The 57,671-nt window shown below is 44.6% G+C and carries 53 protein-coding genes and 1 pseudogene (1 of these 54 running past the window's edge); 17 read left to right on the plus strand and 37 right to left on the minus strand.

Going from position 1 to position 57,671, the window contains the following annotated elements; translation table 11 throughout:
• Positions 1 to 260: pseudogene (locus MZO41_RS12840) on the plus strand (IS1182 family transposase); the annotation flags it as partial.
• A 65-nt stretch (positions 261 to 325) separates the two neighbouring features.
• Here the strand turns inward: MZO41_RS12840 and guaA are convergent.
• From guaA to helD, 4 genes are all read right to left on the minus strand, one after another.
• Entirely contained in the window at positions 326 to 1,882 is a 1,557-nt protein-coding gene (gene guaA / locus MZO41_RS12845) for a glutamine-hydrolyzing GMP synthase (RefSeq protein WP_013355290.1), read from the minus strand.
• 93 nt (positions 1,883 to 1,975) lie between these two features.
• Positions 1,976 to 2,905 carry a type I pantothenate kinase gene (coaA, locus tag MZO41_RS12850; protein WP_003641152.1) on the minus strand — a complete coding sequence of 310 codons (930 nt, stop codon included), beginning with the start codon at positions 2,903 to 2,905 and terminating at the stop codon, positions 1,976 to 1,978.
• A gap of 168 nt (positions 2,906 to 3,073) precedes the next feature.
• On the minus strand, positions 3,074 to 4,003 hold the full coding sequence (locus tag MZO41_RS12855; protein ID WP_003641151.1) for a nitronate monooxygenase: 930 nt from the start codon (positions 4,001 to 4,003) through the stop codon (positions 3,074 to 3,076).
• 294 nt (positions 4,004 to 4,297) lie between these two features.
• Positions 4,298 to 6,604 (minus strand): RNA polymerase recycling motor HelD, encoded by a 2,307-nt coding sequence (gene helD, locus MZO41_RS12860; RefSeq protein ID WP_003644033.1) that lies wholly within the window; start codon positions 6,602 to 6,604, stop codon positions 4,298 to 4,300.
• Positions 6,605 to 6,808: 204 nt separating this feature from the next.
• Between helD and MZO41_RS12865 the strand changes: the two genes are divergently transcribed.
• On the plus strand, positions 6,809 to 7,480 hold the full coding sequence (locus MZO41_RS12865; RefSeq protein WP_013355289.1) for a DedA family protein: 672 nt from the start codon (positions 6,809 to 6,811) through the stop codon (positions 7,478 to 7,480).
• A 50-nt stretch (positions 7,481 to 7,530) separates the two neighbouring features.
• Here the strand turns inward: MZO41_RS12865 and MZO41_RS12870 are convergent, their stop codons facing one another.
• The 3 genes from MZO41_RS12870 to licT are packed head-to-tail and all read right to left on the minus strand — an operon-like array spanning position 7,531 to position 11,764.
• Positions 7,531 to 9,033, minus strand: a complete 1,503-nt coding sequence (locus MZO41_RS12870; protein ID WP_058906921.1) for a glycoside hydrolase family 1 protein — start codon at positions 9,031 to 9,033, stop codon at positions 7,531 to 7,533.
• 14 nt (positions 9,034 to 9,047) lie between these two features.
• On the minus strand, positions 9,048 to 10,910 hold the full coding sequence (locus MZO41_RS12875) for a PTS beta-glucoside transporter subunit IIBCA (protein WP_252129688.1): 1,863 nt from the start codon (positions 10,908 to 10,910) through the stop codon (positions 9,048 to 9,050).
• A gap of 11 nt (positions 10,911 to 10,921) precedes the next feature.
• Entirely contained in the window at positions 10,922 to 11,764 is an 843-nt protein-coding gene (licT, locus tag MZO41_RS12880) for a BglG family transcription antiterminator LicT (RefSeq protein ID WP_013355287.1), read from the minus strand.
• A gap of 273 nt (positions 11,765 to 12,037) precedes the next feature.
• On the opposite strand from licT, the gene MZO41_RS12885 reads away from it, so the two are divergent.
• The 4 genes from MZO41_RS12885 (at position 12,038) to MZO41_RS12900 (ending at position 16,288) form a co-directional block, all read left to right on the plus strand.
• Positions 12,038 to 12,991 carry a GrpB family protein gene (locus MZO41_RS12885; RefSeq protein ID WP_022637917.1) on the plus strand — a complete coding sequence of 318 codons (954 nt, stop codon included), beginning with the start codon at positions 12,038 to 12,040 and terminating at the stop codon, positions 12,989 to 12,991.
• Positions 12,992 to 13,012: 21 nt separating this feature from the next.
• Positions 13,013 to 14,869, plus strand: coding sequence for a cation:proton antiporter family protein (locus MZO41_RS12890; protein ID WP_003641147.1), 1,857 nt, complete (start codon positions 13,013 to 13,015; stop codon positions 14,867 to 14,869).
• Positions 14,870 to 14,939: 70 nt separating this feature from the next.
• Complete coding sequence (locus MZO41_RS12895; RefSeq protein ID WP_003641146.1) at positions 14,940 to 15,596, plus strand: histidine phosphatase family protein; 657 nt, start codon at positions 14,940 to 14,942, stop codon at positions 15,594 to 15,596.
• Between the two features lie 14 nt (positions 15,597 to 15,610).
• Positions 15,611 to 16,288: a histidine phosphatase family protein gene (locus MZO41_RS12900; RefSeq protein WP_013355285.1), complete on the plus strand. Its 678-nt coding sequence runs from the start codon at positions 15,611 to 15,613 to the stop codon at positions 16,286 to 16,288.
• Between the two features lie 316 nt (positions 16,289 to 16,604).
• Here the strand turns inward: MZO41_RS12900 and MZO41_RS12905 are convergent, their stop codons facing one another.
• The 3 genes from MZO41_RS12905 to MZO41_RS12915 all read right to left on the minus strand — a co-directional run bounded on the left by MZO41_RS12905 (position 16,605) and on the right by MZO41_RS12915 (position 18,004).
• Entirely contained in the window at positions 16,605 to 16,805 is a 201-nt protein-coding gene (locus MZO41_RS12905) for a hypothetical protein (protein WP_003641144.1), read from the minus strand.
• Between the two features lie 305 nt (positions 16,806 to 17,110).
• The gene (locus MZO41_RS12910; RefSeq protein ID WP_003641143.1) at positions 17,111 to 17,425 is read right to left on the minus strand and encodes a DMT family transporter; all 315 of its coding nucleotides are present in this window, start codon (positions 17,423 to 17,425) and stop codon (positions 17,111 to 17,113) included.
• A 141-nt stretch (positions 17,426 to 17,566) separates the two neighbouring features.
• Positions 17,567 to 18,004: an NUDIX hydrolase gene (locus MZO41_RS12915; protein ID WP_128650887.1), complete on the minus strand. Its 438-nt coding sequence runs from the start codon at positions 18,002 to 18,004 to the stop codon at positions 17,567 to 17,569.
• A gap of 88 nt (positions 18,005 to 18,092) precedes the next feature.
• Here MZO41_RS12915 and hflX point away from each other — a divergent pair, with 88 nt between their 5' ends.
• Complete coding sequence (hflX, locus tag MZO41_RS12920; RefSeq protein WP_003641141.1) at positions 18,093 to 19,388, plus strand: GTPase HflX; 1,296 nt, start codon at positions 18,093 to 18,095, stop codon at positions 19,386 to 19,388.
• A 111-nt stretch (positions 19,389 to 19,499) separates the two neighbouring features.
• On the opposite strand, the gene MZO41_RS12925 is transcribed toward hflX, so the two are convergent.
• Positions 19,500 to 20,060 carry a TetR/AcrR family transcriptional regulator gene (locus MZO41_RS12925; RefSeq protein WP_003641140.1) on the minus strand — a complete coding sequence of 187 codons (561 nt, stop codon included), beginning with the start codon at positions 20,058 to 20,060 and terminating at the stop codon, positions 19,500 to 19,502.
• 87 nt (positions 20,061 to 20,147) lie between these two features.
• Here MZO41_RS12925 and MZO41_RS12930 point away from each other — a divergent pair, with 87 nt between their 5' ends.
• Complete coding sequence (locus MZO41_RS12930; RefSeq protein WP_223843891.1) at positions 20,148 to 20,906, plus strand: sulfite exporter TauE/SafE family protein; 759 nt, start codon at positions 20,148 to 20,150, stop codon at positions 20,904 to 20,906.
• Between the two features lie 119 nt (positions 20,907 to 21,025).
• Here the strand turns inward: MZO41_RS12930 and MZO41_RS12935 are convergent, their stop codons facing one another.
• The 3 genes from MZO41_RS12935 to MZO41_RS12945 form a co-directional block, all read right to left on the minus strand.
• Positions 21,026 to 22,180, minus strand: coding sequence for an MFS transporter (locus tag MZO41_RS12935; RefSeq protein WP_003645778.1), 1,155 nt, complete (start codon positions 22,178 to 22,180; stop codon positions 21,026 to 21,028).
• The gene (locus MZO41_RS12940) at positions 22,180 to 22,632 is read right to left on the minus strand and encodes a MarR family winged helix-turn-helix transcriptional regulator (RefSeq protein ID WP_003641137.1); all 453 of its coding nucleotides are present in this window, start codon (positions 22,630 to 22,632) and stop codon (positions 22,180 to 22,182) included. Before MZO41_RS12940 ends, MZO41_RS12935 begins: the two co-directional genes overlap by 1 nt.
• Before the next feature lie 124 nt (positions 22,633 to 22,756).
• Positions 22,757 to 23,635, minus strand: coding sequence for a TSUP family transporter (locus tag MZO41_RS12945; RefSeq protein ID WP_003641136.1), 879 nt, complete (start codon positions 23,633 to 23,635; stop codon positions 22,757 to 22,759).
• 273 nt (positions 23,636 to 23,908) lie between these two features.
• On the opposite strand from MZO41_RS12945, the gene MZO41_RS12950 reads away from it, so the two are divergent.
• Both MZO41_RS12950 and MZO41_RS12955 read left to right on the plus strand, forming a co-directional pair.
• The gene (locus MZO41_RS12950) at positions 23,909 to 24,349 is read left to right on the plus strand and encodes a MarR family winged helix-turn-helix transcriptional regulator (protein WP_003641135.1); all 441 of its coding nucleotides are present in this window, start codon (positions 23,909 to 23,911) and stop codon (positions 24,347 to 24,349) included.
• Between the two features lie 270 nt (positions 24,350 to 24,619).
• Positions 24,620 to 25,951, plus strand: coding sequence for an APC family permease (locus MZO41_RS12955; protein ID WP_013355282.1), 1,332 nt, complete (start codon positions 24,620 to 24,622; stop codon positions 25,949 to 25,951).
• A 134-nt stretch (positions 25,952 to 26,085) separates the two neighbouring features.
• On the opposite strand, the gene MZO41_RS12960 is transcribed toward MZO41_RS12955, so the two are convergent.
• The 8 genes from MZO41_RS12960 to MZO41_RS12995 form a co-directional block, all read right to left on the minus strand.
• Positions 26,086 to 26,844 (minus strand): ChbG/HpnK family deacetylase, encoded by a 759-nt coding sequence (locus MZO41_RS12960; protein WP_013355281.1) that lies wholly within the window; start codon positions 26,842 to 26,844, stop codon positions 26,086 to 26,088.
• Between the two features lie 6 nt (positions 26,845 to 26,850).
• Complete coding sequence (locus MZO41_RS12965) at positions 26,851 to 28,302, minus strand: PTS transporter subunit EIIC (RefSeq protein ID WP_013355280.1); 1,452 nt, start codon at positions 28,300 to 28,302, stop codon at positions 26,851 to 26,853.
• Positions 28,303 to 28,329: 27 nt separating this feature from the next.
• Positions 28,330 to 29,172, minus strand: coding sequence for a PRD domain-containing protein (locus MZO41_RS12970; RefSeq protein WP_003641130.1), 843 nt, complete (start codon positions 29,170 to 29,172; stop codon positions 28,330 to 28,332).
• A 25-nt stretch (positions 29,173 to 29,197) separates the two neighbouring features.
• The gene (locus tag MZO41_RS12975; RefSeq protein ID WP_011101189.1) at positions 29,198 to 29,689 is read right to left on the minus strand and encodes a PTS sugar transporter subunit IIA; all 492 of its coding nucleotides are present in this window, start codon (positions 29,687 to 29,689) and stop codon (positions 29,198 to 29,200) included.
• A 264-nt stretch (positions 29,690 to 29,953) separates the two neighbouring features.
• Entirely contained in the window at positions 29,954 to 30,607 is a 654-nt protein-coding gene (locus tag MZO41_RS12980) for an amino acid ABC transporter permease (protein WP_003641128.1), read from the minus strand.
• Between the two features lie 16 nt (positions 30,608 to 30,623).
• Positions 30,624 to 31,265: an amino acid ABC transporter permease gene (locus tag MZO41_RS12985; RefSeq protein ID WP_003644017.1), complete on the minus strand. Its 642-nt coding sequence runs from the start codon at positions 31,263 to 31,265 to the stop codon at positions 30,624 to 30,626.
• Positions 31,265 to 32,101 carry a transporter substrate-binding domain-containing protein gene (locus MZO41_RS12990; protein ID WP_003641126.1) on the minus strand — a complete coding sequence of 279 codons (837 nt, stop codon included), beginning with the start codon at positions 32,099 to 32,101 and terminating at the stop codon, positions 31,265 to 31,267. Before MZO41_RS12990 ends, MZO41_RS12985 begins: the two co-directional genes overlap by 1 nt.
• 20 nt (positions 32,102 to 32,121) lie before the next feature.
• The gene (locus tag MZO41_RS12995; RefSeq protein WP_003641125.1) at positions 32,122 to 32,862 is read right to left on the minus strand and encodes an amino acid ABC transporter ATP-binding protein; all 741 of its coding nucleotides are present in this window, start codon (positions 32,860 to 32,862) and stop codon (positions 32,122 to 32,124) included.
• 532 nt (positions 32,863 to 33,394) lie between these two features.
• Between MZO41_RS12995 and MZO41_RS13000 the strand changes: the two genes are divergently transcribed.
• Positions 33,395 to 33,646: a hypothetical protein gene (locus tag MZO41_RS13000; RefSeq protein ID WP_013355279.1), complete on the plus strand. Its 252-nt coding sequence runs from the start codon at positions 33,395 to 33,397 to the stop codon at positions 33,644 to 33,646.
• Positions 33,647 to 33,879: 233 nt separating this feature from the next.
• On the opposite strand, the gene MZO41_RS13005 is transcribed toward MZO41_RS13000, so the two are convergent.
• Both MZO41_RS13005 and MZO41_RS13010 read right to left on the minus strand, forming a co-directional pair.
• Entirely contained in the window at positions 33,880 to 34,872 is a 993-nt protein-coding gene (locus MZO41_RS13005) for a D-2-hydroxyacid dehydrogenase (RefSeq protein ID WP_013355278.1), read from the minus strand.
• 2 nt (positions 34,873 to 34,874) lie between these two features.
• The gene (locus MZO41_RS13010) at positions 34,875 to 36,065 is read right to left on the minus strand and encodes an aminotransferase class I/II-fold pyridoxal phosphate-dependent enzyme (RefSeq protein WP_003645786.1); all 1,191 of its coding nucleotides are present in this window, start codon (positions 36,063 to 36,065) and stop codon (positions 34,875 to 34,877) included.
• A gap of 405 nt (positions 36,066 to 36,470) precedes the next feature.
• Here MZO41_RS13010 and MZO41_RS13015 point away from each other — a divergent pair, with 405 nt between their 5' ends.
• The gene (locus tag MZO41_RS13015) at positions 36,471 to 37,097 is read left to right on the plus strand and encodes an HAD family hydrolase (RefSeq protein WP_003641119.1); all 627 of its coding nucleotides are present in this window, start codon (positions 36,471 to 36,473) and stop codon (positions 37,095 to 37,097) included.
• A gap of 239 nt (positions 37,098 to 37,336) precedes the next feature.
• Here MZO41_RS13015 and MZO41_RS13020 read toward each other — a convergent pair whose 3' ends face one another.
• The 4 genes from MZO41_RS13020 to MZO41_RS13035 all read right to left on the minus strand — a co-directional run bounded on the left by MZO41_RS13020 (position 37,337) and on the right by MZO41_RS13035 (position 39,945).
• Entirely contained in the window at positions 37,337 to 38,155 is an 819-nt protein-coding gene (locus MZO41_RS13020; RefSeq protein WP_003641118.1) for a DUF6681 family protein, read from the minus strand.
• Between the two features lie 3 nt (positions 38,156 to 38,158).
• Complete coding sequence (locus tag MZO41_RS13025) at positions 38,159 to 38,668, minus strand: hypothetical protein (RefSeq protein ID WP_003641117.1); 510 nt, start codon at positions 38,666 to 38,668, stop codon at positions 38,159 to 38,161.
• Positions 38,669 to 38,809: 141 nt separating this feature from the next.
• A complete protein-coding gene (locus MZO41_RS13030; protein WP_003641116.1) occupies positions 38,810 to 39,253 on the minus strand; it encodes a Fur family transcriptional regulator in 444 nt (147 codons plus the stop codon).
• A gap of 110 nt (positions 39,254 to 39,363) precedes the next feature.
• Entirely contained in the window at positions 39,364 to 39,945 is a 582-nt protein-coding gene (locus MZO41_RS13035; protein ID WP_021355849.1) for a guanylate kinase, read from the minus strand.
• 150 nt (positions 39,946 to 40,095) lie between these two features.
• Here MZO41_RS13035 and MZO41_RS13040 point away from each other — a divergent pair, with 150 nt between their 5' ends.
• Entirely contained in the window at positions 40,096 to 40,245 is a 150-nt protein-coding gene (locus tag MZO41_RS13040) for a hypothetical protein (RefSeq protein ID WP_003641114.1), read from the plus strand.
• 76 nt (positions 40,246 to 40,321) lie between these two features.
• Here MZO41_RS13040 and MZO41_RS13045 read toward each other — a convergent pair whose 3' ends face one another.
• The 3 genes from MZO41_RS13045 to MZO41_RS13055 form a co-directional block, all read right to left on the minus strand.
• The gene (locus MZO41_RS13045) at positions 40,322 to 40,741 is read right to left on the minus strand and encodes a bis(5'-nucleosyl)-tetraphosphatase (protein ID WP_003644009.1); all 420 of its coding nucleotides are present in this window, start codon (positions 40,739 to 40,741) and stop codon (positions 40,322 to 40,324) included.
• Positions 40,742 to 40,794: 53 nt separating this feature from the next.
• The gene (locus MZO41_RS13050) at positions 40,795 to 41,613 is read right to left on the minus strand and encodes a PfkB family carbohydrate kinase (protein WP_013355275.1); all 819 of its coding nucleotides are present in this window, start codon (positions 41,611 to 41,613) and stop codon (positions 40,795 to 40,797) included.
• A 363-nt stretch (positions 41,614 to 41,976) separates the two neighbouring features.
• Positions 41,977 to 42,450 carry an AP2 domain-containing protein gene (locus MZO41_RS13055; RefSeq protein WP_003641111.1) on the minus strand — a complete coding sequence of 158 codons (474 nt, stop codon included), beginning with the start codon at positions 42,448 to 42,450 and terminating at the stop codon, positions 41,977 to 41,979.
• A 505-nt stretch (positions 42,451 to 42,955) separates the two neighbouring features.
• Here MZO41_RS13055 and MZO41_RS13060 point away from each other — a divergent pair.
• Positions 42,956 to 44,353: an amino acid permease gene (locus MZO41_RS13060; RefSeq protein WP_003641110.1), complete on the plus strand. Its 1,398-nt coding sequence runs from the start codon at positions 42,956 to 42,958 to the stop codon at positions 44,351 to 44,353.
• A 150-nt stretch (positions 44,354 to 44,503) separates the two neighbouring features.
• On the plus strand, positions 44,504 to 44,806 hold the full coding sequence (locus MZO41_RS13065) for a hypothetical protein (protein ID WP_003641109.1): 303 nt from the start codon (positions 44,504 to 44,506) through the stop codon (positions 44,804 to 44,806).
• Positions 44,807 to 44,923: 117 nt separating this feature from the next.
• Here the strand turns inward: MZO41_RS13065 and MZO41_RS13070 are convergent, their stop codons facing one another.
• The gene (locus MZO41_RS13070; protein WP_003641108.1) at positions 44,924 to 45,343 is read right to left on the minus strand and encodes an OsmC family protein; all 420 of its coding nucleotides are present in this window, start codon (positions 45,341 to 45,343) and stop codon (positions 44,924 to 44,926) included.
• A 119-nt stretch (positions 45,344 to 45,462) separates the two neighbouring features.
• Here MZO41_RS13070 and MZO41_RS13075 point away from each other — a divergent pair, with 119 nt between their 5' ends.
• Positions 45,463 to 47,904: a Xaa-Pro dipeptidyl-peptidase gene (locus MZO41_RS13075; protein ID WP_252129689.1), complete on the plus strand. Its 2,442-nt coding sequence runs from the start codon at positions 45,463 to 45,465 to the stop codon at positions 47,902 to 47,904.
• Positions 47,905 to 48,068: 164 nt separating this feature from the next.
• Here the strand turns inward: MZO41_RS13075 and MZO41_RS13080 are convergent, their stop codons facing one another.
• Together MZO41_RS13080 and MZO41_RS13085 are read right to left on the minus strand one after the other, a co-directional pair.
• Positions 48,069 to 50,051: an acyltransferase family protein gene (locus MZO41_RS13080; protein ID WP_003644006.1), complete on the minus strand. Its 1,983-nt coding sequence runs from the start codon at positions 50,049 to 50,051 to the stop codon at positions 48,069 to 48,071.
• A gap of 421 nt (positions 50,052 to 50,472) precedes the next feature.
• Positions 50,473 to 51,462 carry a biotin--[acetyl-CoA-carboxylase] ligase gene (locus tag MZO41_RS13085; protein ID WP_003644005.1) on the minus strand — a complete coding sequence of 330 codons (990 nt, stop codon included), beginning with the start codon at positions 51,460 to 51,462 and terminating at the stop codon, positions 50,473 to 50,475.
• Between the two features lie 454 nt (positions 51,463 to 51,916).
• On the opposite strand from MZO41_RS13085, the gene MZO41_RS13090 reads away from it, so the two are divergent.
• On the plus strand, positions 51,917 to 52,825 hold the full coding sequence (locus MZO41_RS13090; RefSeq protein ID WP_003644004.1) for a proline-specific peptidase family protein: 909 nt from the start codon (positions 51,917 to 51,919) through the stop codon (positions 52,823 to 52,825).
• 121 nt (positions 52,826 to 52,946) lie between these two features.
• Here the strand turns inward: MZO41_RS13090 and MZO41_RS13095 are convergent, their stop codons facing one another.
• The 3 genes from MZO41_RS13095 to spxB all read right to left on the minus strand — a co-directional run.
• On the minus strand, positions 52,947 to 54,707 hold the full coding sequence (locus MZO41_RS13095; RefSeq protein ID WP_024002948.1) for a thiamine pyrophosphate-binding protein: 1,761 nt from the start codon (positions 54,705 to 54,707) through the stop codon (positions 52,947 to 52,949).
• A gap of 331 nt (positions 54,708 to 55,038) precedes the next feature.
• The gene (locus tag MZO41_RS13100; RefSeq protein WP_003644002.1) at positions 55,039 to 55,887 is read right to left on the minus strand and encodes an FAD synthetase family protein; all 849 of its coding nucleotides are present in this window, start codon (positions 55,885 to 55,887) and stop codon (positions 55,039 to 55,041) included.
• Positions 55,888 to 56,027: 140 nt separating this feature from the next.
• Positions 56,028 to 57,671, minus strand: the 3' portion of a protein-coding gene (spxB, locus tag MZO41_RS13105; RefSeq protein WP_003641101.1) for a pyruvate oxidase. Its footprint extends 96 nt past the window's final position; the window shows 1,644 of its 1,740 coding nt (coding positions 97–1,740); the start codon falls outside the window, past its right edge; the stop codon is at positions 56,028 to 56,030.

Raw genomic sequence — 57,671 nt, forward strand, 5'->3', positions numbered from 1 at the left:
TGAAGGCTTCTTTACATTTCAATCGATTCTCGGTGCGAGGTTTCGACAAGGTCACCAAGGAAGCCGGAATCGTAATACTGGCGTTAAACATTATGAAACTGGTCACGGTAGGGACCAGCTTTAAAAATCAAAGGCGTAAACAAATGGGACGAGAAACCAAAATTCGGTTTCTCGTCCCATTTACTTATACAGAGGCTAGTTATGTCACAGCCTCTTTTTATCAAATTGTATCTGATTGTATCGTATTTGATTTTTGCTAACCACCGCAAGAATCAGCGTTTATTGCCAATTGGCACTGATAGGAACTGTTGAATTTCAATAAATCCTATTCCCATTCAATTGTCGAAGGTGGCTTACTCGTAACATCGTACACGATGCGGTTAACGTGATCGACTTCATTGACGATCCGCACTGAGATCTTTTGTAAGACATCCCATGGAATACGTGCAAAGTCGGCGGTCATACCGTCGATTGATGTTACGGCCCGAATACCAACGGTGTAATCGTAGGTCCGGCCGTCACCCATGACACCGACTGACTTGATACCTGGTAATACGGTGAAGTATTGCCAGATTTCACGGTCCAAGCCGGCTTTTTTGATTTCATCACGTAAGATAAAGTCACTATCGCGCACGATTTCTAACTTATCTTCCGTAATCTCACCAATAACCCGAATTCCGAGACCAGGGCCGGGGAATGGTTGACGCCAAACAAGGTCAGACGGCATCCCTAGCTTTTCACCGAGTTCCCGTGCTTCGTCCTTAAATAACGTCCGTAGCGGTTCAATCAACTTGAACTGCATGTCTTCTGGCAAACCACCAACATTATGATGTGACTTGATTGTTTGGGCCGTTGAAGTCCCACTTTCAATCACATCGGTGTAGAGGGTCCCCTGTGCGAGGAATTCCATCCCGTTTAACTTCGTGGCTTCTTCATCAAACACTTGGATAAATTCGTTACCAATAATCTTACGTTTCCGTTCAGGATCACTGACACCAGCCAACTTGCTTAAGAAGCGGTCCTTAGCATCAACTTTGATGATGTTCAAGCCGAACTTACCTTCTAGGCTCGCCATAACTTGATCAGCTTCGCCCTTCCGTAACAAACCATGGTCAACGAAAATACTGGTTAATTGCGTGCCAATGGCCTTGTGCAATAACACACCGACGACACTGGAATCAACCCCACCGGAAAGTCCCAGTAAGACCTTTTTGTCGCCAACTTCAGCGCGGATCTTTTCAATCTGCATATCAATGAAATCATCCATTGACCAGTTAGCTTCAGCTTGGCAAACGTCAAATGCAAAGTGCCGTAGAATATCATTACCGTAGTCCGTATTCCGAACTTCAGCATGGAATTGAATCCCATATAACTTCCGGTCAACATCTTGAATTGCCGCAATCGGGCAGTTCTTAGAAGTGGCCACCACGTCAAAACCATCAGGTGCCTGAGTAACCAAGTCACCATGACTCATCCACACTGACTGCTCAGCTGGCATGTTCTTAAATAGGGTCGCCGAGTCACTCGTCACGTCAATGTTCGCCTTGCCGTATTCACGGTTATCAGCTGATTCGACCTTCCCGCCCGCAAGCGTGTAGGTCATCAGTTGCATGCCGTAACAAATCCCCAAGATTGGTAAGCCCAACTTGAAAATCTCCGGGTCAACCCGAAAGGCGCCATCATCGTAAACACTGTTGGGGCCACCAGAAAAGATAATACCTTTCGGGTGACGGGCCTTGATTTCTTCAGCGGTGATCGTGTTCGGAAGTAGTTCCGAATAAACGCCGAAATCACGAATGCGCCGGGTAATCAATTGATTATACTGACTACCGAAATCCAATACCAAAATGGAATCGAAAGACGCGGTATCCGTTTTTGCCAAGTTGTTCACTCCTTTGGATTAATTAATGCTCAATAGGTCTATCATACTGATTTCTAAACGTTCGGTCAACCAGTATGAGAAATTTCTTAGGTGCTAATATTTGCGGAAATACACGGCATCAATCACATGATGCGCAACTTTGTGCAAAATTAAATCCGCACGATTACGGGTTGGCAAGATATAATCATTCAAGTTTTTCAAGTTAACCTCTTCCCAAACACGCTCGGCCATCGCCATTGCGTCCTTCGGATCACCGATCGCCCAAGGATAGAAATAATTCGTCGGATCCTGGAAAGCCGTTTTCATCAGGGCCTTGAAGCGTTCTAAGTACCAATCTTCAATTAAATCGGCATCCGCATCCACATACACTGAGAAGTCCGTAAAATCACTAATGTAGATCGCCTGATTGCTTGGCAATTGCAACACGTTGATTCCTTCAATAATCAAAATATCAGGATGCGTGATCACGTCAAAACGGTTTGGCACAATATCATAAGTCTGATGAGAGTATACCGGGGCCTTCGCTAACGGCTTTCCGCTCTTCACATCGTTCAAGAATTGGATCAGCCGCGTCATATCATAGCTTTCCGGAAACCCTTTGCGTTCCATCAATTGCATCTTTTTGAGCTCGGCATTCGGGTATAAGAAACCATCCGTCGTAATCAATTGCGTCCGCCGGTCTGGATATAAATATTTAAATAGAATCTCTAATAACCGTGCTGTGGTGGTCTTGCCAACTGCCACACTTCCAGACACTCCAATAATAAAGGGTGATTGGCGGTTCTGACGGTGTAAAAAAACGGACTCCGTTTCCCGCCATGACAAGTAGTGTTCATACTTGGCCTGCAACAAATGCGCAAACGGCATATAAATATCACGGACATCGTCGAGACTAATCCGGTCATTAAACGCCTCAATTTCGTGCAAATTGGCTGCGGTCAATGGTACTTGATGCTGATTGTTACGATAAAATTGCTTCCACTGTTCACGTGAGAAGCGATAATAGTTCATCTGATCTTCCATGATTTCTGTCTGCCACCATTACTAAATTAATGGGTTGATTATAACATGAAACCCTTATCAAACGCTGATTAAAATTCAAATTAACCGGATTCCTAATTGGTAGCCAATAACCATTAATAGCTCGATACTAGTTAACGCTGACCTAGTACCGAGCTATGCTACTGTATCTTATTCGATTTTCAGTTGTGCCGCGACCTCACGAGCCTGACCAAACAACGTCGTAATAATTTCCTTGACTGGCCGAATTGTCGTCATCATCCCTGCCACTTCACCGGCCATAGGCGTACCATGTTCCATATCGCCATCTTCAACGGCTTTCGCAAATGAACCGTCCGCTAACGCGTGTAATTCCGCTACCGGCGCGTTAGTTTGCTCCAATTGCAAGTATTGTGCCAACATCGGGTTAACTAGCGCCCGTACCGGATCGCGCTGGCTGCGGCCAGTCACGATTGTATCCGTGTCACTGGCAGCCAATACCCGTTGCTTATAACTAGCTGGAACTGGGCACTCCTCAGCTGTCAGAAAGATCGTACCGCACTGCACACCCTGGGCGCCCAGCGCAAACATCGCCGCAATCGAGCGGCCATCACCGACACCGCCAGCACCAATCACCGGAATATCAACAGCGTCCACGACTTGAGGTAATAATGCCATCGTTGACGTTTGACCGATATGTCCGCCTGATTCTTGACCTTCAGCAACCACCGCATCCGCACCGGCCGCCACCATCTTATGGGCATGGTGAACCGAAGCAATCACTGGAATCACTTTAATACCGGCCGCGTGTAGCGGCGGAATATATGAAGTCGGGTTACCCGCACCAGTCGTCACGACCTTGACCCCCTCATCAATGATGACTTGGGCCAGTTCTGGACAGTTCTTCATCTGTAACATTAAATTGACACCAAACGGCTTATCCGTCAGCTTGCGGGTCGCTTGGATCTCTGCTCGCAACTGTTCGGCAGATAACCCCGCTGAACCTAAAACACCGAGTCCCCCAGCTTCCGAAACCGCCCCGACTAATTCATGGGTCGCAATTCGCATCATGGCACCAGAAAAAATGGGATATTGAATACCTAACATTTCAGTGATTGACATCGTCGTTTCCTCCTCAGGTCACTAACAACCGTTCTAACTAGTTGTTAGTATTTTCACGATATTATGTGCCTAGTCAGTATTAAGGTCATTGTCTCTCACCGACTACTGCACTTGATGAGTTAATTTTAACGCTTATTCCATCGTTATGATAGCGTTTTCTTAGTTATTCCGACACAAGTCCCCAACTGTTCCACTACTGATCATCCTGACGCACCTTAAGATTTCCTTCACAAGTAAAACTAAAAAAAGTACCACTCCAGGTGAATGGAGCGGTACTCACTGTCTTAAACTGACTTAAACTTTTGCTTCATTTAATGTATACAAGGCGTGGTTCACCCGCGCTAGTAACGGTGACAAGCTCCCCACCGCGACTAGCGTTAGCTCGTGCATGGCCCGTGAACAGATTGTATATAATAGTTGCCGTTCATCTTCACGTTGGTAATTTTCCTGATTAGCGTTCCACACGATGACCGCGTCAAACTCCAACCCTTTTGCTAAGAAAGACGGGACTACAATGACACCAGGAGCCAAGCGTTGATTTTCAGTTTGAATCAACGTGACCTGCTCACCACGAGCTTTCAGGGCCTTCGTGAGCGCCTCGCATTCTGCTAAGGATTTCCCGATAATTGCCGTCGTATCACGTTCAGAATCGTTCATCGCTAGCTGATCAACGACTTGATCAACCCCTGCTTCAAAGTTAGGCGTCACAACGACATTTGGCAAGTCGCCCTGACGATCAAAAGCCGTGACGGCTTCACCATTGACTAAAATTTCCTTGGTGAAATCAGTAATCTGTTGCGTTGACCGGTACGATTTAGTCAATTGCACGACCCGCGTCTTTTCAGGGTCAAATAATGTGGCCAATTCATTGATCAGCGAATGGCTGTTTTCCTTGGTAAAAATCGCCTGGTTCAAGTCACCGAGCATTGTGAAGCGGGCTTGAGGGAAGCTAAACTTCAGGAACGCTAGCTGAAAGGCGTTGTAATCTTGAATCTCATCCAAGAAGACAAACCGGATGTCACGCTGCCCGTGCTTTCCGGTCATTAAGTCATGCAGGTACATGTAAGCTGAGACCGTTGTTAACGAGATATGACGTTCCTTAATCTCGGCTAGTTTCCGTTCAACCGTAGCATCCCAGTCAGCAGCTGAGATACCGTGATCAGCCAACTTGATGATCTTCGGTACTTCGCGTAAGAAATGCGCGTACTGCATGTTGATGCTCAAGAAACGGTTACGCACGATTTGCGTCCGGGCTTTTCCTAAGCGTTGCATCACAATTTTACGTGCTAAGAATTTAAACTCTTTATCGCCATTCTTAAATTCCCGCGGCTGATTGCCATATAATTGATTGATCTCTTCGCGTGATAAGTCTTGAACCGCTTCTTCGACCCACTTGGAACGCATCTCCGATTCAACCTTGCGATTCAAAATCTTGATTAATTCTTCCTTAGTTGCTGATAACCGGTTCGCTAAGTGGTAGTTTTCGTTGAAAGAGTAGTAAATCGATTTAATCTTTTCCCGGGAAATAATCACTTCATCGTTCAACGTAATGTTACGGAAACGCATGTCCGCTTGTTCCAAATGTCGGCCATACGTGGTAACCGCGTTGAAGAATGCAAGGCTACCTTCCAACTTCGTAACCTTTGCCATCTGCGGTGTATTTTCAGTTTCAAACCGCTGCTGTAAAGTTTCAACTTGCATGTGTGGTAACCGGTACGATGCGTATTGGAAATAAGTCATCTGAACCATGTTTTGTTCACCCAGTTCGGGCAATACTTGGTTAATATAATCATTAAAGAGTTGATTTGGTGAGAACAAGATGACTTGTCCGGCCGTCAAATTACCCCGGTAACGATACAACAAGTATGCGACCCGTTGTAAAACGGACGAGGTCTTCCCGGAACCGGCCGCCCCCTGCACAAACAGGAGGTCAGAACTCGTATCCCGAATAATGGTATTTTGTTCCTTTTGAATCGTCGTCACGATACTCTTCATCTTCACATCGGACTTTTCATCCAACACTTCTAGTAGCATCGAGTCACCAACGGCTTCATCAGTATCGTAGACTGTCACGATCTGGCCATTCTCAACCATCAACTGCCGCTTCAACTTCACATTAACGGTCTGTTCACCATCCGGAGTCTGGTACGTCACGTGCCCTAACCCACCGTCATAATAAATACTGGAAATAGGCGCTCGCCAGTCGTAGATCAAAAAGTGATCTGGCGTGTCAGAAAATGAACTGAGTCCGATATAAATCGTCTCAGGCTTAGGCTCGCCAGTCTCATGAAAATCGATCCGCGCAAAATAAGCATTCTTTTCCAACTTTTTTAACGTCGATAATTGCTTAGTCGCGTGCTTCCAACTATTCTGCCGCTCATCCATCATCTGTTGTTGCTGCCGCACGGATAATCCGGTCTCCATCATGCCTTCGTAACTATCCGTTTTTATATTGATGTTATTCAGCAAGTCACGTTTAATATCGGCCTGATCTTTTTCCGAGCGCGTAATGGTTTGGCTTTGTTGCTCTTCAGCCACCTTAATTTTCGCAACCACATGATCTAAGTGTTCCTGTTCTGCAGCTTTAATTGACTTAGCCATTGAACGCCCTCCATTCCTAAATATCGAACAATAATTTTATCACTATCGGCGCCCCGACTCAATTAATAACCCATGGCAGACGCCAGTTTTTGATTTTTTATGTAAATTTGTTTGAACATTGGTCTATCAAAGTTACGATTGTGTTAAACTGAAAGAAATGTAATCGGTTACATCTGTTTTTCAACCCGCAGACGCTTATAATAAATGCAACTTAAATTGGAGGTGGCGCCGTTGGTCAATTTAATAACCATTTTAACCCACTTAGAACAAAGTATCGTCCCACTATTAACCACACTTGATAGTTGGTCTTACATCTTATTATTCGCCGTTATCTTTCTTGAAACGGGCATGGTCGTTTTCCCATTTCTTCCCGGCGAATCATTGATCTTTCTCGCCAGCACGATGGCTGCAACTCACAGCGACGCCCTCAGTATTCAGATTCTGGTGCCAGTATTCTTTGTGGCTGCTGTAATTGGCGACACTGTCAATTTCGAAATTGGCCGCCACCTGATTCGCTTACCGTGGTTGCAACGCCACCTCCCCCAATCCAAGCAACAACGCGCACAACAATTTTTTGCTAAGTATGGCGCGAAAGCTGTCATGTTTGGCCGCTTTGTTCCACTCGTGCGGACCTTTGTCCCGCTGAGTGCCGGGGCCGCTAAAATGCCACAACCGACCTTCGCTATCTGGAACTTAGTTGGCGTTGGTATCTGGGTCAGTGTCGGCTGTTCACTCGGTTACTTCTTTGGCTCGATCAGTTTCGTACAAAGCCACCTCTCGCTCTGTTTTCTAGGAATTACGGCCGCCGCGCTCATTCCAGCCACAGTGGTTGCGCTGATTAAGACCTGGCGACAACAGCGGATTTCTTATAAATAGAATTAGTAAAAAAAGGCCGCAAATTAAATTGCGCCCTTTTTTTATTAGGCTCATTGAACGACTATACTATTTTCATCTAAAAAAATTGCTGGAATTTGATTCTTATAGCTTAGTAATTCTTGATACCAGAAATAACTGTCCTTTAAATATCGATTATATGAGCCATCACCATTATCATCTAAGTCAACATAGATTAAACCATACCGCTTTGACATTTGGTTTGACGACGCAGATATCATATCGGTGGTTCCCCACATACAGTACCCCATTAAGTCCACACCATCATTCGCAATGGCTATTAACATCTGCCGAATGTGCTGGCGCAAGTAACTGATTCGATATATGTCATGAACACGAAGATCACTGCTCAACTCATCCACAGCACCTAGGCCATTTTCGACAATGAATAACGGCTTTTGGTAGCGATCGAACAAATCGATTAAAGATAGTCTCAATCCAACTGGATCAATCTGCCACCCCCACTCACTCTCAGGCAAGTACCGATTATAAACGCCAACGGTTCGATTAGCCTTGGTCACCCGCAGGCCTTCCACATTACTAGCCGTGCAAATTGAGGAGTAGTAACTAAAGGCCACAAAATCGGCCGTATTCTCACGTAGTACTTCCTGATCACCCTCCTGAAATTCAATCGTAATATGTGCTTTTTTCAGCTTAGTTAACAAGAATTCAGGGTATTCTCCACGCACTTGAATATCGCTAAATGCATACACCTCACGCATCGTTTGCGTTGCTGCAAGCACATTATTGGGATCACTATTATATGGATAAACCATCGTTCTAGTAATCATGCTACCAACTTGCATCTGTGGATAGTGACGATGACAATACTTGACAACCTGTGCCGCTGCCACAAACTGATGATGCATTGCTTGATAAATAACCGTTTTAAAATCATGACTAGCAAAACGATCTGCGACTAATCCAGCTGATGAGAATGGGTGCCTAATAATACTGTCAATTTCATTAATCGGAATCCAGTACTTGACATAATCATGTAAATAATCAATGACGGTTCGCGCATAACGCCCAAAAAAGTCTGCCACTCGTCGATCATACCAAGCATCATAATTTAGCACTAAGTTTAACGGCATTTCGTAGTGGGATAGCGTCACCACTGGTGTAATTTGGTACTTTGCCAATTCTTTAACTAGTGACAGGTAGAAGTCTAACCCCGCTTGATTAGGACACTTATCGTCACCATTTGGAAAAATACGGGCCCAACTTATCGAGAATCGATAGGTATTGATTCCTGTATCTGCCAACTGTTTAATATCTTCTCGATAATGATGATAAAAATCCACACCATGCCGTTTTGCCCAACCTTTAGTCGATTCATCATTTAAGGCGTTTTCAATTTCAGCACTATCCATTTGGTTCACCGCTTGATAGTCACTACTATCAATTTGCGGCCGATAACGCAGGCAATCTGCAATAGACATGCCTTTACCGTCCTCGTTCCATGCGCCTTCTACTTGATTAGCAGCAGTTGCTACGCCCCACATAAAGTTAGGACTCGTTTTGTAAACATCCATCAATCCTACCTCACTTACGCTAACATTAATAAATTATTATCTGCGGTTACAGATTCGTTCGATTCTGGTACTGGTAGGACCTCTAAAAAGTCCTTTGTATTTAACACAATAATCATAACCGTTGGATCATATCCAGCCTGTTTTATCTTGTCTAAATCAAACCGTAATAACTCTTGACCTGCGTGAAAGCGCTCACCCTTTTTTACTAATGTTTCAAAATATTGACCTTTTAATTCAACAGTATCAATTCCCACATGAATCAACAAATCAGCATCATTATCTAAATGAAGGCCAATCGCATGGCTGGTATCAAAGACAGCTGATGCAACACCATCCGTGGGGGCAATCACGACACCCTCAGTTGGGATGACAGCAATCCCTTTGCCCATAACGCCACTTGCAAACGTTTCATCATTAACTTCATTCAACATCCGAGCTTCCCCAACAACGGGGCTATTAATCGAATGTTTAGTCGTCACCACTTTGTTCGCCTGCGCCTGCTTTTGTTTCATAACTTCCTCGCTGACAGGATCTTCGAAGCCAATCAACCAAGTTGCGATAAATGTTGCCACACTAGCAATAACAATGGTAGCGACTGCCAATACGACGTAGTTTTCTGTCTTAGATACCCACATTGGTAAGCTGAGTAGTCCAGGAGTGACATAAATAAATGCTTTCATTTTCATAAATCCGGCAAACAAACCGGCAACTGCCCCACCAATCATGGCACCGTACATCGGCTTCTTTAACTTCAGATTCACACCAAACATGGCTGGTTCGGTAATACCACCAAGATATGCTGTCACAGTGGATGAAAGTGCTAAGGCTCTCAACTGCTTATTTTTGGTTTTCAAACCGACTGCTAATGATGCGGCAGCTTGTGACATGTTCGAACACAAAGCCACAACCCGAATTATTGGATCAAATCCCTGTGTCGCAACTAATTGGATACTAATTGGACTGAGCGCTTTATGAATACCAATAGAAACTAACCATGGATATGCGGCAGCAAGTAGCGGAATTGCGATAAAGCCGGCGTTATCATACAAGAACATGCTTATACTTGCAATTCCCATTGAAATCAAATTGGCAATTGGTCCAAGAACAATAAAAGTCAGTGGTGCAGTAATCAACATGATAAGCATCGGCTCTGCAAAGACTTTAATCATGCCTGGCGTAATCTTCTTTACAAACTTTTCAATATAAGACATTAACCATACGGATAAAACAGCTGTAATCAAGGTTGAAGAATAAGAAACCAATTGGATAGGAACACCTATGAAACTAACAGGCTTCCCAGCCGCTACCATTGCAACCCAATTTGGATTAACAGTGACCAATCCCATAAATGCCCCTAGAAATTGGTTTGTCTTAAAAATCTTAGCAGCGGAAAATCCAATAAATGCTGGCATAAAGAAATAGCCAGTATCAAAAATCAAATTTAACATCTGATAAGTTTGACTTTTTTCAGTTAATAATCCAGACAGTGTCAGAATGAGCAACAATACTTTCCCCATCCCAGCACCAGCAAGCAATGGAATCGCAGGTGCAATTGAGCCAGTAATCGTACTAATTATTTTGTCGAAAATACTCCGCTTATCCTTAGACTGATTATGATCTACATTTTCATCCAGCTGTAACATATCAGAAAGTTCATTATAAACATCCTCAACATTATTTCCGATAACTAATTGGTACTGTCCCGCTTTTTTGACAACTTGTAAAATTCCTGGAATCGACCGTACCAAATCATCATCTGCCTTGGCCTCATCCTTCAGCACGAATCTCAGCCTTGTTGCACAGTGTACAACTGACTCAATATTACTTTTACCCCCGACACCATTAATAATCTGGTCGTTCATTTCTTTATATGTCATTATTCTGCCCCCTAATTTGCATCCGCAATTCTTGCGATATGAATCGTCATGTACAGTAAATCTTCATTGTTAAGCGTATAGTGATAGGTCTTCTGAACAAAGTCTTTCACTTTTAATGCACATTCATAAGCCGCTACCTTTTTCCCCTTGATGATTGCCAGCATTTCATCACTCAGGTCACCAATCGTGTGCTTTTTATCATTTTCCATCATGTATTGCCAAAAGAATTTTAAATGCGTAACGAAGCGATTATAATCGAGCGAATCGCGATCAATTTCAACTGATAATTGATAGGTCACAATACTTGTAATCTTCTTAATGAAATTAATAATTTCATGAAATTCATCCAATTGCTCACCTAATTCGCCGCTAATGATATGAATCGCAATGAATCCAGCTTCATCATCCGGTAGGGTAACATCACAGGTACCGTTGATTAGTTGAATCGCCCATTGTCCAATCTGATATTCTTTTGGATAATAACTGCGAATTTCCCATAAGAATTGATTAGTCAACATTAAACCAGATTTAATTCGATCAACACTAGACGAAATATGATCAGTTAGCGCAATATACACACTATCTGTCAGCTCGATATTTTCATCAGACTCTGCTTTATCAACAATCTGTTTAGCGATTTGAAAATACTGGATTGGAATTTCGTTAACCATGTCCAAAATCAGCTTCCGATCACCTCGACTAATGGGGGTAAACATTTTGTATACCTTACTTTCGTCAACGGTATCATTGAAATGTTTTCCATATGCGATTGCTTTTCCAATAACAATCATTTCTTGATGATCATCATTATGGGTTATAAACGCATTATTATTAAGCACCTTTTTGATTCGCATCATTCTCATCTCCATTCAACTTGAAAATTCCCATAAAAAAAGCCCACTTAGCCTGTCGACTAAGCGGGTTTTGTGTAGCTCCTGAACACTGCTATTACAATCCCAGTTAATTACTATTAATGTATAAATCAATGATAGCGTTTTCTCAGCCGTGTGTCAACTGCCGTTCAACTTAAATATTATCGTTCTAATTTCTTGAAAGGCATGTCTTTCCTTTTCAAAACCACTCAAAAAGTGTATCCTTTCAATGACTTATTCGAGTGGAGGGATTCTATGCAACCAATTCAATTAACTGCCTATCAATCTGACTGGCAAAAGCAAGCAATCGAGTATCAAACCTTGTTACGCCAGCAATTACAGGCGAATCTATTAAAAAGTAGTCACGTGGGTAGTACGGCCATGCCCCAATTATTAGCGCGTCCAACAATTGACTTGGCGTTGCTTGTTAAAGATCAGGCGGCTGCCGTAGCTACGTTACACGCACGACCGGTCGCTGGAACAACGCATACTTACGCAACGCAATTAGCTGCTAACGACATCCACGTGATCATTACAACTGATGAACAGCATTATCAGCAATTGCTCACTTTCCGGGATTATCTCAATGCGCACCGGACAGACGGCCGCAAGTATACTGCCATTCGCGAAAAAGGTGTGCGCAATGGACAAGCCGATCTCGCAGCCTACCTACAAACGAAAGCAGCATTCATGGCAAGCATCAATGACAAGGCCCAAGACTGGTTAGCCACTAAGGATCAGCATGAACACCACGACCGGACCGTCCGTGCAGAACTCGTCAACATGTGCCTTATCACCAATCCAGCGACCGGCGATGTCCTGGTTGAAAATAAGATTGACGCACAGTGGTCGGGGTTAACTTTTCCTGGCGGCCATGTTGATCGCGGTGAATCACAAGTAACCGCGATGAAGCGTGAAGTATTAGAAGAAACCGGCTTGCACGTCGATCAATTAAAATTAGTTGGCACCGTAACGTGGGTCGAAAATGCGGACGGCGACGTGTCGCTTGGTACCTTATACACCACTAGTCACTATCACGGTGATTTGCTAGCCGGCTCATACGAGGGGGCCATTAGTTGGCAACCATTGAGCCAACTGACGCCTGACAAATTAGCCCCTGGTGTCGACCAAATCCTGAAAGTTTTCACCGATGCACATGCTAGCGAAGCTTTCTGGGGCTTTGATGATGATCAGCTCCGTGTGTACTAAAACGAATCGAGGTATTTATTCATGGATCAAGTTTCCTTAGTCATTATTTTATTAGCCGCATTATTAATTCCGCTTATCATGGCTAAATTCAAAATCAACAGTTTGCCAACGGCCGTCATGGAAATCATTGTCGGTATCGTAATTGGCCCCAGCGTGTTTAACTTTGTGAACACCTCTGACCTTATCTCACAACTCTCAACGATTGGCGTCATCGTCCTGCTGTTCTTAAGTGGACTTGAAATTGACTTTAGCCTATTTAAGAAGCGGCGCACGGCGTTAACACCTTTAGAACAAAAAAACGCGGTCAACACACCGAAATATTCGCCAGTTCGACTTTCGGTGTACGCCTACAGCACAATTATTGTTCTATCGCTGTTACTCGCCGCTGCTTTTAAAGTCAGCGGCCTCTTCAGTGATTTCTGGCTTGCCGCGATTTTATTTGGCACGATTTCACTTGGTATTGTAATTGCAGCTTTAAAAGAACAGGAATTGCTTAGTAAGGCTTTCGGACAAACGATTCTGCTCATCTCGGTCTTTGGTGAACTTGTACCGATGATGGGACTGACGCTCTATGCATCCGTCTACGGCAGTAACTCACAAAGTCTCTGGTTACTATTACTCATTTTAGCCGTTGCCGCACTATTACTCTTACGGTTCAAACCATTCTTCCGCTTCTATCAAAATATTAACAAATCGACGACACAACTAGATATTCGGTTAGCCTTCTTCTTGATTGTAACGATGGTCACGGTGGCCGAATCTGTCGGTGCTGAAAACATCCTGGGCGCTTTTGTGGCCGGAATCGTCTTGAAACTCTTGAACCCTAGTGAAACGACCCGCGAACGCTTGGATGCTATTGGTTACGGCTTCTTCATCCCGATTTTCTTCATTACGACTGGCGTCGATTTGAACTTACGGACCTTATTAACAAGTGGCAAAACCTTACTATTAATTCCACTATTTTTCTTAGCATACATGGTTGCCAAGATTGGCGGCTACTGGGTCCTAAAGTTACGGTTCAAGCAAGCCAATGCTTTAGCCGGTACCGCGCTGACTGCAACGACAATGACAATGGTATTAGCCGTTCTTCGAGTTGCCAAGTCAATGAAGACAATTACTAGTGACCAGTCCGGCGCTTTCTTACTCGCAGCGCTACTCACTTGTGTCATCTCACCCCTGATTTTTAACAAGTTTTATTCAGCTGAAAAAGAAGACCTGGTCAAAACAGCGGTCCACTTTATCGGCGCTAACTTAAGCACCGTACCCGTTGCACAACAGCTACGAAAAGGCTGGTACGACGTGTCAATGTACACGAATCATCCTGAGAATTATCAAACCTACCACGCGCAAGTGCCAGTGACCTTAATGGAAAACTTCACAGCCCAGGACTTACAGGATCACGGCGTCTTTGACACGGATATTTTGGTACTCGGCCATATTGATGCCGAACGTAACTACGAGCTTGCTAAAGCCGCCAAAGCATACGGTGTACGGCGGATCATCGTTCGGTTTGAAGACCGCAATGTGCTCAACGAACATGAAGATGAACTCCGAGAGCTAGGCGTCGAAGTCTACAATACACCAGAGGCCAACATTACTTTACTGCGCGCCTTAATTGAATCACCGTCAACCTTGCTATTGCTCAATGATACTGAAAACAGCATCTACGAAGTCCGGGTCCTCAACCATCTCTATACTGATGTTCAAATTAAGAACTTACAGTTTGCTCAGGATATTACCATTAGTCAAGTCATCCGTAATCGGAAACTGATCGCGCCCAATGGAAATACGACGATTATGTACGGTGACCGCTTAATCTTTACCGGGAATAAGCAAACGGCCGCTCAGATTCGACAAGCCTTAGCAACTGCTAATTAATCGCAGTGCATTTTATGGTAAACTAAACACATTATGGCTTAGTTTTGAACACCAAGTAGAGGAGTAAATAATGGCAACTTTTTCCGTTTACATGATTCGTCATGGTCAAACTTACTTTAACAAGTACCGCCGAATGCAGGGCTGGTGTGATTCCCCCCTCACAGCTGTCGGCGAACAGGACGCTCGCAATGCAGGTAAAATGCTCAACGGTATTGATTTCGATGCCGTTTACGCCAGTGACATGACGCGGGCAATGCGCACCGCAGAATTAATTCTTCCTGCCAGTGGCAATACCGATTTGACGGTTCAACCAATGGCCGCCTTCCGTGAAGCCTTTTATGGCTATTTTGAAGGTGATGACACGTCGCAGACCTGGTTCATGGTTGGTGCGCCCCATCAAGCACCTAGTTTGTCCGCAATTATTGAACAATACGGCATCGAAAAAGCCAAAGATTTCTGTAAAGAAGCTGACCCGTTCCATCGCGCCGAAAATAACGCCGAATTCTGGCAACGGGTCAATGGCGGTCTCGATACGTTACGTGCTCACCATCACGACGGGGACAAAGTTTTGGTCGTCAGCCACGGCAATACGATTTACAGTATTGCTGCTCGTTTTGCCGCACTGACCTCACCAGCACGGCCCCAAAATGGGAGCGTCACGAAATTCACAATTAGCGACAACGATGTGACGTTAGACTACTTTGGCCGCAAAGACCATCTCGACTAAATAAGGAGAAACACATGGCTCAATTTTCAATTTACTTTGTTCGACACGGACAGACTTTTTTCAACTTATATAATCGCATGCAAGGCTGGTCTGACTCGCCGTTAACTGAATACGGACAAGCCACCGCAACCAAGGTCGGTCAAGCACTAGCGAACACGGCTTTTGACTACTACTACAGCAGTGATTCTAAGCGGGCAATCGACACCGCTCAGCTCATTCGACAAGCGGCGGGTGCTACCGCCCAGCCCTTTAAAACACTGATGAACTTTCGGGAAGTTTTCTATGGTTATTTCGAAGGTGACGATTCAAGTCGGACTTGGTCACTAGTTGGCCGCCAATACGGGGTCACCAGCATGCACGAACTTCTTGAACACGTGCCTATCGATCAGACTCGCGACCTGATGCGTGAAATCGACCCTTGGCATGAAGCTGAAGACAACTCGATGTACTGGGAACGGATCAACCAGGGCTTTGACTACTTGAAAGCTCACCACGATCACCATCAAAAAGTCCTCGTGGTTACCCACGGCACGACAATCCGCAGTATGGTCGCACATTTTGCTCCTGAAATCGACATCACGAACGGCCCCAAAAACGGGAGCGTCACTCGCATCGACATCGATGACGATCAAATTCGCGTCGTCGATTATGCGCAAGACTTAGCTGACGTGAAAGTCAATCAACACTTATAATTTTGCTCATCAAACAAAACGCTCGCAACCACTGACTGGTCGCGAGCGTTTTTATATTGGCTCTGAAATAACTGTTGTTGGTAATTAACTAAATACGTGATTACTGGCGACAGATATCTTTATTTGTATTTTAATCATGGGCTATTGAACAATTCGAATTGAAAAAGGTGCTCGCCATTGTTTGACTAAGCACCCGTAGCACTATTCGCAACATCAATTGACAGAGAACCAACTCGGCTATCTTATCAATGATGTCCTTAAACTTTGCTGGTTAAAGACGTGTTTGAAGAATTCAGGTATGCTACCCCAATTCAAACTATTTTTTCAAAAAAGCAAGCACGTTCTTCTTAGACGGTTTCATGCTTCCTGCTAAGAACGCAATTACGACTGCCACAACAGCAAACAAAAGTTCCCAGACTGACCAATTAAAAACTACCGTTAAAGCTAACATAATAGCAGCTGCAATTATCAAGACGCCATCTCTGGGGCCTAAATTCAGATACGGATACATCATCATCAGACGTCACTTCTTTCACTATTTGTTGTACTCAACCAAGACTATACACAGAATTACTGACGAAATTAAGAAACCCCTCCGAGAGGTAGTGCGTTGACCGGGTGTAACAAGAAAATTTTGTAAAGTCTTGGCAACAGTGCGTCTATCTCAGGTCGGAAGAAGTCTAAGAATAACCCAAATATTCATTTAACTTCTAAAGTTATTATAACACCGCTTTCATGCTTGTGGTCATTCTTTTATAAAAATATTGAAAAGCTGTTGGGGCTTCACTGATGAATCACAAACCCACTAACACCCCCCCAATCCTAACTCGTGACTTTGATACCAATAATGCCAATGACCAGCATTGCAATGAAGATCCACGTGATGGGTGCAATTGTATCTTTGAAGAAAACCAGGCCAACAATTATCGCACCGACCGCACCGATACCGGTCCAAATTGGATATGCAATACTCAACGGTAAGTGTTTGGTTGCTAATGCTAAGAAGCCAAAACTCAAGACCATGCCAACTACTGTGGCCGCAGCATAGCCAAAGTGACTGAACCCATTACTTAATTTCATCATCGTAGCCCATACCACTTCAAATAATCCAGCAATAATTAAATAAATCCACGTCATTATCAATTCCTCCTCAAAATAAAAAGGACAACGTCCACCCAACTTCCACAATGACCTAAGGAAGTTGGGTTAACGTTGTCCGGTGACAATTCATCTTAATATTTCAGTCCACTATAGCAAACCTCATCTGCATGGTCAAGCTTACTCACCGCAAAGCATCCACTTTGTCAGTGGGGTCAACGGTGTCGGCAAAGCATCTAAAGCAAAGAAAGCCGCAGTACTCATCTCATCGGTGGCTTGAATCAATTCACCACCCGTTGTATTGGCGCGATATAACGTGGTGACACTGTCAATAATGTCCCCGTTAGGATACTGATAGTGCATCTTGGGCCCACTATAGACATCGATCAGCGTTAACTCACCCACCGTCAGCCCAGTCTCTTCTTTCAATTCCCGTCGCGCCGTTTGCTGGACCGTCTCTCCCGGTTCAGTCGATCCAGCTGGCAAGCCCCAACAGTGGTTATCGGTTCGATAAATCAAGACAATTTTGCCAATCGAATTTTGGGCCATTAAAGCCGCACCGGCCACTACTAGCGGTTGGTGACCAACTTGCCGCCGCAAATCAAGCACATAACCCATTTTTGATTCCTCCCTAATACCCGAAGTCGTAATATTTTGATTAGACATGTTATACTTAATGCAATCATAACACGTTAGGAGTGAGTGTATGTCTGAAACCAACGCTCAAAAAGTACAAGAAGTCATCATTGCCGGCATGTCTAAAACGGTCGCCAATTACGACTACGCCATGTCCGAGCTAGAAGCGCTCGTTGCAGCCAATAATATGCACGCGGCCCTGCGAATTGACCAAGGATTGGAAAAACCCAACCCGGCCACCTTCTTCGGCAAAGGTAAAGTTGTCGAAATCAAAGAAGTCGCAGCCGCCAACGATTTGCACATTATGGTCATCAACGCGGATCTGACCCCTAGTCAGGTGCGTAACTTAGAGGAACAAACGGACATTCAGATCATCGACCGTACTGGTCTGATCTTAGAAATTTTTGGTAACCGTGCGCGGAGCAAGGAAGCCAAATTGCAAGTTAAGATTGCCCAATTACAATACCAACTTCCCCGATTACGAACGAGTATCTCCAATCGCCTTGACCAGCAGGCTGGGGCCGCTGCTGGTGGTGGCGGGGGCTTTACCAACCGTGGTGCTGGTGAAACGCAACTGGAATTAAATCGCCGGACAATTCAAGACCGGATCAGTCACGCGAAGCACGAACTTAAGGAACTCAATAAAGACGAAGTAGTGCGACGTTCACAACGCGATAAAGCCGGGCTCCCCAACGTCGCGTTAGTCGGTTATACCAACGCTGGTAAATCAACGACTATGAATGGTTTAGTGAAACTGTTCGGTAAGGGTGAAGATAAGCAAGTCTTCGAAAAAGACATGCTTTTCGCAACGTTAGATACAAGTATTCGTCAGTTAACCTTCCCTGACAATAAGCAGTTACTGCTCAGTGATACAGTCGGGTTTGTCAGCGACTTGCCGCATAACTTGATCAACGCCTTCCGTTCAACGCTAGCCGAAGCTGCCAATGCTGACTTACTCATTCAAGTCATCGACTACGCCGATCCCCATTACAAGGAAATGATGGCGACCACTGAAAAGACGCTCAAAGAAATCGGTGTGCACGATGTTCCTATGATTTATGCCTTCAATAAAGCTGATTTAACCGAAGCCGACTACCCGAACCAGCAAGATGATCAACTCATCTATACGGCGCGTGATGAGGCCTCACTACAAGCTTTGACCAGTATGATCAAAGCCAAAGTCTTTAAGAATTACGTGACAACAACGTTATTAATCCCGTTCAATGATGGTGAAGTAGTGGCTTACTTAAATGACCACGCCAACATTCTCAAAACGGATTACTTAGCTGATGGCACCCAATTAACAGTCGAACTCAACACTGTCGATGCCCAACGTTATGAAAAATACGTGGTGACACCTGCTTAAATGACTCATTCAAAAAGATGGCTCTAGGATTAACCGCCTAGAACCATCTTTTTTGATTTAACAATCAACCCACTCTGTTAATCGCCAAACCACTAGTGCCAATAGTGAACATCATTCAGTCACCATTAACGCGTGCAATTGCGCCAATAGTTCGGACTGCGACCGTCCTCGCCATTGACGTTGAAAAGCATAACTAGTCCCCTTCAGCATGGCAATTAACATATCAGCTTGAAACTCACATGCCGGTTTCGAAAGCGTTGGCTTTAAATCACGAACCAGTTGCGTTAATAGGTCACATAATTGTTGATAAAGTTCGCTCTGATAAAATTGACGGCGACCAGGTTCACCGGCCTCGACATTCATTAATAACGCCATGTTGTGCTCACGAATCGCTAAATATTCCCCAATAACATGATCAAAACGTGCTGCTGCACCTACCGAGGTCGTGGTCAAGTAGACTTGATTGGTTTTAATAAAAGTTGCGACTCGGTCCGTTACCAATGCCAAACATAGTGTACTTTTATGGGCATAGTGACGATACAACGTTCCGGGACCGATACCAGCGGCCGTCGCAATATCTTTCATACTAACGGTTTCGATTGAACGCGCGGCAAAGAGTTGTCGCGCAGCAGTCAAAATTTTCTGTTGGTTAATTTGTGCATCCTTTCGCATTCGACACACCCTCCTATTTACTTAAGTTCACCATACACTTTTACGCATCACTTGACAAACGGAGTGTACTCCGTTTAAGGTATAATTATACAATTTAAGGGGGAATTCACTACGTTTGTCTTTTTATCCGGATTACTAATCGGCATCTTCGTTAGTCTGATTGGTGGAGGAGGTGCTGCCCTATACCTAGGTGTCTTAACCAGTCAAGTAGGCCTTGCAACCGCGGTAGCCGTACCAACCTCCCTAATCGTCGCCTTACCAGCCTTATTCTTTGGTTTTCTAACACAGTTGAAAATCAAAAATGTCAATTTCAAGATTGGCAATCAAATGATTATTGCGGCCGTTCCCGGTATCATCGTCGGGACATTCAGCGCACAATTTATTCCCCAACAACTGTATAACTGGATTGTCGGGACAATTTTTTTGATTATGGGTGCGATGGTACTAATCAAGTATGTTCACCATTCTAAACAAACTACAGCCGGTCACCAACCTTGGCAAGCTGCCTTCTTTGGCCTTTTAAGTGGATTGATGGTCGGCATTGGCGGCTTAAGCGGTGGTGCGACCACGGCTGCCGGGTTAGCAATTCTTGGGTTAACGGCCGTTGAAGCCGCTGGTACTGCCACCTATGTGTTAACTGTTATGTCCACAATCAGTTTAATCGGTCATCTCTTTACTAGTACTTTTGCTTGGCAATCAGGATTGGTCCTCATGATTGGCGCAATTATCGGCGCAATCATTACACCACTCGTGATTCGCCATTTAAATTTAGATAAGGTCAACCGCGTATTAACGCCATTTCTTGGTCTTATTATTATTTATTTTGGCATCAAAATGTTTATATAAAGGCAGATAAAAAGTCACTTCAGACAGTCGTAAACTTGAAGTGACTTTTTGATATCCCCTACTGAAAAAATTCATAATCATGTGTATACCAAGAACAACCTTCTCCAGCATGTTGGTGGCTAAGCTAACTGCCGACGACTGACTAGGTAAACAACGATAATCAATGGCAGCGTCACCATCATCACGGGATAAAACCACGCCATTGGTAATTGACTGCTAATCAGCCCGCCAATGATGGGGCCAAGTGACATTCCGAGATCAACACCAATATAAAATGTACTATTGGCTAGCCCATGATCAGCTTTCGGCACGAGCATCAATGCTTTAGCTTGGCAAATTGAAAACATCAAACCGTATCCGGCGGCCAGTCCTGCTGCACCCAGCAGTAGCATCGCCCAATTGTTCATGTCAGTTAAGCCAATCAATCCTAATAGATTAAAAATTAAGCATAACCAGATGAACCGTTTAAATGGCACCCGGTCGAACCAATCGCGGAGAATAATTCGCAATACTAATAAAATACCCGCGTACACCGGGAAAAATACCCCCGCTGCCACATGAAAATGCCGTGCAGCGACGTAGCTGACAATATAGGTTTGGGTGGCAAAATATGGTAATGAAAATAAAAGCAAAATCAAGGCCACGGGGATTACTCGTGGTTGTACGATGCGAATATGGTGCTTAGTCGTAGCCGTTTGAGGCGTCACAATTGGTTCACCATGATCACCGACGAATTGAATCATGATGATGAGCAGTAAACTACAGCCCGCTGCTAACCAAAAAACACTCTGGTAACTGTAATGTTGATACAAGAAGACACTGATTGCCGGCCCGCACGCCATTCCAAGCGCATTCGCTAGCCCATAAATGCCCATTCCAGAGCCAATTCGATCGGGTGGCAATAAACTAGCCATCCAGGTTGCCATGCAAACTGAACACAAGGTATATCCCAACCCATTCAAAATTCGCAATAACATGATTAACGTCACGTTGGTTGTCAAACTATAACCTAAACTAGCTAGTAGCAACAAACAGCCCCCCACGAAGGTCAAACGGTACTTAGAGACCCGGTCGGTTAAATTCCCAGCAAGTGGCCGGAGCACTAGCGATGTCAAATTCGTTAACCCGGCAATCGTACCGGCAAGCACACTACTAGCGCCAATACCGTGCGCAAATCCTGCAATCACGGGATTGATTAACATTGGACTCATTAAAAAGAAGAAACTAGCCATTAACACTAACTTTACATCCGGCGTATATAAACGCGTCTTCATCAATTCTCATCACTTTCTAAATTCTGATTAACTTGCCGTAACAAATCTAAAAATACCTGTTGTTGTTCGGCATCCAAATGGGCAAACATTTGCGCACTCGTCTGCCAGCCATGTTGACGGAGCTGCTCGCGTTTAGCACGCCCACTCGGGGTCACTACCACTTGCTTGGCACGCGCATCCGTTGGACTGACCACTAATTGGACATATCCGCGCGTCTGCAAGCGTTGCACGATCATCCTGGCCGTCTGATGGGTGATTTCCTGGTACGTCTTAAACGCGGTTACCGTGCGACCTGGCTGATCCGTAAAAAAGGTCAGTGCATCCGCTTGCTCAGTCGTTAACCCCACCGTCCGCAAATGTTGGTTGCGACGCCGCTTGATTTGACGAGCTAAAATCAGAACTTGCCGCGCCACCATTTCATCATGATTCATCTTAATCACCTGCCCTTTCATTTATACAGTCAGCTGTATAAATTGTCAACCAGCGACCGCTATTTTTTCTAGCAGCCTGAAAATCATTTTAAACAACGACAAAAAAGTGGCTAGGCTTGGTTAGCCTAACCACTCATACCGTTGACTATAACACATTTTTCCGGCGTTGCGCGGCACGCCATAACGAAAAGGCCGTCCAACAGCTCACTAAGACGATCAACCAACTCAGGGCTGTTAAGGACAGTGACTTAACTAAGGTCGCTGCCACCACCACGCCAATAATACCGCCTAAAATAATGCCGAATAAGCCGCGATAATCGACGCGGTCATGGCGAATAAAATTCACTGCCGAAATCGGCATCAACAATGCGCACGACAGCATCATAATTGGGAAGGCGGCAATCGGGGTCAATCCCAGAAAATACACCATTACCATACACGGTGCGTACAGTCCGACTCCGGCTGACATCAGTAACCCTAGGATAAAGTTGCCACCAATGCCGACCAATAATTTCCAACCGGATAGCCCCGTCGCCTGATTAGCAACTCCCAGCAAACTGATCCAACCTAATAACTTCGCTGCCATCAGTAAAGCAGTGATGACTAACGCACCGGCCATGATTAACTGAATCCACCGCTGATTAAGCTTCGTCATGACTTCACTACCCAGTAATGCGCCGAGCGTTGCTGCTAAAACTAAACTAATCAGTGTCACTGGCTCGACCGCAACTGCTGTAACAAAGAAAAACGCCTCAAACGCGGTCGGAATCGCATGCATCGTGTTCAAAGTTCCAGGTAGCTTACGTTCATCCTTTAAATAATGGCTCGCTTGAAAAATTGCCGTGGACACGACGAAACTTCCGATACCAAGTGTGTCAAGAAAATCCGTCACGGCCCCGATAACCATGCCGAAACCAAAACTGTGGTCAAAAAATGGCGCTGCTTGCCGTCTGGCACCGGCTAACAGCAACCCAAATAAGCCGATGCTGAGCAGCATCAACAACACCACAATTGCAATTACCATCAATCTAACCCCACTCTCTTACCTACTCGTAGCATTATACTGTATTTTTAGGAAGGAACCAAAAATTATTACCATGACGTCACTGCAAGTGGTACCCACAATCATCAGTTTGCATACTGAACGTGACCACCAGACCATAAGATCCCACCGGCACTAGGGCAACTAGGCCCACAGATTGTCAGAATGTGCTATAATCCAATCAATCGATTGTGCACAATCATTATTAGAACGTCTCCGCACTTAATACTCATCGCATGAAAGGCGGTAATTATCATGAAGACAACCACAATTCGCCCCCTTGAAGACCACGTCTGTTTTTCAACCTACACAACAGTCCATGCCATTCAACGCCTCTACCAACCAACTTTGACAGCACACCGACTCACTTATCCACAATACTTGGTTCTAGTCGCACTCTATGCGACACCGCCGCGCGCTGTCACGGTCAAAACGTTGAGCACCCAGCTAAATTTAAGTACGGGAACGCTGACGCCCGTGCTACAGCGAATGACCCAAGCTGGTTTAATTACACGCCATCGGAATCCCCAAGATGAACGGAGCATCTTGCTCACTCTGACACCTCAAGGAACCGCAACACGACTTGCTTTAAATGATTTGCCGGATTTATTGACTGCTAAGGGTGGTCTCAATCAATCCGAGTGGGCACAACTAACTCAATTAATGACTAAGTTAATGACTAACCTGACCCGTTAAATAACCCTGCTAATATTAGGAAGATAAATAAATTAATTTAAAGCCACCACGCCGCCCAATCCTATTTTGTCGAAACTCGAATCACCAACCGAATAACACTGATCATTTCGAATCTTGTCGAACTTTATTATTAAAATATCGTTATTAGTTCGGATTTTGGGTGAAAAACCGGCCACAACCAACGATATTTGATTGTCATCACCATTAATCTCTGGTATGCTAAGTGCAATCATTTAGAATTTGGTTGTTTCAAGGGAGGATTTCAGGTTAATGCAGGAAACAAAGCAAGCAACGACCCTGAACCGTTCACTCGGTTTTTGGTCAGCACTTTCACTCGTCGTTGGTACGGTTATTGGGTCAGGAATCTTCTTCAAGCAATCATCAGTCCTTGATAGTGCGGGCTCACCGAGCGCTGCGTTACTCGCCTGGTTACTAGGTGGACTGATTACGTTGACCGCGGGCTTAACAATCGCCGAGGTCGGTGCCCAAATGCCGCATACGGGCGGACTCTATGTCTACATGGAACAAATCTATGGTAAATTGTGGGGCTTTCTCTCTGGTTGGATGCAAATCGCCGTCTACGGTCCCGCTATCATCGCTTCAATTAGCGCTTACCTTGGTATATTACTAGTTGGTTTCTTCAACCTGCAGGCGGGTTGGCAGGCGCCACTCTCGATTGGCGTCATCGTCCTGATTGGAATCCTCAACATGTTCGAAAACCGTTGGGGCGCCGCATTTCAAATTGCGACCACGTTGGGCAAATTATTACCGATTGCGGCTATTATTATTTTTGGACTCTTCTATGGTAATCAGAATGCGCTGGGACAGTCTTTACATACAATTACCCAATCAACGGGTAGTTTCGGGGTTGCCGTCCTCGCAACACTTTTTGCCTATGATGGCTGGATCTTAGTCGCTAACTTGGGTGGCGAAATCAAGAACCCGCAGAAGTTATTACCACAAGCCATTATTTTAGGGATTTCAATGGCCTTGATTGCGTATACCTTAGTCAGCTATGGGATTCTCCACTTCGTACCCGCGGCAACGATCCACAAACTCGGGCAACAAACGACGCTGTACTTTGCCCAAGCGGCGTTTGGCACAATTGGCGGGCGCCTACTGAACATTGGGATTATCATCTCGATGGTGGGCTGTTTAAACGGCAAGATTATGACCTTCCCCCGCATCGTGTACGCCATGGCTGCTCAGAATCAGCTGCCATTCGCTAAAAAACTCAGTTACTTGCACAAAAAATCACACGAGCCGATCGCCGCAACCATTGCCATTCTCGTTTATGCTAGTATTATGATCCTGTTCTTCAATCCAGATCGCTTATCGGACCTCTGTATCTTCACGGTCTACTGCTTCTACGTGACAACCTTCGTTGGTGTCTTTATTTTAAGAAAACGACGTCCAGCTTCTGAGCGACCATTCTCGACACCTGGATTTCCGATCACACCACTGATTGCGATTCTTGGCGCGCTGTTCGTGATTATCAGTGAAATTGGCTCAGACTTATCGGGTGTACTGATTTCCTTGGTTATCGTGGCCGTTGGGTTCCCAATCTATTATTGGAAGCAGCAGCAAAATCAAAATGCTTAATTTAAATTCTTGATAACTTGTAAAAGAGCGTTGTTACTGAAGATATTTTCAGTAGCAACGCTCTTTTTATGCTTTTCAACGCGCATTGAAATAAGTGATTTAATTTGCTTACCGATTACCTTAACGCTTAGTAACTAAACCTCACTATATTTGATTAATTTGATCTGCTGTCGTTCTAACCATTCCTGCATTTGAGGATCTGTTAACATTGCGACTTCTTGCGTCCGGGGAACTGTCAGGCTTGAATGTTGTAATAAGTAGTCATCCAAATAGCCAGGATGACAAACCATCATAGCATAGCCGTCATTATATTGGGCTAGTGCCGCACGTTTCAACGTTTCATAAGGGTTATAGTTTTTGCCCATACTTTCCATAAAAACATGTAATACCTTTCCCTTAAATAGCACACTCGGACTATCTGGGCCTGCTGCAAAGCGTAAAAGATTTAAGTGATGACGTTCACCCACAATTTCCAATCCCTTAACAAAGTTATCACTAACTACCGCATGACCCTCAAAATAATCAGGCTGGCGACCAACTAACGCTACAAATTTTTGATATTGCGCTTCGATTTCCAAAACAACTTCATTAAGATCGACAAAATCATGAATAGCCGCCCGATAATCCGAGGAATGACGAAAGGTACCATCTGGATTAGTGATGCTCGGAATCAATTTTGGATTTGTTAATGGCCGGCCAGCAGATATAACAGTATGAAAACCTAAGCAAACCCCTGCATCTTTAATCATGGCTAATCCTGACATCGTCGTTGGCATATTGACCATAACACCCACATTATTAATTAACCCGTTGTGAACTGTTCGTGCAATCCCAACATTAACTGCATCGGAATAACCTAAATCATCAGCTCGAACGATTACTTTTCTTTCCATTAGCTTTTAAGCCTCCACTAGTTTAAATTCTTTAGTCCCCTGTTTGTTTGTATTGGCTTCAACACCAATCGCATAAGTTGCAATAGCAGCTGCTACAAACGCAATCACGCCACTAACCACACCGTTAATCACATTAGATGTTTGCCCGCCAACATACGCAGTTAAAGATAAAAAGTTTGCAACAGGTACCATGACATAAGCTGTAACTGTTGTCAGGCCAGCATATAAGCCACCGCAAAATCCACCAATCATCATGCCAATAAACGGTCGTTTATAACGAATTGCTAGTCCATATAATCCTGGTTCAGTCACACCTCCGATAATACTAGCGATTAAATAACCCCAAGCAAGGGTCTTTTGATCTTGGTCCTTAATTCGTAAGGCCGCACCCAAACACATGCCCGCGACCGACATACTAGCGGCAACTGCGCCAAGTGTGACAAAGTTTTCATGACCCGATTGCGCAAAAATCATCATCATCGTCGTAAGCATTAAGAGATGCATCCCGGTCATAACCAAGATTTCCCATAAGGCACCAACCACTCCAACCGCGATAATCGTTGGCAAGCCACCTAATTTTCCAAAAGCCAATATTCCTGTACAAATGTAATTGCCGATAAAGTTTCCTGCTGGGCCTAAAATACATAACGAAATCGGCAACATGATTGCAATCGTCAACGTTGGGATAACAATCGTACTAATCGACTCTGGTACATAACGCTTAAAGAACCGTTCAATATACGACATTACCCAAACCGACAAAATAATTGGAATGACCGTACTTGAATAATTAACTAATGGCATTGCGGTACCGAAGATATTAAATGCCTTGCCAGCAGTCACAATTTTAATTAAATTAGGATCAATCAAAATTGCACCTAAAAACATTGAAATAATCCGTGACGTATTAAATTGCTTAGCAGCTGTATATCCTAAGATGATTGGAAAAAAGTAGAATCCAGCATCACCAACCAACGTAAATAACTGATACAACGATGTTTTAGTACCAAGAACATTGAACATGCTTGGTCCTAAAATGGCCGCAAACATTTTAAACATTGATGCAGCAATCAACATCGGAATCAATGGTGTTAAACATCCAGCCAATTTATTTAGAATCATATTTCCCGCAGACTTAAACGTTAACTTTTCTTTAGGTCGATTATCTAAATCTTCATTAATTGGCGCGTTTCTAGTTAAATTACCCACCGTAAGTAACGCATCATAAACTTTGCTAACTGCTTGTCCAATAATGATTTGATACTGGCCACCAGCGCGATTGACACCAATCACACCTGGAATATTCTGTACCTCACCATCATTAGGAATACTTTCATCCTTCAAATTAAAACGTAATCGGGTCATACAATGTGTCACCGAAGAAATATTCGCACTACCACCAACTGCTTCCAGTACACCATTCGCCACTTTTTCATACTGTTTATCCTTATTTTTCATGTCGCATACACCTCCATTAATTAACGGTTACGCTTGAGTATTCATTTTATTAACGATCCTTTTAACATATATCATTAGGTAGAAAAGTTCATCATCATTACTATTAGTATCAAGTTGACTATCAACGTAGTCTGCAATTCGCTTTGCTACCAAGTAAATTTCAGGCTCATCATGCCTCATCGTATTGAATAATTTAGAATTATCATTTTCAGAAATTTGCTCATGTTTCTTCATCCGTTTAATGTAATACCGTAAATGCATGACAAACCGGTTGTATGTGAATTCGGTTTGATTGATTCTAAGCTCATATTCTTGTTCAATAATTTTTGTGATGATTTTTATCATTTCATCGTCGCTATTTACACTTGAATTGGTCGCTAAATCATTAGTCTGAGAATTGACAAAATGCATGGCAATTGCTGTGACCTCGGAAACTGGTAATTGAATATTTAGCCGTCGATTAATTAACCTGACGGCGTAATACCCAACATCCGTTTCTTGTGGGTATAATTGCTCCACATCATATGAAAATGGTAACTGGGCGCTTTTATAATGGGTTAGTCGCGTTATTGCAAAGTTAATATGATCAGCTAAGCTAAAAATCATATTTGGATTCAAAATTCTTGGAATTAGTGCCTGCGCTCGCTCAACAATTGCCGCACTCAAATCAAAGATTTCAGTGGGTATTTCTTTTAGTAATTGATAGTATTGATAGTTTAATTTATAAAATGTCATCGTCACTTTAGTCATATCAGTAAGCTCATACGGGACTTTTTGAAATCCTAATCCCTTACCAAAGGCGACCAATTCTTCACCATGTTGATCAAGACAAACGACCACGTTGTTATTAATTTTCTTCACCACCCGCATTTTAATTCGCACTCCTTTACATAGTTTATGCTTGCTTTAAAACTGGTGTGCCGGCTGCTAATTGTTGATGAAGCTTACTGCCAAGTGGCACTTCGCCCGTATAACCTTCTGTAAAGACAACTATGGTGGTCATATCTAATCCCGCGGTCGCCATCGTTTGGCGATCGAGCGTCACTAATAGGGTCCCTGCTTTAACTTCTTGATTTAATTTGACGTGTGCCGTAAAGCCTCTACCATTTAAGCCAACTGTATCTAGGCCAATGTGAACCAATACAGACACGCCCCTAGTCTCATCCATGATGCCAATAGCGTGTTTACTTTCAGGTAATGCAACGATTTTCCCACTAATCGGTGCCACAACTTGATTAGTGTCCTCACTCGGCCTAATAGCAAATCCATCACCCATCATTTTCTTTGCAAACACTTCATCCATAACGGCCGTGATCGGTATACAAATACCTTCAATCGGTGTAACCACCTCGAAGACATCAACTTTCTTTCTTTTAATTCCAAACATCACTGAACCTCCTTCAATACAAAAAAACTCCTTGAGGCACCCACTTCACCCGTATATTTCAACAAGTAAAAGGTAATGCCTCAAAGAGTATGAGTTACAATCCTTAATTTCAGTTTTATAGAAAACGTTTTCAGTAACTATATTATCACGCCTTCTATTTTTTGCAAGACATTTAAATATTTTTTATAAAAAAGGCCAAACAAAGCATTATTGCTTGTTTGGTCTTTTCATTAAGGAATTTCAGCCATCATCCCACCAGTTTAATTACGCTAACTTCTTATCCAACACACGTGACAGAATTGACAAGGCGTAACAAATAATGAAGTACATGACTGCGATCATTAAGAACATCGGTAAAATATACGCTGAGTTCTGACCATAAATAATTTGCGCATGGTTTAATAATTCAGGTAAGACAATAATGGTTGCCAGCGATGTATCCTTAATCAGTGAGATAAATTGACTCACAATCGTTGGGATCGTCTTCTTGATTGCTTGTGGAAAGACAATGTGCCATAACGCTTGTACATAGCTCATCCCGTTAGCCCGGGCGCCTTCCATCTGACCGTAATCAACCGCCAAAATCCCTGAACGAATGATTTCGGCTAACATGGCCGATTCAAAAATCGTCATAGCGAGGATGGCTGCGAAAATGATACCAGGCTTGAATCCCAAGTGTGGCAAGCCAAAGTAAGTAAAGAAGATAATTAAGATCAATGGCAAGTTTCGAATAATGTCAACAACAAACCCAACCACTGCCGATAAATATTTAATCTTGACGTACCGAAGCACCCCTAGGACTGAACCGATAATAAAACTGGCAATGATGGAAACGACGGACACTTCCACCGTTACCCAGAGTCCTTCGAGCAAGAACCGGATATTTATCCACGAATACGCTTGAATAAAGTTTTGCATGAATCGTCGCCCCCTTCTAGTTTGCTAATTTTTTCTCTAAGTGCCGCATGTAATAACTCAGTGGCAACGTAATGATTAAGTAAAAGACCCCTACAACCACGTAGCTATTGATCGTATCAAGCGATAGTGACGCAATTGAATTTGCTTGATACATCAAGTCGAACCCAGCCACGAAAGCTAGGACAGAAGAGTTCTTCACCAGATTAATAAACTGGTTGCCCAACGGTGGAATGATGATTTTAAATGCCTGTGGTAAGACAATTTTACTCATTGCCTGCCAGTACGTCATCCCATTAGCACGGGCGCCTTCCATTTGTCCAGGATCAACAGATTGAATTCCGGCCCGAACCGTTTCCGCAATGAATGACGAGGTATAGATTGTTAGCCCAATTGTCCCCGCGGTAAAGCCATCAATCTTGGCAACATACATTGGAATGATCACGTAGAAGAACATCGCAATAACTAACAATGGAATGTTCCGGAAAATTTCAATATAAACTCGACCAATGATGCGCATCGTACGACTTGGCAAAACTTCAAAGATAGCAAACATTGTTCCGATGATCGTACTGAATACCAAAGCAATCACACTGGATAACAACGTATATCCGAGTCCTTGAATCAGCTCTGACCAATAGTGCGTTAGAATGTATCCCATTAGCGTGACGCCTCCTTATAGTCGAAGCCGGCCACGTTACCAAACCACTTCTTCAAGATGCGGTTGTACGTCCCGTCCGCTTCAATTTCTTTGAGCGCTTTATTCAGAGCCTTTTTTAACGGTTCCTGACCCTTATTAACAGCGATCCCGTATGGTTCTTTCGTGAAGGTACCCCCAACCACTTCGTACCCTGGGTTTTGCGACGCCATCCCGTAAAGAATCCCGTTATCAGTAGTCAACGCGACCCCTTGACCAGATTTCAACGCCGTCATTGCCTGAGCATAGTCGGATAATTCCAACACCTTAGCCTTAGGCGCTGCTTTCTTAATGTTCTCAACGGAGTTTGCACCGGTCACACCAAGGACCTTGGTGCCCGACTTATTCAAATCCTTAACTGATTTAATGGCACTGCCCTTTTTAACCAACAGTGATTGCCCCGCATCAAAGTATGAATTCGTAAAATCAACCTGTTTTTCACGTTCCGGCGTGATAGTCATCGTGGCGATAATGGCATCAATGTTCCCATTCTTCAACAATGGAATCCGCGTTTGACTCGTTACTTGGACAAACTTGGCGGTAGCATTCTTACCGAGCACCCGCTTTGTTAATGCCGTCGCAATGTCGGCGTCAAACCCCTTGATTTGATTATCTTTAACGTCCATCAACCCAAATAATTTCGTATCAGCTTTAACACCCCACGTAATCGTCTTACTAGCTTTATCATTGGTCAAAACATCCTGTTTTGCTAATGATTGCCGTGAACCGCAAGCGGTTAAGACCACCACTAGCATGGCAAGCATGCCGAGTGCGCCAATTAGTCGTTTCAGCTTCTTCATTCGTGGTCCTCCCCTACAAATTAGTGTGTAATAATTTTACTCAAGAATTGACGGGCCCGTTCATTAGACGGCTGACCATCAAAGAACTTTTCTTTAGCATCATCTTCTAAGATTTCCCCATCAGCCATGAAAATAACCCGATCGGCCACTTCACGAGCAAAGCCCATTTCGTGGGTCACAACTAACATGGTCATACTGGAGTCTTCGGCAACACTCTTCATCACGTTCAACACATCATCGATCATTTCGGGATCTAGTGCTGAGGTGGGTTCATCAAACAAGAGACACTTCGGCTTCATAGCTAAAGAACGTGCAATCGCGATTCGTTGTGATTGCCCACCAGATAATTGGCTCGGTAAGCTATTGGCCTTGTCAGCCAGACCGACACTATCTAATAAGTCCATCGCTAATTTTTTATTCTCATCTTCCGGCCGTTTCAAGACTAACCGGGGAGCAATCATGATATTTTCAAGCACCGTCTTGTTAGCGTACAAATTAAAGTGTTGGAACACCATCCCAACGTTTTTGCGAATTTTATTCATATCCGTTTTGCGGTCGGCTAAATCAAACCCATTGACTAACAATTGACCTGACTGGACACGTTCCAAACCGTTAACGGTTCGAATCAAGGTACTCTTACCTGAGCCAGATGGTCCGATCAAAACAACTTTTTCACCTTCATTAATCGTTAAATTAATATTTTTGAGGGCGTGAAAATCACCATAATACTTTTCGACGTCGTGAAATTCGATCATTGACATTGCAGTCACCTTCGCTTTCTCTATCAGCCTGTTGACTGACGGTCTAGAATTATTGCATTAATAATTAGAGTTAAGAAATCCTTATTCTTCGTTAATGCTATTTAAATAGTTTAATACATAATTAGTAATTTTGTCAAAAAGTAGCTAAATATTGTTCGATATCCATAAAATAGTGAGAAACAGCTACACTGTTTTCAGTTAAAATAGCTGAATAACAGCTCCAATATTGAACATTATTCGTGAAAAGCCAATAATAATTCGCTTTTCTTTTTGGAACTGCCACGGCCGAATAATTTTTAGACAATGATTTCAATAAAATTTATATTATTCTAACAACTAAACTTAACCCGCTTTTAATCATACCACTACTGAAAGCCACCGAAGCGTCCGGCGCATAATTTTCACAATTAGTGGTTTTAACTAACTGAACTTTAAAAATTGTTAACGCTTCCGCAATCATTTCTTTAATAATCACTGCTAACCTAGAACTATTAAGAAATTAATCATCTGCATTGTAACGGGAGACGATAATATGTTACTTGACCAAGCAGCTAACATGACTAACATTATAGCAGCCCAGATTATCAAAGTCTTTTATCCCTTTGTGATTGTCAAGACTGAGACGGGGGCCTACTTAAAATTGAATTTATCCACCAATGAACAACGCGATCCACTCTTCTGGGATGAGCTCCGTAGCATTCTGCAAGCTAAACTGTGGGTGCCAATCGGTAAGCACTATCACCAGTTATTAGATAATGGCTGGTTAGCCAAATCTATTAGCTAGTTAGTCACGACCAGTCAGCCGACTCAAGAGACAAATAAGCCCTCCAAGCAATATGCTTGGAAGGCTTATTTCATTGCCAGTACACCTGAAGCCCAGTCGCGGACGCACCACCAAATTAGTCCCGCTATAAGCTAGTTATCGAACAGCGAGTCGCCGAACAAGTTAACCGGTGGGGCACTTTGACCAGCCACCGTCTCCTACAGCCATACTGGTAGTAGCGGCTGACGCCATCATTAAAAGGCGTGGGCCGTCGTTTCACCATTTAGAATTGCTAAGACGTCATCCAGGCTAATATCGACCATGTTTTTGACCGCTAAATTCGTATAGAAACCCACGTGTGGCGTGATAATGACGTTGGGCATCTGCATTAATTGTGCCACGTTGGTATCTTGAAGCACCTCACCCTGATGATTTTGGTTAAATAACGCATTTTCACCCTCAACCGTATCGAGTGCACAACCGGCGATTTCACCGGCCTTTAGCGCTGCCACAAGATCATCGGTGACAATCACTGGTCCGCGTGAGGCGTTGATAAGGTAGGCATCCGTCTTCATTAACTTCAAGGCTGCCGCATCGATCAACCCCGCAGAGGTCTCATTCAAATCCACGTGTAAATCAACGACATCCGCCTGCCGCAATAGGTCTTCCTTAGTGTCAACGTAGGTTAAAACGTCTTCGAGTTCAGGATGGCGTACCACGTCATAGGCAATCACCTTGGCACCTAACCCGTGGAAAAGTCGAGCGGCCGTGCCACCAATACGACCCGCACCAATAATACCAACGGTTAATGATCGAATTTCTCGTGCTTGCAGTCCCGCCCACTGAAAATTCTGTTGGCTGATTCGTTGATCAAACATTTCCAAGTTGCGAATCAAGCGCATGGTTTGTGCCACCGACATCTCAGCAACTGAATTAGGCGAATAGGCTGGGACGTTCGTGACCACAAGACCAGCCGCCTTGGCTGCCGGAATATCGATTGTATCCACACCAGCCGTACGACTCGTTAGTTGTTTTAACCCGGCCGCAGCTAATGATTGGTATAAGCTAGCATCACCACCAATTGGACTGCGTTGCTGAATGACCAAGCCGTCATAACCCTTGACCAGGTCGGCAGTTTCTGGATGGAATTCCAGATCATTCGTATCTACTTGAATTTGATGAGCCGCAGCCCACGCTTGAATCGCATCCTGTTCATCATCGCGAACACTATACATTAAAATTTTCATCTTTAAGCCCCCTGCTTCTTGCTGGCAACGTACGTCCTGAGCCGCGTGACCGCCGTCTTAAGATCGGCCATTGAAGCGGCATAACTAATTCGAACATAGCCTTCACCACCCGGGCCGAATGAGCTACCTGGAATCAGAGCGACACGTGCTTCATGGGCTAGTTCACGGCAAAAAGCCATACTATTTTGTGGCAACCCGGCTGGAATCTTACTGAAGAGATAGAAGGCCCCTTCTGGCTTAGCTGATTGGAACCCAAGGTCATTAAGTGCATCATACAAATAATCGCGCCGTTCTTGGTACTCACGTTTCATTACTTGGGCATCATCTAACCCATTTTTCAATGCTTCCGTCGCAGCTGCTTGAGCATTGGTCGTCGTTGAAGTCACTGTGAATTGGTGAATCTTACCCAGTTGTGCTGTGATAGCTTTCGGCGCACACATGATGCCGATTCGCCAGCCCGTCATCGCGTGCGACTTTGAGACGCCGTTAAGCAAAATAGTTTGTGTTGGTAAGTAATTTGCAATCGATTCATGAGGCTCACCATACGTCAATTCGCTATAAATTTCATCAGACAAAACAAAAATTGGTTGATCAGCTAACACTGCGGCCAGGGCTTTCAGATCATCATGCCGGTAAGTCACACCGGTTGGATTTGAAGGAAAGTTAAGGACCACCGCTTTCGTCTTGGGGTGGGCTGCTAACGTCGTTTGTAACTGGTCAGGCGATAACACGAAGCCATTGTCCGAGGTATCCATGAAGACTGGTGTTGCCCCAGATAATTTAACGATTGCGATGTACAATGGAAAAATTGGGGTTGGAATCAGGACCTCATCCCCAGGATTAAGGATTGAAGTCAACGCTGTATAAATGCCCCCGGTCGCACCAGCTGTGATAATCACTTCGCTAGCAGGATCATAATGGACATCATACTTAGCGGCCAAGAATTCAGCGGCAGCCGTCCGCAAGGCCAACGTTCCGTTCGAGGGTGCATAGTGGCTTTCATCCGCTTCAATGCTTTCGATTGCAGCTTGTTTCACGTGCTCAGGTGTATTAAAATCCGGTTCACCGAGGGTCAAACGCACGATACCCGGAATATTTGCGATTTCAGCGTTGAACGCCAAAATATCAGACGGCTGAATCGCCGCAATTTCATGATTCATATGGTTAACAAGTGTTTCTGAATTAATTGACATAAAGATTCCTCCCAAGTTTGGCTGATCTTGTTGGTGGAAGCGGACTGGACTAGGGTCAAAAAAGCGCACCCCTCGAAATTCCAAAGGGTGCGCCACCACGCAGAAACAAACTTATTAGCCACCCTTGGAATTTTCAAACATCCATGGGCGCCGTCAAATCACAAAATACTCTTGGCAACCGCATCGATGCAAACATCGGATTCGTGTTTGCACCTCTGCAGCCGGCACAAACACTAGCGAAAATACCAAAAGTAAAAGCTAGTTCTAGATTTTAATGAATTTAACGGTAATGACATATCATTAGCTCCTCATCAATTGTTAATCTAACTATAATGGTTGTCCTAACCACTGTCAAGGACGAATTTGCTATACTGGAGTTAAATCTACTTTGGAAGGAACGATTATATGACTTACCAAGCATTAATGTTTGATATTGACGGCACGCTGACTAATAGCCAACCAGCTTACACGACGGTTATGCGTGAGGTACTTGCTACTTATGGCAAACCATTTAGTCCTGCCCAAGCGCAGAAGACTTTTCCCATGGCCGCTGAACAAGCAATGACTGAATTGGGGATTGCAGCCAGTGAGTTTGACCACTTTCAGGCCCAATACGAAGATGTCATGGCCAGCCATTATGATCAGATTGAACTTTATCCAGGCATTACCAGCCTCTTTGAACAGTTGCCGTCTGAACTAAGACTTGGAATCGTGACTTCCCAACGACGAAACGAATTAGAAAGTGGGATGCGCTCGTATCCATTCATGATGCGGATGGCTGTCACAATCAGTGCGGACGATACGCCTAAGCGCAAACCAGATCCCCTCCCCCTACTCACAGCCCTCGAAAAAGTCAACGTTGCGCCACAAAACGCACTCTTCATCGGGGATTCCGTCAGTGACGAACAAACTGCCCAGGCCGCTAACGTTGATTTTGGACTGGCAGTCTGGGGAATGGACCCTAACGCCGACCATCAAAAAGTGGCCCACCGCTTCCAAAAACCATTAGACATTTTAGCGCTTTTTAAATAGCCATACCGACAAAACAACCGTTTCGAGCCACTGCTCAAAACGGTTGTTTTGTGTTTAGATTCAATTTGGCTACCGAAACGTGCTTCCAAAGGCAGTTTGCTCCGCTTAACTCCAGCTTGCCGAAACGTGCTAAAAGACACAGTCAGTTCCGCTTAACCCTGTTAGGCTGATAATCCAAGCCCAGGATTATCAGCCTAACAACGTTAATGCTCGCTGACTACCCGTGTCTTTTAGCACTCTTAATCTTCTCTTCCCTCATACGCAACCTGCGCGGTTACCTGGTAATCGCCCGGTTGCTCGATAGCCGACGTTCGGCCCGCAATCTTGCTCATACCACCTGTGATTACCGTGGAGGCCAAGTACAACTTATAATCCTCATGCGCATCATGAACATCGGTCAAGCCGACCTTAGTAATATGCCCAACCGGGGATTGGTCCATCTGATTGATTCCAGCGTAAATAACTAGCCGGTGATTCTCCAACTTTAACTGCGAAAAAGGAATTTGAATGCCTTGCCCAATCGCATAAACGGGTTCACCCGTTGCCTGCGCCTGCTGAATGATGGCATCATCAGTTAAGCCACCGTAATCTAATCGGACAATGTTCGCCGCTTGTAGTTGATCAACAATTTGATGCACATTCTCCTGTTCAGCACGTGAAGTCTTCACCGTGGCGGGCAACAATTCCTGCCCATCAAAAATACCGTTCGCAGGAATGTATGGTTGTTGCTGACTTTGTTGTGCTTGTTTTTCAGCTGCTAACGCTTCTTTAGGCTTACCACCCAACAATTTTTCAATACGTGGTGATAAGTCATACTTCGCAGTTTTATTAGTAAAATAATAAATGACGTTTAACGTAATGAAATAAATCAGCGCCAAGAAAACGAGCATATATAAGATGCCCCGTAACCACGCGCCATTCTGCATCAAGCGAATTGCCACATAACCGAGGTATAAATTACCCGCAATTCCAATGCCGATATAGATTTGGTTCTTAATCTTCACATTGACATTAACGTAACCCAAGGCGTGGTTGATCATATCTAAAATACTAAACATTCGTTATTCGCCCCCGTCGCTAGTAGTGGTATCCGTTGTCGACTGTGACGTTGTCGTTGTCGAGCTTGACGCGGTCGTACTTGATGACTCAGCAGCAGAGCTTTCATCATCGTCACTCGTATCAGTCGTTGAACTATTGTTATCAGTCGTACTACTATTAGTGGCACTAGAACTCGTATCATCAGCTGAACTTGATGAACTACTGGTCTTATTAGCACTGCTGCTGTCCGTATCATTCTCGTCAGTACTACTACTGGAACTACTATTCTGTTCATCATTAGATGTATCTGAACTGGATTTGTCTTTGGATTTATTCTCATCGCTACTATCATCAGCCGCTTTCTTTTTCAGACTTGCGGAACTAGCTGATGAACTTTTGACCACACTGCTAGTGGCCTTGGCGCCATTGACAGTATGGGTTGTCTTATTAACGACCACGTTAGTTGCCCCCAGTGCAAGGACAATTGAAACAATTGCAAATGGTGAAATAAATGGTGGTGTTCGATAAGCCATCGATGTCATTCCCTTCTGAGGCTTTGCCGTTATTCTTTCTAATCTATAATTAAACCATGCTCGTGTTCGGAATGCACTAATTCTATCACAAATTAAGAAACTCTTTACTCAAACAAGGCCAACAAAAAAGCCGACTCCCCGTCAGCTATTAATTGCCTGCTTTTTCGTGCAATTGGCACATAGACCGTAAATCTCGATGCGGTGACCCGTAATCGTACAACCCGGTAATTGTGCTTCATACTCGTCTAACGGACACGCTTGCAGTTCCGTCACCTTACCACAGTTTGAACAAACAAAATGGTGATGGTGTTGATGCTTGAAATCACATTGATATTTAACCAGGGTTTGATTAGCCTGGGCCTTCAATTCCAATAATCCTAACGTTTCAAACTCTTTAATATTGCGATAAATGGTATTGTGACTCATTCCTGCAAATAAGGTCCGCATGTGCTCATCAACGGCCGAAATTGCCACATAGTGGTCCTGATAGGTCACCAGATAATCTAATAATGCCTGCCGTTGCTTCGTAATTTTAAACTGATTGCGACGTAAAATTGCGACGGCTTGTTCAATTGGTGTTTCCATAATGTTGCTGCCTCCTACTGACCAGGACTTCACTAAATCATAATCATTACTATTTAGTTTAGCATACTCAAGTGTAAAAGTGAATTACGTTGACCGTCTATACGTCAGCGCTAATCTTTCGTCACAACATCATGCTGACAATATTCAGTGACCAGCTCATCTAGTTGGCGCCGCGTCGCCTGCCAATCATCATTCACGATAACATGTGCATGCCCCACTAATCCTACTGGCAAAGCCTGGTCCCGCAAATACTCATCACTAGCAACTCGCTTTTTTATCCGGCTAGGAAGATCTCCTCGCTTGGTCAAACGCTGAATTAGCGCCTCTTGATCAGCAACCTCGAGATAAATCACCACCGCTTGTTCGCCCAACTCCCGCGCATAGGTAATAGCCCCCGCCGTATCTAAGACGATACTAATCAGTGGTGACCGTTCCCAGGCTGCCGCTAGTCCTTCTCGTGAAGAACCGTATTGATTACCACTATAGGTCACGTGTTCTAAATAATGTTTCGTGGCAAAACTCGCCGGAGTTTCAAAATAATAGTCGCGCCCACTGACTTCACCTTCCCGGGGAGCCCGGGTCGTATGAGTAATCACCTGAGGAATTTGGTATTGTGACCGCAAGTAATGACTGACAGTGGTCTTACCACTCCCCGTTGGTCCCGTGATCACAAAGATCCGTTTCGTTGTCAAAGTTGATAAACCTCCATTTTTTAATCCATGTAAAGCTTTTCATTTGCGTTAGCTCGGTAAACCGAGTATAGTAACGTACCTATAAGGTTCAAATAGATGATTCACGCATCTCGTAGCAAACCAACAATTTTCAGAAGGGAGTTTTGTCATATGCAATTTCAAAAAACAAATAGCTGGTTCAGCATTGTCTTAGATACGCAACGCCAAATGTTTGTCGCAACTGACAAACTTCATCCAGAATTGTTCGCTGAAGGCGTAACAATCGAAGATGCAGTTGCAAACTTACAAACCCAGGCCTAAGCCAATCTAAAAATATTGTTTAAAAATTACTGGTACCGTTTATGCGACGGCACCAGTAATTTTTTTACAGTCAGTATTATTGTAGATGCTGCTCAATGTAGGTGTTAGCCTGATCTAACATTTGCTTTAAATTATCGTAAGTCAATCGTTCGCGGGCAGCAGCATAATCAAACCAGCCAATTGCACTGATTTCAGCTTGCTGCCGCGTCACTACGACACCACTTGGGACTTCACTGACAAACAGTGTGACTTGCTTCAAATTACCATTCGGTAAGTCATATTCGGTATACGCCTTAAAATTGGTATCGAGTGTCGCTTCAATTTGAGTTTCCTCACGGATTTCACGTCGCGCCGCCTCAGCTAACGTTTCATTGCCTTCAACGTGCCCCTTCGGAAAGCCCCAAAAATCACTGGTCGCACTCTGTAATAATAAATAAGCGGGATGACCATCTTTTTGTTGATAGACGACCGCACCACTAGCTACTTCTGTACTCATGAAGTCGCACCTTCCTAATTATGAATTATGCTCTAGTATAACATGTTCCATCATCAATTGAGGGCTAAAATTGCCTGAAGCAAGTCCCCCAGTGCAACCCCTTGCCGGTCATCCGTTCGATTTTGTGCAATCGTTTCTGCTACCGCCATATTCAACCACTGATTAGCGCGCGCCAGCGTTGGTGCTAACGCGTAACCCCGGCCCAACAGTCCCGCGATTACAGCAGCTAAAGTATCACCGGTACCATTATAATGCCCCGGCAAACGTCGCGCACCACAGTATTGCACGTGCCCAGCTTCATCCAACCAGGCACAGCCAATCTGATCAGCACGTTGGACATCCGTAATGACTGCGTGGGCGCCAGTTTTCAACTGTGCTTGCAGTGCTGGCAAAATAACTTCTAAATCTGGCGTCACTTGATAGGGCGCTCCCGTTAGCAATGCGGCCTCCGTCGTGTTTGGCAAAATCACATCCGCCTGTTGAATAAGCTGACGCATTGCCGCGACATAGTCCTGATCAAAGCCCTGATAGAGTTGACCGAGATCGCCGAGTACTGGGTCAACAACTAATAGCGACAGCGTTTGTTGTTCTAAGTAAGTAGTTATTTGTTGGCACAGTGCGACCGAACCAACGTAGCCGATCAGGGCTTGATCAAAATGCAGTTGTGCACGGGTCCAATGCGCAAAGACCTGCGGCAGCCACGTCGATAAGTCGACAACGGCTGGTGTCCCGTACCCGCTAGTATGTGTCGATAATAAGCTTGTCGGCAGTGCTGCCACGTCATACTGCATCGCCGTTAATACGGGCAACGCTGAACTAAGTGAGATTCCACCGACTGCGGATAAATCTTCCGCCACTAACATTGTTGACAATCTTGCTACCCCCTCTTATCTCGTGTAATGCTTATTCTATCAGAACTCCGACTGACTGTAACCTCTTCGCTTCAAAAGAAAGGTTAAATCAACCACTCAAATGGGCATTGATTACTCATCACTGCAAACCGCAACGGTATTGTCATCATTAAGCTTGATTAGTGCCGACTCAAAAAGTTGAGCAGCGGATTGCCAGTCCCGTTGTTCAACTCATTAAAATTTATCATCCATCCTCATCAGACTAAGCACACATTACGTCGAAGCCCTTCGACACTTAACCGACTTCAGTTCCTTCAAATATTATCCACAATATTAGCTAGCCTACAATTTGCTAGTGAATCCTAACGTGGGCATCCGACAGTTTCAGTTATCAGATGACGTTAAATATTGCTGTTCCATAGCGTGCCGGGCCCGAACCGCATCTTCAAAATGCGCAAAATGTTTGTTTAATATGTACGTTCCTTTGTAGTAGAAGTGCGCAACCCAGGAACCTGACTGTTTGTCATAGCTCACGCCCACGACCCCACTCGTGTTACGCTTCGACTTCTTGATTGAACTCACATCTGTATGGTGATCACGAATCTTCAAATTACGCGGGTCCCCCATATGCGAAACTGCTTGCGGATTATTAAAAATATTTTGCCGACTCTGTTCCACGGCTAGACAGCCACAACTACGCGTCTTGCCGTGCCGCAAAACGTAGGAATCCACCACGCACGTCCGGCCACACTGACACTGACAAAACCAGAGCGCATTACCATTCTTGGCCCGGCCCGCTCGGTGAACAGCTATTAAGCGTCCGAAGTGCTGACCGGTAATATCAATCGCCGCTCCCATCCTAATCCCACCATTCTAAAATTAAATTTCTATTGATAACAATATTATAAGCTTTGGCGAATCCAATTAACAGTTTAATGTATTATCCTTGTGTATTCTTTGACTACCGTTCGTTATAACAAAGTATCAACTTATAAATAACAATAGTAACAGCTACCCAACCGCATATTCAGACCCGTTTCTCTTCAGCTTAGCACCGTTACCGCCGGCTTAAGTGATGACTAGTAATTCGGCCATCACAACGCTTTTTAAATCCCCACCATGACTGGTTACGCGTTATCGTCATCAAATCTATTGTCAGCACGAACATTGCCTCGACAGTCGCAATGTCACCAGCTTCTATGATGATTAACCAGCTATCTTGCTCCGTATCCCATTGAGTTATTAATAATAAAAGGCTGATTCTAATTGACTTTTAATAATCAACCACGGTATCATATTGACATGACGATTTGTCGATAATGACAACTAACTGTTACAAATAACCAAAAAGGTGGTCCATGTTATGGGGATTTTCCAGCGCATTTTCCAAAAAGAAGATTTGGAGCGCTATTTACAAAAAGATAGTCATTTTGAACGAACCCTCTCCGCAGTCGATCTGATTGCACTTGGGATTGGTGCCGTCATTGGGACCGGGATTTTCATCCTACCCGGAACGGTTGCCGCAACAAAAGCGGGACCCGGGATTATTTTATCTTTCGTTTTGGCTGCCATTGTGTGTGCCGTCGCCGCAATGTGTTACGCCGAGTTTGCTTCGGTGCTCCCAATCGCCGGTTCCGCGTATTCATACGGAAACATTGTCTATGGCGAAATGATTGGTTGGATCATTGGTTGGGCTCTGGTACTCGAATACGTCCTAGCCGTTGCGACCGTTGCCGTTGGGTGGGCCGCGTACTTTAATTCATTCATTGCTGGTTTTGGCCTCAAGTTACCGAAAGCCATCACCGGTTCGTTTGACCCCGCCCACGGGACCTATATCAACGTGATCGCAATTCTGATTGTCTGTCTGATTGCTTGGATTATCGATACCGGCCTAAAAACGTCGATTCGATTAAACAATATTATTGTGGTCGTAAAATTAGCAATCATTGTGTTGTTCTTATTAGTCGGCTCATTTTATGTTAAACCAAGTAACTGGACACCCTTTGCCCCATTTGGTGGGACGGGAATCCTCAAGGGCGCCGCGGTCGTCTTCTTCGCTTACTTAGGATTTGATGCTGTGTCTTCGTCGGCAGCCGAGGTTAAAAATGCCAAGCGCAACATGCCGATTGGGATCATTGGGACCCTAGTCATCTGTACCATCTTCTACATTCTCGTTTCAGGAGTGCTGACCGGGATGGTTTCGTACAAACAGTTGAACGTTGACGATGCAGTGGCGTTCGCTTTACAACTCGTCCATCAAAACTTCGTTGCCGGTATTATCTCGATTGGTGCCCTCGCCGGCATGTTCACAATGATGGTTACGATGATCTACAGTAGCTCACGGCTATTATATTCAATCGGCCGTGACGGCTTACTCCCACGTTTCTTAGGTAAAATCGATAAGCACCACGCCCCTAAAAACGCCATGTTGACGGTTACAATCGTGATTTCAATTCTTGCTGGTCTCATTCCGTTAGACCAATTGGCAAACTTGGTTAATATCGGGACATTAATTGCCTTCGCCTTCGTTTCTTTTGGAATTTTGCTACTACGGCGTAATCCCAAGCTCAACGCGATCAAGGGCTTCCGCGTGCCACTTTACCCGGTTCTCCCAATTATTTCTGGCTTGCTGTGCCTGTTCATGATGACCCAGCTATCCATGGAAACTTGGCTGGCATCCCTAGTCTGGTTCCTCCTTGGTCTCATCATTTACTTTGGCTATGGCATTCGGCATAGTCGCATGAATAAAGCTGATGAGTAACAATCTAGATTTGTACTAACTAAAAGCGCCCATCTCAAGTGATCGATCAACTTGAGATGGGCGCTTTAACTATTGTCAGCCAGCTAACGATGACAACGATTACATTTTAAGGTATGATAATGATACTTAATTAAGGAGCGTGGTTTAATCATGTTAACACCTAAAACGATCCATGACGACCTTCATGAGCATCATACCCAGGTCGTTCAACTATTCAGTAAGCATCCCTGGCTCATTCCCGCCACAACCTTATTACACATTATTCCAGTTGTCGTCGGCATCAACGGCTTTTGGAAATCGCGAGCACTAAGCAAGCAGCTCAAAATCGAACGCGAAAAAACGAAGCAACTTGCCCTACAACAGGTCGATAAAGTTCAGTCAGCGGTTACTAATCATCACTGTCAGCACCCAAGCTTACGCCAACTTTTCAAGCAAATTCGCAGTCATCATTAACACCAACGTGGTTCGAATTGGCAGTTTTAATCGCTGCCAACTCGAACCACGTTTTAATCAATCCCCTGACATTTTTACAAACTACGATTAATGATTACTGCGGCCATATCACAACGGTTAAGCCAATTGAATCGTCACGTTAGCTGATGGCCCAACGAGCTTGGCAACGGGACAACGCGTTTCCGCAATCGCGAGCCACCGTGCTGCCGTTTCAGCATCCACTTCCGGAATCGTGACCCGAGCATCTAGGAAAAATTGGTACCCAAAACGGTCACGCGACATCTTCACCGTAGTCACGACTTTGCTCTGATGTGTCTGGCCGTGCTCCTTTTCGATTGCCTCCAGCGTCGCGTTAAGGCATGTACTGAGCGCCAATCCGATTAATTGTTCCGGATTCGAGCCCGGCACCGCCTTAAGTGGACTAGATACGGCCACCTCAAGACCATTGGGAATATATGCGTGTCCTTCGATGCCGTCTTCATTAACTGCTTGGGTCGTATATAAAATTGGAAAATCACTCAATCTTAGTTCCTCCATTCGATAGTTCACTTTGCAATTAACCTACCACAACATTATAAACTTGTCAGTAAGAAGCATTGGTTCTCGACTAATTAGCGGTATAATATTTCTAATAATACTTAATGGGGAATTTACTTATGAAAAATAATCAATTTGCAATCGTCCCGACTGATTCGGAAACCGCGATTGCCGAACTTACGAAAATTCATTTTATTACGCCTGATATGGACGCCCTGACGACTGTTCCAGCCGTCTACCAGGCATTGCTAGCTAAAAGCTTACCAGAAGTCCACACGGCAAGCGGCTTGACCCACAAGTTTAATAACATCATGGCAACCAGCCAGCACACTTTATCAGAATGGCTCGCCGATGCAACTATCGTGAACAATCAAGTCTTTTATAATGTGGGACTTCAGTTACTGGGTTTTCTACCTGGTCAAGATTTTGAATTGGCCGATTCATTGCTGGCGATGCGCGATATTCACTTGCCAATGGTCGGTGATAGCGCCTTTGATCGTGAAGCCCTCTATTATGCTTGGTACCTATTATTAAATACACGTGGGAATAATGGACAAACCTTGATTGAATCACTCACGACCCGGGGTTACTTTGTACCATTTTACCAATTACCTAACGATCAAAAGCCACTCTTCTTCAATGGTAAGGCCCAAGCCGTCTTTGATACCAACGCGCTCATTCGTGACGTCGTCTACGTTGAAGCGCCTTTAGATACTGACCACGACGGCCAACGGGACCTGCTCAAAGTTGAAATCCTTCGGCCAGCTGAGACCGAAACCGGCTTAAAAGTTCCCGTTCTCTATACCGCTAGTCCTTATAATCAGGGCATCAACGACCAAGCTGGCGATGCTCAAATGCACAACGTAGACGTTCCCCTGACTGCAAAGGAACCGGACGAAAATACCTATGCGGATGTTGAGTTCCAGCCAACAACGGCGCAACTACCAGCCGCTCGAACCGCGACCACGACGACCGATACAGCAGAGGAGACTTTCAGCCGAGAAAAGTCCTACACGCTCAATGATTACTTTCTAGCGCGCGGTTTTGCTGTCGTCTATGCAGCTGGAATCGGTTCGATCGACTCGGATGGGCTAGCCCCTACCGGTGACGTTGATGAAACGACCTCAACAGTTGCAATTATTGAATGGTTGACTGGCAAACGCCAAGCCTTCACCAATCGTGATGGCAATATCGCTATCAAAGCTTGGTGGTGCAACGGCGCCGTTGCTATGACTGGCCGGTCTTACCTCGGTACCCTCGCAACTGCCGCTGCTACGACGGGCGTGGCTGGCCTTAAGACGATTATTTCCGAGGCCGCCATCTCAAGCTGGTACGACTATTATCGAGATAATGGCCTGGTTGTCGCTCCCGATACGTTCCAGGGCGAAGACACCGATGTTCTCGCCGCTGAGGTCTTCTCACGAAGCTTAAAAGCCGGTGACGCTCACCAGATCCAACCCGCGTTTGATCAGAAACTGGCAGAACTGACTGCCGACCAAGACCGAGCAAGCGGTAACTATAACCGTTTCTGGGATGAACGCAATTATCTCAAGAACGTTGACAAAATTAAGGCGGACATCATCATGGTTCACGGGCTCAACGACTGGAACGTTAAGCCCCGAAACGTAGCTAATTTATGGGATAAATTACAGGCAGTTCCCGTTACTAAAAAGCTCATTTTGCACCAGGGACAACATATTTATATCAATAACTTACAATCGCTCGATTTCACCGACATGATGAACTTGTGGCTAAGCCATAAATTATATGGTTTAGATAATCATGCGGAGACACTCTTGCCTAACGTCTTGGTACAAGACAACACGCAAGCCCAAACTTGGCACGGCTATGACAATTGGTGGCAAGACACAACCGACGCTTTAGATTTTAAGGTTCAGTACAAAGAATTAGTTCCTGCTGACCATACAGTTGACCAACGCGCCGCTCATTTTACTGATAAATTGCCTGACAAATTATTCGACCACTATAAGCATCATTTGGATAGTTGGCAGCGCGACCTCTTGCAAGAGGATAAGTTAAATCCGCTCTATGATCACCGCCTCTTGTTCAAGTCTTGGCAGGCACCTGAGGATCAATTATTAGTGGGTATTCCGCACGTTGCGGGCTCTGTCGCCGTTAATAAGAATTTCGGCATGTTGAGCTTTATGCTGATTGACTTCGGGGCCGCGCGCCGTTTGACTGTCAGCCCACAAATGCTGGCTGCAAAAGCGCTTGATCTAGGTTACCACTGGCGCGAAGATGATTTGAAGGGCTTCAAGTTAGCGGGTGAGACGCCGTTCAAGATGATTACTAAGGGGCATCTTAACTTACAGAACCGCCACCACCCATGGCACGCAGAAGCGATTCAGCCAAATGTCTTTTATGACTTTTCTGTGGATCTCCAACCGCTGTTCCACCACTTGCTGAAGGGGCATCAACTCGGACTAGTCATTTACGCAACTGATATGAAGATGACGATTCGTGGCAATCAAGACCTACAGTACTCACTTAACTTGAACGATATTCGCTTACACGTCCCAATGAAAAAAATAACAGACTAACTAATTATGGCCTACCAACTAACCACACAACCGTTAACTGGTGGGCCTTTTGTGTACCTTCAACTTAAACAGCCACTTATCATGACCAGGTCGGACACCACCACCTGTCCGGAACTAGCCAAAAAAAGTTCCAGCTTACCATCAACGTAAGCTGGAACTCATCTTTAATTGTTATTAACTTCGGCAATGCGGTTCGCAATCAAATTCGTTAACTGGCGATTACCAGTCGTATTTGGATGAACATTGTCATCTGCAAACCAACCACTTTGATTCTGCGCACGACCATGCCAATCGATAACATGCACGTTCGCATGCTTCTTAGCAGTCTTGGCAATTTGAGCATTGACCTGATTTTGCCAACTCTGTGTTGGGACGTGGGCCGTTACCCAGAAAATCTGACGATCCTTACCAATCAGTTTAACGACTTGTTCAGCTTGATCATCCGTAATTGTCCCGTTAGTCCCAATGTTCAATAGGACGTTATGGGCTAATTGCCCTTGCGACTTCAGCGAATTAATGATTCCAGGAACTTCCGTCACTTGACGACCAACGCGACCTTGAACCACCGTACCCGGGATAACATCTTGAAGATCGGAAGAAACATCCAGTAACACCGAATCCCCAATGGCTGTCAGATCCGTATTGGCCATCGCTAGAACAACTTGTGGCTTCAAATCGTATTCCTTTTCCACCTGCTTCTGCTTCGAGTTCAACTTCGCTTCAGCCTGCTTGGTCTGCATCTTTTCAGTCGCAACCTTCTTGCTTGAAGCAGCCGCTGCCTGGGCAGCTTTTTGCCGTTTGAGCGCCGCCGCATTCTTCTTATCAGCCGCTTTAGAGTTAGCTGCAATCGTCTTTTGTAATTCAGTCTTCTTGTTAGCTTCCGCTTTACTTGGCTGTTGAACGAAACCAACCGCCGTAATAACGAATAAGACCGTGGTCAAAGCGACAATCGCAGTGGTCACGCGGTTAAACTTCGGTTTGCGGAGGAAATCTTTGAAGTCGACCAATAACCGACTGTAATCATAGTGCCGCATTGGATTTTCAATAAACCGATAACTCAATTCCGTCACGATCAAAATTAAGGCAACTTCAATCAAACTATTGAGGAGTAAATGATCACCAATGTTTTTAACTTTAGTTTCGTAGAAAATCATCACTGGGAACTGGTAGAGATAGATCCCATAACTACGTTGCCCAACGTACTTAAACAACGGATTCGTCAAGACGCGATTGAGATGACTAGCCGGGTGGGCCACCGTTGCAACTAACACTGTTGATAGGACTGTGAATAGTAACATACCGCCACGATAAGTGAAATCAGATTGACCGGACATCTGGAAAAACATCCAAATAATTGCAATTAGCGAAGCACCGCCTAAGATATCCAGTGTCACTCGATTAACATTAGCGATATCCGCCGATAATTCCCGTGATGGCCAGATAAACGCAAGGCCAGAACCTAACAAGATTGCAAACATCCGCGTATCAGTTCCGTAGTACACCCGATTCGTATTCGCTGGATCATACAACATTGCCATGGTTATCGCTGAAATACCCGCAGCAATCATCATAAACCAGAAGACCCGTGAACGCTTCTTGAAGATGACCATCAAGATACCAATCACTAATGGCCAGAATAAGTAATATTGTCCTTCAATTGAGAGCGACCACAAATGAGTGAACGGTGATTCACCATTGAAACGGTCAAAATAACTTTGACCGTGATTGATTTCAAACCAATTATAGACGTAGACTAAATTCGTTAATACGGTAGCCCGAATGTTCGTCAATAATGACCGTTGAAACAGCGTAATGTAGGCTGTTGTCCCTAACAACATCGTCACGAATGCTGGATATAGCCGCCGCATCCGGTGTCCGAGAAACCGCCATATCCGGACATGCCCCCGACTCAAAATATCTTGTAATAAAATATCCGTAATCAAATAACCTGAAACGACGAAGAAGATCGGAACTCCCAAGTAACCTCCTTGTAGTGAGGCCGGCATCAAGTGATAGATGATGACACCCAGCACCGCCAATGTCCGGATACCATCAAATCCGGTGATATAACGTCTTGGATTCATCCGGTGTCGATTCATCCGACTCATTGTTCGGCTCATATTTACGCTCCGCAAATTTTCATTCATATTCCTATTACCCCTTGAATTGTCTCTACAAATATTAACTAACCCACCAGTGCTTCGGTACCTTTACTATAATATGTAAATGACCGCATTGACCAGCATTATTTAAACTTCATTAATTATTTTTATTAACCACTTTATTCATTATGCTGATTAAACACATATAACCCCGAACTTAATTACAATATAAATAAATCAAACGTGAGTCTATTAATCCATCCGTTATCATTCCTATGTTATCAACAATTTAAGGTTGATTCGACGTACCAAACAGCTCAATTAATCAAATTGAAATTGATTAGCACTACTTGTGACTAACTTCTACTATACAACAGTATGAACCAGTAAAACATTGAATCAGAAATCATTTTAAAAGATTGACGCGATTCGTTCGGTAACTTGATAAATTGATTTTACAAACTTGCTAGCCATGATAACCACCGGACAAGAGGTTCACCTTAGTAATCTCACCAGAACTAAAATGACGGCTCTGACCAGTCTCTAATTTGACGACTAACGCCCCGTGTGCATCAATATCCGTGACGACTCCACGATACTTTTGCGTTCCGCTCTTCAACTCGACCTGTTGATCGATCACCATGGAGAGTTTCCGATAAGCGTCCATGAAAGTCCCACTACGATAAGTCCCATAGCTATTGAAAAAGCGCCGCAGTAGCTCACAAATCACTTGATTGCGCGTCACACCATTTGGATTGGCAACGACTGCGCCCGCTTTGTGCGCTAGTAGCGCTGGAAAAGCTGTCGTTGTTAAGTTAATGCCAATTCCAATAATGACTGCTGAAATTTGCCCCGTTTCGAGACTAGTGATGCCTTCTGATAAGATACCAACCACCTTGTGATGATTGACTAACACATCATTGACCCACTTTAATGAAACGTCAACCGCAAACAGCTGTTGCAGCGTCTGAGCAACGACTACCGCAGTACTCGTTGTCAACAAACCAGCGTCTAACGCCTTCTGGTCACTGAGTGGTAACCCAATGCTCATGTAAATTCCAGTCTGTGCTGGCGAATAAAATGCCCGCCCCGACCGACCGTAACCAGCAGTTTGCGTATCCGCAACCACGATTTTCGGAAGTGCTAAAGGCGTCTGCGTGACTAACCGCCGTAAATAGGCATTCGTTGAATCAACCGTTGGTAGCACGGTCAAATCAAACGGTGGTAACGCTGTAAGCGCGTATTCAATCACCGGCGCACTCAATTGATTATTGGCCACATACCGATAACCTCGCCCATGCCGGCTCTCAATAGTATGGCCCGCCGCTTGCAATCCTTGCACTAATTTCCAAATAGCCGTTCGACTGATTGCAAGTCGTTGTGCCAACCAGTCACCCGAACAGTACGCGGGCGCCGCTTGGATTAACAAGCGTAAAACTGCGACTTGATTTGCCATATCAATCTCACCCATCTCTAATTAGTTAACCCATTATTTCATATTGGTTAACTAACCGCAATTGAATTTAAAGAATGTAATATTACATCTTTCTGTGCTGAGCAGTTTACTTATTATCGCTGAAAATGTAACCGCTCGTCAAATCAATTGTGTACAATCGGTCACAATACGACTGAAACTTGGTCTATCAGTCGTACCGACCAGCATAATAACTAGTATAAACCAAATTCAGACTAAACGGCCCGTTCTAATTATTATTTTTATATCGTTTCGACCGAAGTCCCCTCCCATACTCAGCTACTATGACGTTAACGTACTGATTCAGTTAATTAGTGAACACGACCTTACCAATTATCTACTTAATGCAATTCTTTATGATTGCCTAGTCTCTTTGACCCTGCTTAGTTAACAGTGGTAAGATAACAATTAAAATATGAAGAAATTAGGTGATCATTTGAAACAAGGAACGACAATCATCACGCTGGATAATGGCTACCATTTATGGACGAATACTCAGGGCAAAGGCGACATTCAATTATTATGTCTACACGGTGGCCCTGGTGGCAATCACGAATATTGGGAAAACTTTGGTGAGGAACTGGCAGATTTAGGCGTCCAAGTTTCAATGTACGACCAATTAGGATCCTGGTATTCGGATCAACCCGACTACTCAGATCCTGAAATTGCTAAGAAATATCTCACCTACGACTACTTCTTAGATGAAGTTGAAGAAGTCCGACAAAAACTAGGACTCGATAACTTCTACTTGATTGGTCAGTCTTGGGGCGGTGCCCTCACAATGATGTACGCGCTCAAGTATGGTCAACACTTAAAAGGCGCCATTATTTCAAGTATGGTCGATAACATTGAGGAATACGTTGTCAACGTTAACAAGTGTCGTGAAGAAGCCCTACCGGCTGACGCTGTTGCTTACATGAAGCAAAAGGAAGCGGAAGGCAACTGGAATGATCCCCAATATCAGAAGTACGTGGACGTTCTGAACGCTGGCTATGTTGACCGCAAACAACCCACTTCAATTCGCCATTTGATCAACACCACTGCCACTCCTGTATACAACGCCTTTCAAGGTGATAATGAATTCGTTATCACTGGGAAGTTAAAGGAATGGGATATTCGCGATCAGATTCACAACATTAAAGTGCCGACCCTGTTAACTTTCGGTGAACACGAAACAATGCCATTAGCTTCGGCCCGCCGCATGGCTCGTGATATTCCTAACTCACGCTTAGTAACGACGCCAAATGGTGGTCATCACCACATGATCGACAACGCCCCCGTCTACTTTGACCATTTGAAACAATTCATTCGTGACGTGGAAGATGGCAGCTTTAATCAAAAATAAATCCTAACTGAACAATTAAGAAGCCGCCAGTATCAGGTCATACCCGATACTGGCGGCTTTTTAATAATATTAGGTTAACTGAAGCTTTGCCCAGTGGTCTAACTAGCCCTTCAGGCTTTAACTATAGCTGATCACCCTGTGCTCGTAGTAAGGCGCCTAATGATGGCTGTTCCTTAATATCAATGTGGTTGGCTTTGGCATAAGCGTCAACTTCTGCTTGACCATATAATTCAGGATCTAGTGGCATGTAAGCTGTGCCAATTGGATCATCATTCTTGATGACCGCGTTCACAACGATTGGCCGCTTGTTGCCCTTCGCTTGGAGCGCCTTGATTTGGTCAAAGACGGTTTCGACCTCTTGATTATTTTGAACAGTAAAACCAATCCCACCAAGGCCATCTGCAACTTTGGCCCAGTCGGCATCCGTTAGATCAACACCATACAAGTGTTGCTTCGTATCAACTTGCTCACGATAGATGAAACCAAACCGTTGATTACTGAAAATCACGTTAATAACGGGCAAGCCGTAACGTGCTTCCGTGATAATATCTGGCGCTACCATCGCAAAGCCACCATCGCCTGAGAAACTCCACGCTTGGCTGTCTGGAACACTTAAGGCACCAGCCATCCCAGCAGGTAGTCCAAATCCCATGGTTGCGAAGAGGCCAGATAAGGCAAAGCGTTGCTCCTGATCCATTGGGAGCCCCCGGACAGCCCATTCGGAGACGTTACCGGTGTCGACCCCGTAGGTATCACGAGGGCCGACCATACTAGCAACTTTGTGCATGACCGCTTCCGGCGCTAGTCCATCATGGTCGTCAGCAGCCAATTGTTGGAGCCACTTATCCCAATTACGTTTATTTTGCCGGTTAGTCGTTAACCACGCTGTTTCAGGTAACGTTTCGCCAGTTGCAATCATCGCTTGCAAATAAGCTTGGGCGTCACTGATGACGGCGTAATCGATTGGGACCATCTTGCCGATATCAAAACTGTTATTGTTGACCTGAATAATCTTAATCCCCTTAGGCCAAAAACTAGCAAATGGAAATTCAGATCCCAGGAACAAAATCAAATCAGCGTGTTGGAGTGCTTCGAACCCCGATTTGGAACCCAACCGGCCAAACGTGCCAATTGCATTCGGGTGGCTCGTTGGAATAACCCCCGTCGCCGGGACCGTATTCATGACTGGAATATTGAATTGTTCACTAAACTTGACCAGGTCTGCCTTAGCACCAAGAAGACCCCGACCAGCGTAAACTAATGGATGCTTAGCTGCTTTTAGCATCTTTAACGTTGCCGTAATGGCCTGAGGATCGACCCGTTGTTCAAACGTATCTGAAACGGTGTTAGGCGTCGATACCGGCTGATAATCGATTTCTTCCGCTGAGAGATTTTCAGGAATGATAACGACTGCCGGTCCCTTTTGCCGGTATGCTTCACGAATCGCTTGGTTAATGACATATGGTAATTGTCCGGCCGTCGTGACAGTGCGGTTATATACCGCCACGTCACTAAACATTGGGGTCTCATCCATTTCTTGGAAGTAATTCGTGTTCATCGTCGCTTGTGGTACCTGTCCGACAAGTGCTAATACAGGAACGTGATCCATCTTGGCATCATACAAACCGTTGAATAAGTGCGTTGCACCAGGACCCGCAGAACCAAATGAAACGCCGATTTTGCCCGTAAACTTGGCATCTGCCGAGGCTGCTAAGGCCCCCACTTCTTCATGCCGTACTTGAATATAATCAATATCGGCCTTTTCAAGGTACAAACCTTCAACGGTATGATTGATTGAACCGCCGGGAATCCCGTAGATGTGGTCCACACCCCACGCCTCTAAAACCTTAACTAAAGCTTGTCCTGCAATCATCTTTGTCATCACTATTCATCCCTTCGACTTAGAACCAATTTGTCTGCTTGGTTCAATTCATTTAACAAACGTATTATAAATCGCTTTCAATTATAAATGCAATTAATATGCTTACTTTTCGTAAGTGAAATTACAAGTACACAAAACGGGGCACCATTCAGCGCCAATTTTGTGTTTATCCGATTATTTCATGTGAAACTATCTATGGACTAGAAAAATAGGATCAAGCACACACCCGATACTCAGTTTTATCAAATATCGCTAACGGTCTAGCACGAATAACTTACCGACTTAACGACAATCAAAAACCACCCCATCAAACAGATCAGGGTGGTCTACATTAAGCTTTACTATATTGTGATTGTTGATGCTGGGCTGAGACAGAACTGACCACTTGCAAAGCACGCTGCTGCCACTGAACGTCCACATCTAATACCGTGGTTTCCGGTGGCAACTGGTATGGCGAAATAATTTTTAATGTCGTGGTGACTCGCAGAATGACTGCCTGTCGATAATTAGCGCTAACTAACCAACAACGATAATCACCGGCCGCTGGTAACTGCTGTTGCCGATTTGCAAGTTGGATCGTTCTAGTCAACGGATCGAATGTCGCCTGTGTCGCGTAAGTGTACCCCAATAAATCATTAGCTTGTTCAATCTGCCCCCGAGCAATCAGCCCCCGGATCCGAGTAGAACTGACTTTAAGCTGCTGATTAGCCAAGCGATCCACCGTGACCGTTTCAAAGTACGGGGCGCCCAATTCCGCGAGTTCGCGCATCCCATTTGCGCCACCCTGCCCGAACGTATAGTCAAACCCCGCCACAACAACTTGCGCATTCAACCCGACAAGGTAATCCTTAATAAACGCAGTCGGTGTCAAGCCAGCAAATTGGTGGTTAAAATCCGTAATATATAGTCGGTCCACCTGTAGCGCCGCCATATGTTGGCTTTTTTGCGCGACGGTATTCAGATACCGAAAAGTGGTCTGGGACTTAAACAGTTGTGACGCGTGTCGATTGAACGTCATCACAGCGAGTGGTAAATCACGCTGCTTCGCAATTCGTTTCGCTGTTTGAATCACGCGTTGGTGGCCCTGATGCACACCATCAAAGAAACCTAAAGCTAATACCAGTGGCGGTTGTGGTGCCAGCATCTTTAATCGATGGGCATCTAAATTGATTACTTGCATCTGTGCGACCTCCCGAACGTTCACGTAGTGTTCTCTACAGCTTGGTATGTTGTCACCGCCACAATGGCAAGCGACACTTAATACTATGTACCAAAAGAGCCGCGATAATCGCGTCCTCTTTCGTTAATTATCTATCCAAATTAGTTTGTTTGAGCTTGTTTTAAGAAGTAGCTGAACGGCTTCAACGCTTGAGCATCATACTTCTTGACAAATTCAGCAATCTTGTCTTTATCTTGCCATGCGTCATCGAGATACATATGTTCCGTTGTAAATGGCATTGCATGCGTTAACTTCACATCAATGACAACTGGCTTATCCGTCTTCTTAGCGTCTTCAAGGGCTTGCTTGAATTCAGCCTTGGTCCGAACGGTATAACCAACGGCACCATAGCCTTCGCCAACCTTGGCCCAATCAGTATCTGGCAAATCGACACCAGAGAGTGGTTGATGGCTATCATCAGTCTGTTCAGCTTCAATAAAGCCTAAGGTCTCATTACTGAAGACAATGTTGATAATGTGCAAGTTATACTTAACTTGTGCCAAGATTTCTTCTGACAGCATTGCGAAAGCTCCGTCACCGCTCAAACTGTAGACGTCCCGATCTGGGTAGTTGACTTTAGCAGCCAGTGCAGCAGGAACCCCAAAGCCCATTGTTGCATAAATCCCAGAAGTTGCCCATTTCTGGTCATCGTGCATTCGGATCAAGCGTTCAAAGTTAATATTAACATTGCCGACATCGATAGCCCAAACAGCTTTGTCACTAGCTTCTTGGTTCAAGACATCAAAGATTGGTTCGGGGCGAACTGGTGATTCAGTGCTATCGTTGAAGCTGGCTTGCCATTTGTCCCAGTTCTTTTTATCAGCAACCGCAGCGTCATAAAAGGCTGAATCATCGCGCGCTTCACCAGCTGCATTGATCGCCGCTAAAGCTTTTTTCGCATCCGCCTGAATAGCAACGTTCGTATGGTGGCGCTTACCAAATTTTTCACTATCAATATCGATTTGAATGACCTTAGCCTTCTTATTAAATAAGAAGATACTAAATGGGACATTGTTACCGACCCAGAGGATTAGATCCGTACTAAAGCCAATCTCGGCACCCGGCTTAGGTGCGACTCGTCCCGTGGAACCTAAGTAAGCGGGATAATCGTCTTCAATGATCCCCTTCGCTAATACTGAAGAGACAAGTGGCATCTTAAACTTTTCAGAAGCAGCTTTTAATTCTTCAGCCGCGTCCTTAGCGCCAACGCCAAAGTAAATCATTGGTGACTTAGCAGCTTTGATTAATTTAACCGCATCAGCAACTGATTCAGCGGTTGGTGCAGGATAGTTAACAGTGTGCACGCTAGCGTTCGTTTCAAAGTTGTCTTCAATTTCAGCCCAACCAAAGTCCTTAGGGATCGTTAAGACAGCTACACCATTGTGGGCATACGCTTGACGAATGGCTTCATCAGTCATCATCGGTAAACTCTCAGCAGTCATCGCAGTCCGATTCCAAACAGCCACATCGTCAAAAATCGGTTCTTCATTCATTGCTTGGAAGAAGTCCATGTTCATCCGCTTAGTAGGAACTTGTGCAACGATTGCTAACATTGGAATACCATCTTCCTTAGCATCGTACAATCCGTTCAGTAAGTGGACAGCACCAGGGCCAGCGGAACCAAAGCAGACGCCGATCTTTCCAGTTAGCTTATAATCAGCGGAAGCGGCAATCGCACCAGCTTCTTCGTGACGTACTTGGATGTACTTCAACGTTTCCCGTTGATTATAGATGGCGTTCATCGT

It is taken from the genome of Lactiplantibacillus sp. C232, assembly GCF_023806725.1.
Classification (GTDB): domain Bacteria; phylum Bacillota; class Bacilli; order Lactobacillales; family Lactobacillaceae; genus Lactiplantibacillus; species Lactiplantibacillus plantarum.

What these genes read in the sequence shown, in the direction of transcription:
- coaA (WP_003641152.1), bottom strand. Translation starts at nt 2,905, where the DNA reads ATGGAAGATCAGATGAACTATTATCGCTTCTCACGTGAACAGTGGAAG.
- MZO41_RS12855 (WP_003641151.1), bottom strand. Translation starts at nt 4,003, where the DNA reads ATGTCAATCACTGAAATGTTAGGTATTCAATATCCCATTTTTTCTGGT.
- helD (WP_003644033.1), bottom strand. Translation starts at nt 6,604, where the DNA reads ATGGCTAAGTCAATTAAAGCTGCAGAACAGGAACACTTAGATCATGTG.
- MZO41_RS12865 (WP_013355289.1), top strand. Translation starts at nt 6,809, where the DNA reads ATGCAACTTAAATTGGAGGTGGCGCCGTTGGTCAATTTAATAACCATT.
- MZO41_RS12870 (WP_058906921.1), bottom strand. Translation starts at nt 9,033, where the DNA reads ATGGATGTTTACAAAACGAGTCCTAACTTTATGTGGGGCGTAGCAACT.
- MZO41_RS12875 (WP_252129688.1), bottom strand. Translation starts at nt 10,910, where the DNA reads ATGACATATAAAGAAATGAACGACCAGATTATTAATGGTGTCGGGGGT.
- licT (WP_013355287.1), bottom strand. Translation starts at nt 11,764, where the DNA reads ATGCGAATCAAAAAGGTGCTTAATAATAATGCGTTTATAACCCATAAT.
- MZO41_RS12885 (WP_022637917.1), top strand. Translation starts at nt 12,038, where the DNA reads ATGCAACCAATTCAATTAACTGCCTATCAATCTGACTGGCAAAAGCAA.
- MZO41_RS12890 (WP_003641147.1), top strand. Translation starts at nt 13,013, where the DNA reads ATGGATCAAGTTTCCTTAGTCATTATTTTATTAGCCGCATTATTAATT.
- MZO41_RS12895 (WP_003641146.1), top strand. Translation starts at nt 14,940, where the DNA reads ATGGCAACTTTTTCCGTTTACATGATTCGTCATGGTCAAACTTACTTT.
- MZO41_RS12900 (WP_013355285.1), top strand. Translation starts at nt 15,611, where the DNA reads ATGGCTCAATTTTCAATTTACTTTGTTCGACACGGACAGACTTTTTTC.
- MZO41_RS12905 (WP_003641144.1), bottom strand. Translation starts at nt 16,805, where the DNA reads ATGATGATGTATCCGTATCTGAATTTAGGCCCCAGAGATGGCGTCTTG.
- MZO41_RS12910 (WP_003641143.1), bottom strand. Translation starts at nt 17,425, where the DNA reads ATGACGTGGATTTATTTAATTATTGCTGGATTATTTGAAGTGGTATGG.
- MZO41_RS12915 (WP_128650887.1), bottom strand. Translation starts at nt 18,004, where the DNA reads ATGGGTTATGTGCTTGATTTGCGGCGGCAAGTTGGTCACCAACCGCTA.
- hflX (WP_003641141.1), top strand. Translation starts at nt 18,093, where the DNA reads ATGTCTGAAACCAACGCTCAAAAAGTACAAGAAGTCATCATTGCCGGC.
- MZO41_RS12925 (WP_003641140.1), bottom strand. Translation starts at nt 20,060, where the DNA reads ATGCGAAAGGATGCACAAATTAACCAACAGAAAATTTTGACTGCTGCG.
- MZO41_RS12935 (WP_003645778.1), bottom strand. Translation starts at nt 22,180, where the DNA reads ATGAAGACGCGTTTATATACGCCGGATGTAAAGTTAGTGTTAATGGCT.
- MZO41_RS12940 (WP_003641137.1), bottom strand. Translation starts at nt 22,632, where the DNA reads ATGAAAGGGCAGGTGATTAAGATGAATCATGATGAAATGGTGGCGCGG.
- MZO41_RS12945 (WP_003641136.1), bottom strand. Translation starts at nt 23,635, where the DNA reads ATGGTAATTGCAATTGTGGTGTTGTTGATGCTGCTCAGCATCGGCTTA.
- MZO41_RS12950 (WP_003641135.1), top strand. Translation starts at nt 23,909, where the DNA reads ATGAAGACAACCACAATTCGCCCCCTTGAAGACCACGTCTGTTTTTCA.
- MZO41_RS12955 (WP_013355282.1), top strand. Translation starts at nt 24,620, where the DNA reads ATGCAGGAAACAAAGCAAGCAACGACCCTGAACCGTTCACTCGGTTTT.
- MZO41_RS12960 (WP_013355281.1), bottom strand. Translation starts at nt 26,844, where the DNA reads ATGGAAAGAAAAGTAATCGTTCGAGCTGATGATTTAGGTTATTCCGAT.
- MZO41_RS12965 (WP_013355280.1), bottom strand. Translation starts at nt 28,302, where the DNA reads ATGAAAAATAAGGATAAACAGTATGAAAAAGTGGCGAATGGTGTACTG.
- MZO41_RS12970 (WP_003641130.1), bottom strand. Translation starts at nt 29,172, where the DNA reads ATGCGGGTGGTGAAGAAAATTAATAACAACGTGGTCGTTTGTCTTGAT.
- MZO41_RS12975 (WP_011101189.1), bottom strand. Translation starts at nt 29,689, where the DNA reads ATGTTTGGAATTAAAAGAAAGAAAGTTGATGTCTTCGAGGTGGTTACA.
- MZO41_RS12980 (WP_003641128.1), bottom strand. Translation starts at nt 30,607, where the DNA reads ATGCAAAACTTTATTCAAGCGTATTCGTGGATAAATATCCGGTTCTTG.
- MZO41_RS12985 (WP_003644017.1), bottom strand. Translation starts at nt 31,265, where the DNA reads ATGGGATACATTCTAACGCACTATTGGTCAGAGCTGATTCAAGGACTC.
- MZO41_RS12990 (WP_003641126.1), bottom strand. Translation starts at nt 32,101, where the DNA reads ATGAAGAAGCTGAAACGACTAATTGGCGCACTCGGCATGCTTGCCATG.
- MZO41_RS12995 (WP_003641125.1), bottom strand. Translation starts at nt 32,862, where the DNA reads ATGTCAATGATCGAATTTCACGACGTCGAAAAGTATTATGGTGATTTT.
- MZO41_RS13000 (WP_013355279.1), top strand. Translation starts at nt 33,395, where the DNA reads ATGTTACTTGACCAAGCAGCTAACATGACTAACATTATAGCAGCCCAG.
- MZO41_RS13005 (WP_013355278.1), bottom strand. Translation starts at nt 34,872, where the DNA reads ATGAAAATTTTAATGTATAGTGTTCGCGATGATGAACAGGATGCGATT.
- MZO41_RS13010 (WP_003645786.1), bottom strand. Translation starts at nt 36,065, where the DNA reads ATGTCAATTAATTCAGAAACACTTGTTAACCATATGAATCATGAAATT.
- MZO41_RS13015 (WP_003641119.1), top strand. Translation starts at nt 36,471, where the DNA reads ATGACTTACCAAGCATTAATGTTTGATATTGACGGCACGCTGACTAAT.
- MZO41_RS13020 (WP_003641118.1), bottom strand. Translation starts at nt 38,155, where the DNA reads ATGTTTAGTATTTTAGATATGATCAACCACGCCTTGGGTTACGTTAAT.
- MZO41_RS13025 (WP_003641117.1), bottom strand. Translation starts at nt 38,668, where the DNA reads ATGGCTTATCGAACACCACCATTTATTTCACCATTTGCAATTGTTTCA.
- MZO41_RS13030 (WP_003641116.1), bottom strand. Translation starts at nt 39,253, where the DNA reads ATGGAAACACCAATTGAACAAGCCGTCGCAATTTTACGTCGCAATCAG.
- MZO41_RS13040 (WP_003641114.1), top strand. Translation starts at nt 40,096, where the DNA reads ATGCAATTTCAAAAAACAAATAGCTGGTTCAGCATTGTCTTAGATACG.
- MZO41_RS13045 (WP_003644009.1), bottom strand. Translation starts at nt 40,741, where the DNA reads ATGAGTACAGAAGTAGCTAGTGGTGCGGTCGTCTATCAACAAAAAGAT.
- MZO41_RS13055 (WP_003641111.1), bottom strand. Translation starts at nt 42,450, where the DNA reads ATGGGAGCGGCGATTGATATTACCGGTCAGCACTTCGGACGCTTAATA.
- MZO41_RS13060 (WP_003641110.1), top strand. Translation starts at nt 42,956, where the DNA reads ATGGGGATTTTCCAGCGCATTTTCCAAAAAGAAGATTTGGAGCGCTAT.
- MZO41_RS13065 (WP_003641109.1), top strand. Translation starts at nt 44,504, where the DNA reads ATGTTAACACCTAAAACGATCCATGACGACCTTCATGAGCATCATACC.
- MZO41_RS13070 (WP_003641108.1), bottom strand. Translation starts at nt 45,343, where the DNA reads ATGGAGGAACTAAGATTGAGTGATTTTCCAATTTTATATACGACCCAA.
- MZO41_RS13075 (WP_252129689.1), top strand. Translation starts at nt 45,463, where the DNA reads ATGAAAAATAATCAATTTGCAATCGTCCCGACTGATTCGGAAACCGCG.
- MZO41_RS13080 (WP_003644006.1), bottom strand. Translation starts at nt 50,051, where the DNA reads ATGAATGAAAATTTGCGGAGCGTAAATATGAGCCGAACAATGAGTCGG.
- MZO41_RS13085 (WP_003644005.1), bottom strand. Translation starts at nt 51,462, where the DNA reads ATGGCAAATCAAGTCGCAGTTTTACGCTTGTTAATCCAAGCGGCGCCC.
- MZO41_RS13095 (WP_024002948.1), bottom strand. Translation starts at nt 54,707, where the DNA reads ATGACAAAGATGATTGCAGGACAAGCTTTAGTTAAGGTTTTAGAGGCG.
- MZO41_RS13100 (WP_003644002.1), bottom strand. Translation starts at nt 55,887, where the DNA reads ATGCAAGTAATCAATTTAGATGCCCATCGATTAAAGATGCTGGCACCA.